This window comes from Citrobacter sp. CK202 (assembly GCF_030333225.1).
Taxonomy (GTDB): Bacteria; Pseudomonadota; Gammaproteobacteria; order Enterobacterales; family Enterobacteriaceae; genus Citrobacter_B; species Citrobacter_B koseri.
Genome location: NZ_JAOWGI010000026.1, coordinates 285,577 through 343,247 on the forward strand (window position 1 = coordinate 285,577; position 57,671 = coordinate 343,247).

Sequence of the window (57,671 nt, forward strand, 5' to 3'; positions counted from 1 at the left end):
ACTGCACCACCAGTTCAGCGTTCTGTTGCACCATGCGATCAAGGTGGTTCACGGAGTGATTTATTTCCTGAATGCCTTTCATCTGCTCACTGGTGGCGATGCTGATTTCATGCATGATGCCGGAGACATGGCCGATGCTGGACAGGATCTCCTGCATACTTTCTCCGGCCAGATGAACATAACGTGAACCTGTCGCGACGCTGGTGGTTGTGGAGTCGATCAACGATTTAATCTCTTTTGCCGCCTGCGCGCTGCGGCTGGCAAGGTTGCGCACTTCACCCGCGACAACGGCAAACCCGCGGCCTTGCTCTCCCGCCCGGGCGGCTTCGACCGAAGCATTCAGCGCCAGAATATTGGTCTGGAACGCAATGCCGTCGATCACGCTGGTGATATCGCCGATTTTCGCCGATGCCCCTTCAATGGATTGCATTGTCGTGATTGCCTGCGAGACCACGTCGCCGCCGCGCGTGGCGGCCTGTGAGGCTTTTTGCGCCTGATCGTTGGCTTCGGCGGCAGATTCCGTGGACTGGGCGACCGATGCGGTGATTTGCTCAACGGCGCTGGCGGTTTCACGCAGGCTGGAGGCGGCCTGCTCGGTACGGCCTGAAAGGTCGCGGTTACCGGCGGCAATCTCCTGCGCGGCCATTTTCACCGAGGCGCTGGCATCGCGTAGCTGTACCATCACTACGGACAGCTTATCGCTAAAACCGTTAAACGCCCTGGCGATTTGCGCGACTTCGTCCGTGCCGCTGTCCGGCAAACGCTGAGACAAATCGTTCGTCCCGTTGGCAATGGCATGCATCGCGTCGCGGATCGTGGACAGACGCTTCATCAGGCGAGCCACCAGAAGGTGCATCACTGCGCCGCCCGCGAGAACCAACAGCAACAGGGACAGGGTGGACGCCTTCAGCAGCGCCAGCATGCCGGAGGTTGCCTCTTTTTCGTCTAACGCCACGACCAGCCACCAGTGGGTTCCTTGCACTGGCGTCGCCAGCAGCGTTTTACTACTCTCGCCGATCAGCGCCTGAACAGGGTGTCCGCTTTTTACCTGATTGAAATCCACGCCGCTGACGACCTGCGCGAAAGGTTTCATCGTCAGCGCCGGATCGTTGGCGGCGATGAGCGTTCCGTTTTGGTCGAGCAACATACCGCTGCTGGCGGGCGTCGGTCGAATACCGTGTACATTCGCCACGACGGCATCCATCGCGACATCACCGGCGACCACCGCTTTCAGTTCGCCATTCTCTTTCACCGGAACGGCGAACGTTACCACCAGCTTGCCGGTTCCGGCATCAACATAGGGGGCCGTAACGACGGCGGCGTCAGCGCTGACAACCTGTTGATACCAGGGACGTGATGTCGGATCGAAATCTGGCGGTATGCCTGCCGGGTCGGAGAATTTTGCTGTTTTGCTGGCATACCCGACATAGATATTCGTAAAGCCGCCGCCCAGCGCCATTTGACGAAATACCGGCACCGGATCGTCGGTTAGCGCCGCCTGCTGCAACGAGGAAATCATATTCATTTTGCTGCTAACCCAGTCGGTAATCGCCAGACTGTGGCTGGCGCTGGTGCTGGTGAGCGTATCCTGCTGCGCTTGTCGGTTATCGAGACGCGTTACCTGAAGGTTAATCAGCGTGTTAAGGAGGAGGGCGACAACCAGACATCCCGTTGTCGCCGCAATAATACGGGCGCGAATTGAGCTGAACATAGTATTTCCTTCAGTGTGGTATTGGAAATCCTATCGGTTACCGGGCGACGAATCTTGAGGCTGCAACCGCGTCCATAAGAAAATAGTATCAGCAGGGCTAAACGCGCGTTAAGCGCTAATGAAGGTGCGCGGAAACCAGGGGCAATTCCCGCGCCAGGGATCAGAAGGTCAGAACTTTATCCGCCGCCAGCGTCCACTGGGCCAGTTCGACCAGCGTACCGACTTCCACGCCGTCAATGAGCGGCAATGTGGTGATTCCCCGCCCGTCGGTACAGGTTTTACACAGTTTCACCGGGACGTCCTGCGCGGTCAGGATCTCCAGCATTTGCTGGATATTGTAACCTTCCGCAGGCTTCTGTCCGCGTAATCCTGCGGTGACGGCATCCGACATTAAAAATAAACGCAGGTCGAGGTCGCCGGCCTGTTCACGTAGCGCAATGGCCAGACGCAGGCTGTTAAATAACGCTTCGCTACCGTATGCCGCACCGTTTGCGACGATCACTATCTTTTGCATTTTGACTCCTGTTGTCAGGGGGGCATGGATATTGCTTGTAGTTACGGGTAGACCTGTTACCCGGGAGAGCAACGATGATGACGAATATGGAAAGCCGCCCCGGCGCCACCCAATGGTTTCATTATGCGCGCCAGCTTGAGAATACGCAGCTTCGCCAACTGGCGCAGTCAGGGAAGCTGGTGTCCCGGATTAGCCATCTGGTGCATATGCTACAGTGCGAACGCGGCGCATCCAACATCTGGTTGTGTTCCGCAGGGCAACTTTATGGGCCGGAGATACGCGCCAGCCGCGCGCTGGTGGACGAAGAACACGCCCGGTTGCAGTCCCTGTTGCAGGAGATGAGGCCGATGGCGAACAGCGCGCTCTGTCATCGCATCGCCGGGGCTGTCTGGTGTCTGGAGCAGTTGCCGCAGTTGCGCGAAGCGGTCAGTGGACGGCATAGCGATGCGCCACAGGCGATGGATCAGTACAGCCGAACGCTGCGCCACCTGTTAAGCATTGTGCCGCAGCTTAACGACAACATCGACCATCCCCACATCGCCGGAGGGATGGTCGCGCTGTATAGCTTTATGCAGGGTAAGGAGCTGGTGGGGCAAGAGCGGGCGCTGGGGGCGATAGGGTTTACGCAAGGGGCGTTCAGCCACGAGATGCGACAGGAGCTGGTGGATCGCATTGACGGACAGCAGCTCTGCTTTGACACCTTTATATCGCTGGCGTCTCCGACGGTGGTTCACGCATTTCGCCAGCAGTGCGAAGCGGAAGCCGCTATCGAACAGTGGCGCCGTCTGGCCTGTACGCGCCAGCCTGCGCCCGATAAGGGCGAAAGCGCTTTACGCTGGTTCACGCTCCAGACGCAACGGCTGGAGCAACTGCGCAGCATCGAGGAGATGCTGATCGCCGAGTTAATGTCTGCGGTGGAGCGTCGTCTGGCGCAGGATGAGACAACGTTGCCGCTCGCCAGCTGGCTGGATGATGCCACCGACGATACGTTCTCATTGCGCCGGGATAAGCAGTTGCTGCTGGTTGTGCGGCAACAGGCGCGGGAGCTGGAGCAGCTCAGCGGGCAACTGGCGTCGCTACAGGATGCGCTGGAGGAGCGAAAGGTTATTGATAAGGCCAAATATGTGCTGATGCATCACCAGAATCTGTCTGAAGAGCAGGCCTGGCAGTCGCTGCGCAAAATGGCGATGGATAAGAACCAGCGGATGGTGGACATCGCGCGTGCGCTGCTCACGGTGAAATCGCTCTGGCAGGTGACAACCAAAGGGTAGCTGCACAACGGCTGGGCATCGTGTGCCAGATTCGGGTGCAAGCGCGTTCGCGTACCGCCTGAAAAGCGGCGGAATAGGGGCATGTTGATGTTGGCATCTGAATTGCAGGACTGAAATGGTAAAAGAGTTCTGAAAACAGTTTAGCGGCAAACCAACGACGGTTTGCGCGCGTTTGGGATAAAGGCGTCCTGCAATGCTTCGGCATTGCCGGGCGCTTTTTTTTGCAATGGGGAGCATGTATGGGTGACAGGTCTGTTTCATTGACGCGACGTCGATTATTGCAGGCAGGGGCCGCGATGGGCGGGGTGCTGCTGGTGCCCGGTTTGATGCAGTCCGTGTGGGCGGCAGGGTCGGACAAACCCGAACTTGAAATTGTCAGAGTCGGCTTTATTCCGCTCACCGACTGCGCGCCGCTGATCATCGCCGCGTTGAAAGGGTTTGATAAGAAATACGGCATTACCCTCGTGCCGACCAAAGAGGCCAGTTGGGCGGCGGTGCGCGACAAACTCGTTTCCGGCGAACTGGACGCGGCGCATGTGCTGTATGGCCTGCTCTATGGTCTTGAGCTTGGTATCGCCAGTAAGCCGCAGCCGATGGCGAACCTGATGACGCTAAATCAGAACGGGCAGGCAATCACGCTGTCGACGGCGCTCCAGGAGAAAGGTATTACCGACGCTGGCGGATTGAAAAACATGATCGCCGGACAAGCGCCCGGCACTTACACCTTTGCGCATACCTTTCCGACCGGAACGCATGCGATGTGGCTCTATTACTGGCTGGCCAGCGCGGGGATTAACCCGTTCTCTGATGTCCGAATGGTCGTCGTGCCGCCGCCGCAAATGGTGATGAACATGCGTATTGGCAACATGGTGGGTTTTTGCGTCGGTGAACCGTGGAATGCCCGTGCGATTAATGATCGCATTGGTTTTACCGCCACGACCTCGCAGGCCATCTGGCCCGATCACCCGGAAAAAATCCTGGGAACGCGCCGTGACTGGGTCGAACAACATCCAAACACCGCCAGAGCGCTGGTCAGCGCGGTACTGGAGGCGGCGCGCTGGATCGACGCCTCAGTGGAAAACCGACGCGAAACCGCACAAATACTGGCTCGTCGCGCCTGGCTCAACACTAAAGAGCAGTACCTGACCGGACGTATGTTGGGCGAGTACGACAACGGCGCAGGGCATCGCTGGCAGGACGCGCACGCCATTCGTTTTTATCACGATGCGGAAGTGAGTTTTCCGTGGCATTCCGACGGGATGTGGTTCCTGACGCAGTTTCGTCGCTGGGGGCTGCTCAAGGACGCGCCGGATTATAACGCCATCGCCGCCCGGATTAACCGCACGGACATCTGGCGGGACGCCGCCGCAGCGGTAGGCGGCATCACGCCGCCTTCTCAGCTGTTACGCACCAGCACCCTCATGGATGGTTCCGTATGGACCGGGCGGGACCCCGAACGTTACGCCAACAGCTTCACTCTCCATCATCAAGGGGCCTGACATGAAAACAGTACAAAACGCGCAAAGACGCATTCCTGAACCCGCCGCCGGTGAAGTGATTACGCTGCCGCCCGTTACGGTGCGCAGGCGTAATCCGCCGCTGTCGCATCTGATGCGAACGCTGGCGCAGCGAACCGTTCCCGCATTGCTGGGGCTGGCGCTGCTGGTGGTGGGCTGGCAACTGGCGGCCATTAACAGCAAAGGCTTCCCGACGCCGCTCAGCACCCTTGATTCCGCGCTGACGCTGTTTGCCGACCCGTTTTATAACGGTGGGCCTAATGATATGGGGATTGGCTGGAATGTGCTGGCGTCGCTACAGCGTGTGGCGATTGGTTTTGGGCTGGCGGCGCTGGTGGGGATTCCGCTTGGCTTCCTGATCGGCCGGTTCACCTTTTTCTCACGCATGTTTACCCCGCTGATCGCGCTGCTGCGACCGGTCAGCCCGCTGGCCTGGTTGCCAATTGGCTTGCTGCTGTTTCAGAAAGCGGAACCGGCATCAAGCTGGACTATTTTTATCTGCTCTATCTGGCCGATGGTGATCAACACCGCCGAAGGCGTGCGACGCATCCCACAGGATTACCTTAACGTTGCCCGTGTCCTGCAACTCCCGGAATGGACGGTGATGCGCCGTATTCTCTTTCCGGCGGTTCTGCCTGCGGTGCTGACCGGCGTACGCCTGTCTATCGGCATCGCCTGGCTGGTGATTGTGGCGGCGGAAATGCTCACCGGCGGCCTCGGCATTGGCTTTTGGATCTGGAACGAGTGGAACAACCTCAATGTGGAAAACATTCTCATCGCTATCGTCATCATCGGCGTGGTTGGCCTGTTGCTGGAGCAGGGCTTAATGCTGGTGGCGCGTCGTTTTAGCTGGCAGGAAAAATAAGGGGAACACCATGAAACCGTTAATTCAGGTACAGGCTGTCAGTCAGCGTTTTTCTACCGCCAGCGGCGAATTTCTGGCGTTGCAAAACGTCTCTTTCGACATTCATGAAGGTGAAACCGTCAGCCTTATTGGGCATTCCGGCTGCGGGAAATCGACGCTGTTGAATCTGATTGCCGGAATTACGCTCCCTACCGACGGGGGGCTTATTTGCGACAACCGGGAAATCGCCGGGCCGGGGCCGGAAAGGGCGGTGGTCTTCCAGAATCACTCGCTGCTGCCGTGGCTGACCTGCTTCGATAACGTTGCGCTGGCGGTTGATCGGGTCTTTCGCCGCACGATGGGGAAAACAGAGCGTCGGGAATGGATTGAACACAATCTTGAACGGGTGCAAATGGGGCACGCCATGCACAAGCATCCGGGAGAAGTGTCCGGGGGGATGAAGCAGCGCGTCGGCATCGCCAGGGCGCTGGCGATGAAACCCAAAGTGCTGCTGATGGATGAACCGTTTGGCGCGCTGGACGCCCTGACGCGCGCGCACTTGCAGGACACGGTGATGCAAATCCAGCAGTCGCTCAATACCACCATTGTGCTGATTACCCACGATGTGGATGAAGCGGTGCTGCTCTCCGATCGCGTGCTGATGATGACCAACGGCCCGGCGGCGACGGTAGGCGACATTTTGCCCGTCACGCTTCCTCGCCCGCGTAATCGCGTGCAGTTGGCTGACGACAGCCGATACCACCAGTTGCGCCAGCAGATTCTTCACTTCCTCTACGAAAAGCAGCCGAAGGCGGCGTAGGGAGGCGGTATGACGCAGCGACTGGTCATTATCGGAAACGGGATGGCCGCCACCCGTCTGGTGGAGGCGCTGCTTGCGCGGGCGCCGCAGGCCTTCACGATAACCGTGGTGGGGGAAGAACCGCAGCATGCGTATAACCGCATTCAGCTTTCGCCCGTACTGGGCGGCGAAAAGCGCTTTGCGCAGACGCTGCTGCATCCGCCTGAGTGGTATCAGCGCCACGGCGTCACGGTGCTGACGGGGGAAGCCGTCATCGCCGTTGACGCGATAGCGCGTACCGCCACCACCACCGGTCGAACGCTGGCGTGGGATGCGCTGGTGTTTGCCACCGGCTCGATTCCGTTTATTCCGCCGATCCCCGGCGCTGATTTATCCCATGTGCATGCTTTTCGCACGATTAACGATGTGGACAGCATCCTGCATGGCTGCGGGCCGGTTGCCGTGCTGGGCGGCGGTGTGCTTGGGGTCGAAGCGGCCGCCGCGCTGCGACTAAAAGGTGACAATGTCACGTTAATTCATCGCGGCAATCGGTTTATGGAGCAACAGTTGGATGAGCAGGCCGGGGAACTGCTGGCGGAACACCTTAACGCACGCGGAATTGACTGCGTGCTGTCGTCCGGTATCGACAGGATTACGCCTGATGACGTCACGTTGACGAACGGTTGCGTGCTGTCTGCAACGCGCGTGGTGATTGCCACTGGCGTAAAACCCAATACGGCGCTGGCGCAGGCAAGCGGGGTGCCCTGTCAGCGTGGAATTGTGGTGGACGGGCAACTGCGCACGGCGGTGGCGGGGATCAGCGCGATAGGCGAGTGCTGTGAAATCGACGGTCAGACCTGGGGGCTGGTCGCGCCCTGTCTGGCGCATGCGGAGGTGCTGGCGGCTCGCCTGGCGGGAACCCCCGGCGCTGATTTTCACTGGCAGGACAGCGGTACGCGTCTGAAGGTGACGGGCATCGATCTGTTCAGCGCCGGGGAGGTAAACGCCACGGCAGGTGATGACCTGCTGCGCACATTTGACCCGCTGAGCGGCCATTACCGTCGTCTGCTGATCCGCAATGGACGGTTACAGGGGGTGCTGCTGATGGGCGATTGCCGCAGCGCCGCGCCGTTGACTGATTCGCTGGCGCAGGCTGCGTCGGTGAATCCTGACTGGTTATTCGACAGATTTGATACGCAGCCTGCGGCTGCAGGACAGGTGACTATGACAAAACCCACGTTGGCTGTTGTTGGACACGGTATGGTTGGCCACCATTTTCTTGAGCAATGCGTTAGCCGCAATCTGCATCTTGACTATCAGATTGTGGTCTTTGGCGAAGAGCGTTATGCCGCCTATGACCGCGTTCATCTGTCGGAGTATTTCGCCGGGCGCAGCGCAGAATCGCTCTCGCTGGTGGAAGGCGATTTTTTTGCCCGCCACGGTATTGAGCTGCGGTTGTCGCAATGCGTCACGGCGATCGATCGGGATGCCCGCGTTATTCGCACCGCCAGCGGACATGAAACGCACTGGGATAAACTGGTGCTGGCAACCGGATCATATCCCTTTGTTCCGCCAGTGAAAGGCGGTGATTCGGCGGCGTGTTTCGTCTATCGCACGCTGGACGATCTGGATGCGATTGCCGCGAAGGCAAAACACTCTCGCCGTGGGGTGGTGATTGGCGGCGGGCTGTTGGGGCTGGAGGCGGCGAACGCCTTGCGGCAATTAGGGCTGGAGACGCATGTTGTCGAGTTCGCGCCATCGTTAATGGCGGTTCAGCTTGATAACGCTGGCGCGGCGATGCTGCGCGAAAAAATCGAGGCGCTGGGCGTGAGCGTGCATACCTCGAAATCCACTGCGGAAATTGACTCCACCCCGCAAGGGTTACAGTTGGTGTTTACGGATGGTGAGCGTCTGGAGACGGATATGGTGGTGTTTTCTGCCGGTATTCGCCCGCAGGATGCGCTGGCGCGCGGCGCCGGACTTCGTATCGGAGAACGCGGCGGGGTGTGTATTGATAACCACTGTCTGACCTCTGACGCGGATGTTTTTGCCATCGGTGAATGTGCGCTCTGGGACGGCAGGGTGTTCGGGCTGGTTGCGCCGGGCTACCAGATGGCGCGCGTGGTGGCAGCGCAGTTGGCCGGTGAAGATGCGGCGTTCAGCGGGGCGGATATGAGCACCAAACTCAAATTGCTGGGAGTGGATGTGGCCTCGTTCGGCGATGCGCAGGGGCGCACGCCAGGCGCGCAAAGCTATCAGTGGACGCATGGCCCGGAGCAAATCTACAAAAAAATTGTGGTCAGCGCGGACGGCAAGACGCTGCTGGGCGGCGTGCTGGTGGGTGATGCGGCGGATTACGCCACGTTATTGCAAATGATGCTTAACGGTATGGCGCTGCCTGGGCAGCCGGAATCGCTGATTTTACCTGCACTGGCGGGCAGCGTGCCGAAAGCGTTGGGCGTTGCGGCATTACCGGACAGCGCGCAAATATGCTCTTGTCATAACGTCAGCAAGGCGGACATTTGCCAGGCGGTCAGCGCGGGCGCAACGGAGATGGGCGCAATCAAGCAGTGCACCAAAGCGGCAACCGGCTGCGGTGGGTGCAGCGCGCTGGTGAAACAGGTGATGGAGTTCCAGCTGGCGGCACAGGGCGTGGAGGTTAAAAAGGATATCTGCGAACACTTTGCGTATTCGCGACAGGAGATTTACCACCTAGTGCGGGTGAACCGCATCCACACCTTTGAGCAGTTGATTAGCCGCTATGGTCGCGGGCATGGTTGTGAGATTTGCAAACCGCTGGTGGGCTCGGTGCTGGCCTCCTGCTGGAATGAGTATCTGCTAAAACCTGCGCATCTGCCGTTGCAGGACACCAACGATCGTTATTTTGCCAATATCCAGAAAGACGGTTCGTATTCCGTCGTACCGCGCATGGCGGCAGGCGAGGTGACGCCGGATGGGCTGATCGCCATTGGCGAAATCGCCAAACGTTATCAGCTCTACAGCAAAATTACCGGCGGGCAGCGTATCGACTTGTTTGGCGCGCGCCTCGAACAACTGCCGGATATCTGGCGCGATCTGGTTACCGCCGGTTTTGAAACCGGGCACGCCTACGGGAAGTCGTTGCGCACGGTGAAATCCTGCGTCGGGTCAACCTGGTGTCGCTATGGCGTTCAGGATTCAACCGGTCTGGCCGTCACGCTGGAGAACCGCTACAAGGGACTGCGCGCCCCGCACAAAATCAAAATGGCGGTCTCCGGCTGTACCCGCGAGTGTGCCGAAGCGCAGGGGAAAGACGTTGGCGTGATCGCCACCGATAAGGGCTGGAACCTGTATGTCTGCGGAAACGGCGGTATGAAGCCGCGTCATGCGGATCTGTTCGCCAGCGATCTGGATGACGCCACGCTGATTAAATTCGTGGATCGCTTCCTGATGTTCTATATCCGTACCGCCGATCGCCTGCAACGCACCAGCACCTGGATGGATAATCTTGAAGGGGGCATCGACTATCTGCGCGAGGTGGTTATACACGACAGCCTGGGTATCGGCGACGAGCTTGAACAGGAGATGGCACGGATTGTGGAAACATACCAGTGTGAATGGCAAACCACGCTGAATGATCATCAGCGTCTGGCGCTGTTCCGCTCCAGCGTGAACGGTGACGAACCGGATGAAGCCGTAGCGCGCCAGATGCTACGTGGACAGCCGCAGCTGGCGAAACCGGCGGCGCCAGCGAGAACCATCCTGCCGACAAAACCCTGGCAGGAGGTTTGTCAGCTGGAGGAGATCCCCGAGCAGGCGGGCATTGGCGCCCGTTTAGGCAACCTGCAAATTGCGCTGTTTCGCTTTGGTCAGACGATTTACGCCCTTGATAACCATGAACCCGGCAGCGACGCAAACGTGCTTTCCCGGGGAATTCTGGGGGATGCCGGCGGTGAGCCCGTTGTCATTTCACCGCTCTACAAACAGCGTATTCGCCTGCGCGATGGTCGGCAGTATGACAGCGGTGAGCCCGTTGTGCGCGCCTGGCCGGTGAAAGTCGAAGCGGGCAAGGTATGGGTCGGGAATCAGGCGCTACTGCTGCGTGCGGAGGCGTCATGAATGAAACCCGGACAACGTGCCCTTACTGCGGCGTCGGCTGTGGGGTGATCGCCCGCGTCAGCGAACAGGGCGTCACGGTTCAGGGCGATCCCGATCACCCGGCCAATTTTGGGCGACTGTGTGTGAAAGGCGCCGCGCTGGGGGAAACCACCGGACTGACCGGACGGTTATTACACCCGCAGGTTAACGGTGAAACGGTAAGCTGGCAGCAGGCGCTGAACACGGCGGGCGAGCGCCTGCGCAGCATCATCGCGCAATATGGCCCAACGTCGGTGGCTTTCTACGCCTCGGGACAACTGCTGACGGAAGACTACTATGCGGCGAATAAACTGATGAAGGGATTCATCGGTGCGGCCAATATCGATACCAATTCACGCCTGTGCATGTCGTCAGCCGTTACGGGCTACAAACGCGCGTTTGGCGCGGATGTGGTGCCATGCAGCTACGAAGATATAGAGCGCAGCGATCTGGTGATTCTGGTCGGCTCGAACGCGGCGTGGACGCATCCGGTGCTCTATCAGCGCCTGGTGCAGGCGCGAAAAGAGAACCCGTCCATGAAAGTGGTGGTGATTGATCCCCGGCGCACCGCCACCTGTGATATTGCGGATATGCACCTGGCTCTGACGCCCGGCAGCGATGGCGGGCTGTTTGTCGGGCTGCTGCACGCCATCGCGACAAGCGGCGAATATGACGTCGATTTTGATGATGCGCAGGCGGCGTTTGCCCGCGCCAGCCGCTGGCCTGTTGAGCGAGTCGCGCAATTTTGTGGTCTGGAACCCGCGGAAATCCGCCGGTTTTATGATGGTTTTCTGACCGCGCCGCGCGCAATCACCCTTTACACGATGGGGATTAACCAGTCCGCCAGCGGCAGCGATAAATGCAATGCGATCATTAACGTACACCTTGCCAGCGGTAAATACGGGCGGGAAGGCTGTGGACCCTTTTCGCTGACCGGACAGCCAAATGCGATGGGAGGGCGTGAAGTCGGCGGGCTGGCGACACAGCTGGCGGCGCACATGAATTTTGAGCCGCAGGATCTGTCGCGGGTTGCCCGTTTCTGGGGCACGGAGCGGCTGGCGCAGACGCCGGGGTTGATGGCGGTGGATCTGTTCGACGCTATCGCGCGCGGCGAGGTGAAGGCGGTGTGGATCATGGGCACGAATCCGGCGGTATCGCTGCCGGACACTCATGCCGTCTGTCAGGCGCTGTCTGCCTGCCCGTTGGTCATTGTCTCGGAGGTGGTGGCCGATACCGATACCAGTCGACTGGCGCATATCCGGTTTCCGGCGCTGGCCTGGGGGGAGAAAAACGGCACCGTGACCAACTCTGAACGGCGCATCTCGCGTCAGCGCGCATTTTTAACCGCCCCCGGCGAGGCCAGAGCAGACTGGTGGATTGTCGCGCAGATGGCGAAACAACTCGGCTTTGGCGAGGCATTCGCCTGGCAGGATGCGTGGGATGTCTTTCGGGAACACGCTGCGCTGTCGGGGTTTGAAAATGACGGCGACCGCGCGTTTGATATTGGCGCGCTGGCGGATCTGAGCCGCGCGGCGTGGGATGAAATGGCGCCTGTCCGCTGGCCGGTCAGCCGTCACCACGGAGCGCTGGACCTGGCTCGCGGCTGGCATCGCAATAAGCGTCTGCGGCTGGTGCCCGTTGAACCGGAGGGCATGAGAACGCGCTGTGACGCACTCTATCCACTTATTTTAAACAGCGGCCGCCTGCGCGATCAGTGGCACACCATGACCCGAACCGGAACGGTGGTTCGGCTTATGCAGCACATTAGCGAACCAATTGTTGAGGTTTCACCGTCCGATGCCGCCCGTTTCCACCTGGTGGATGGCGCATTTGGCCGTATCAGCTCTTCGCGCGGGGTAATGGTCGCCAGAGTGGTGATTCAGGCCGGCTTGCGGGAAGGGACGGCGTTTACGCCGATGCACTGGAATAATCGCTTTGCCCGGCAGGGAAGGGTGAATGCGCTGGTCGCGCCCGTCTGCGATCCTCAATCAGGGCAGCCGGAGAGTAAACAAACGGCGGTACGCATCACGCCGTGGCAGCCGTGCTGGCAGGGGGAGCTGTTCATCCGCGAAGAGATAACCTTTCCTCCTTTTGTTCACTGGTGGCGTAAAGCGGCGGAAGGCGTGGCGCGTTTCACCCTCGCAAGCGATCGTGACGATCGCGACTGGTTGCTGGCGATGTGCCGCGAACAGCGCTGGCAATTGCAGACCGCGCAGACGCCGCAGGGGCTGAATATTCTGGCCTGGCAGGCGGGACAATTAATGCTGGGGTTCTGGTCAGATGCGATAAAACCCGAAACAGACGATGCGGCGGTGATTGCCGCGTTCCGCCATCCGCCGGAAAACGCCCCTGAACGGCATGGCCTGTTGAGCGGCAAACCAGGCGGCGGGATGCCCGACCAGGGACGCATTATCTGTAGCTGCTTTAGCGTGGGGGAGTGTGCTATTCAGCAGGCTATCGCACAAGGGTGCGACTCCGTTCAGGCGCTGGGCAAAACATTACGCTGCGGCACCAACTGCGGCTCATGCGTACCGGAGCTGAAAGCGCTGCTGGCGCAAACGGCATCCGCCGGAAGCCTGGGATTCTCCTGAAAATGCGATAAAGGGCTGCAAAACGCGGATGGAAACGTTATGGTTTTAGTTAAGTGTGAGATTTCATTCGTTTAATGTAAAAGCAGCTGACAATTTGAGCCGTATTGTTTATCGCCCTCTTTCCCTTTGCATACTCTTGCTGCTGGCAGGCGGTACTGCCAGCGCGCAATCCTCGTTTATTCAACAGGCGGAAAATCCCTTCGATAACAACCAGGATGGTTTACCTGATTTGGGCATGACGCCTGAGTCACACGAAGGTGAAAAACAGTTTGCTGAGATGGTGAAAGCCTTTGGCGAAGCGAGCATGACCGACAATGGGCTGGATACCGGCGAGCAGGCGCGTCAGTTTGCGTTTGGCCAGGTGCGGGACGCCGTGAGTGAACAGGTGAATCATCAACTGGAGTCCTGGCTTTCGCCCTGGGGGAATGCGAGTGTCGATCTCAGGATTGATAACGAAGGGAGCTTTACCGGCAGTCGTGGGGGCTGGTTTATTCCCTGGCAGGACAACACGCGGTATCTGACCTGGAGTCAACTCGGGCTGACTCAGCAGGACGATGGCCTGGTCAGTAATGTCGGCATCGGCCAACGCTGGGCGCGTGACGGCTGGCTGTTAGGGTACAACACTTTTTATGACAACCTGCTGGATGAAAATCTGCAACGGGCGGGATTTGGCGCGGAAGCGTGGGGCGAATACCTGCGATTATCCGCCAATTACTACCAGCCTTTCGCTTCCTGGCATGAACAGACCACCGCCTTAGAGCAGCGTATGGCGCGCGGCTACGATGTTACCGCGCAGATGCGTATGCCGTTTTATCAACACCTCAACACCAGCGTCAGCGTGGAACAGTATTTCGGCGAACGGGTGGATCTGTTTGACTCAGGCACGGGATACCATAATCCGGTAGCGGTAAAACTGGGGCTTAATTACACGCCGGTGCCGTTGGTGACGGTGACGGCGCAACATAAACAGGGCGAGAGCGGGGTGAGCCAGAATAATCTGGGGTTGAACCTGAATTACCGTTTTGGCGTGCCGCTGAACAAACAGCTGTCGGCCAGCGAGGTGGCGGAGAGTCAGTCGTTGCGCGGCAGTCGCTATGACAACCCGCAGCGCAATAATCTCCCGACGATGGAGTACCGTCAGCGTAAAACGCTCACTGTTTTTCTGGCGACGCCGCCGTGGGATCTCCAGCCTGGCGAGACGGTGCCGCTGAAGGTGCAGATTCGCAGTCGGCATGGCGTTCGTCATGTGACGTGGCAGGGCGATACGCAGGCGCTGAGTCTGACGGCAGGAGCGAAGGCGGACAGCGCAGAGGGCTGGACCATTATCATGCCGGCCTGGGACAGCAGCGAAGGGGCGACAAATCGCTGGCGGCTGTCGGTCGTTGTTGAAGATGAGCAGGGCCAGCGTGTCTCCTCCAATGAGATCACGCTATCACTGACTGAACCGTTTATGGCGATGCCCGATAACGATCCGCGCTGGAAGCTGCTCCCGGAGGAGTAATCAGAAGATGCGTTCCTGATGCACCCATACCGCCGCTTCGACGCGTGACTTCAGTTTCATCTTCTTCAGCATATGTTTCACATGCACTTTGACCGTACTCTCGGTGATATCCAGGCGGCGGGCGATCATTTTATTCGGCAGTCCCTGGGCGATCAGCTTCAGGATATCGCGTTCGCGCGGCGTCAGTTGGGTCACGTCGCGGTCAGAGGTCGCGCGGTTTGCCCGCAGACTGGCGGCCAGAACCGGCGTTAACGCTTCGCTCAGCACCATTTCGCCAGCGGCCGCTTGCTGTAAGGCTTTCAGCAGATCTTCCGGCTCCATATCTTTTAACAGATAGCCGTCTGCGCCGCGCTTCAGCGCCGTCACCACGTCTTCTTCATGATTGGACACGCTGAATACCACGATACGGCCTGACAGTGATTTCTCACGCAGCTTATCCAGGGTTTCCAGACCGTTCATGCCCGGCATGTTCAGATCCAGCAGGATCAGATCGGGATCAAGAGACTCTGCCAGCTCAATACCCTGCTCGCCATTACTGGCTTCGCCGATCACGCTAATATCGGGCGCCATGCTGACAAGCTGTTTAACACCGGTCCGTAACATCGGATGATCGTCGATCAGCAGGATGGTAGCCGGTTCCTGATTACTCATGGGTATCTCCTTGGACTTCTGTGAAGTTTGTTTCGGGAATAAAGGTGACAGCAACTTCCGTACCGCCCGTCTCACGACGGCGTACACGACAATCGCCACGCAGGCTCTGCGCGCGGTCACGCATAATAATCATGCCATAATGGTTACTGCGCTCGGCGTTTTCTGGTACGCCGCAGCCGTTGTCTTTTACTGTCAGTTTGACCTGATTGCCATTTTGCACCACGGCGACGGCCACCTCATCGGCATGGGAATGCTTGAGGGCGTTACTTAACGCTTCGCGGGCAATTTGCAACAGGTGGATAGCCTGATGCGACGGCACCCGTCGCGGCGGGAGCTGATAATCCAGCTTCACCGTAAAACCAAATCGGGCGCTATATTCCTGACAGCTCGCCTCCAGCGCAGGCCGCAGGCCGGGTTCGGTCAACTGTAACCGGAAGGTGGTCAACAGTTCACGTAGCTGTACCCAGGAGGTATTCAGTTCGTTGCGGATCTGGCTGAGCAACTCGCGGCTGCTTTCCGGCAACGTCGCGCCCTGCATTTGCAGACAGCTGACCTGCATCTTCATGCAGGAGAGCGATTGTGCAATAGAATCATGAAGTTCGCGGGCAATGGTGGCACGCTCTTCCATCACAATCAACTGTTGCTGGCGTTCCTGATTTCTGTCCAGCGCCAGCGTAGCGGTCAATTGCTCGACCAGCGTATCAATCATCTGCTGCTGATCGTGACTCAGATGGCGCCCGTGCGGCAGCGTCGCCAGCAGAATGCCGTATTGCGTATGGGCATCGGTAAGTCGCCATTTCAGCGTGCTGCCGCCGTTGATCGCGGGCAGCGCGCCGCGCGGGCAGAGGTGGCACCCTTTGTCATCACAACTGCTGTCGGACTGGCAGGTGAACTCCTGATGATTATCTTCATCTTCCAGGTCATAAACCCGCAGTTCAATATCGTGCAGCAGCGTCAGGTTTTGCAGGCCGTTCAGCACCGGGGAGAGGCGCTCGCACAGTGGCACCTGGGAATGCAGGCGGCGGTTGGCCTGCCACAGGAATGAGAGGATCTGGTTTTTATGCTCCAGCCCGGCCGTCTTTTCCTGCACGCGTTGTTCCAGCACGGCGTAACTTTCGGCCAGTTCTTCTGACATGTTGTTGAGCGCTGAGCCTAACATCGCCATCTCATTGCGCCCGCTGATATGCGCCCGCTGGGTGAAGTCGCGCTGGCTGACGGCTCGCGCCATCGAAAGCAGTTGTTTCCACGGTTGCAGCAGGCGCGCCCGTAGCCAGATGATCGTAAAGACGAACAGCAACGCCATAAAGATGGCCATTAACCGATGCACCATCACCACGCGCTCAATGCGCAGCTCGGTCGTGTGATCAAAGGCGGTGACTAACCGATCCAGACCGGAGACAAAACGCATAACATCGCCGGCAACGGCGTTTCTGTCCTGCGCGCGTTGCAGCCCTGGCGCCAGTTCCGTATGCCAGTAGTCCTGTAGTGCGCGAAGCTGCTCTTGTTGCCCGTCGCGTTCCGCAGCGCGGGTCAGTTCAGGGCTGAACGCCGTCTGTTTCATCTCATCCAGCAGTTTTTGGTCGTGGGCGCTCAGCGGCACTGCTGCCAGCAGGCGATAGCTCTGCATACGCAGCGAACCGGCCTTGTTGATCGCATGAGCGCTGCCTTGTACGCCCTGAACCAGCCAGCCAGAGATAGCCATGCCCGCCACACCGATAGCGGTGGACAGGAGAACAATAAGCGCCAGTTGGTTGACCAGCGTGAGTGGAGAGAGACAACGTTTAAACATGTAGACTTCTTCCTTCAGGCTTCCTGCTCAGGAAACCTTAATGAATGACGATTCTGCCGGGATGCTCACCGAGGGGCGTTTCGACAGTGACGTTATTCTCAGTCATACCCTGGAGTATACCCATACCTATAACGAGTTACCTCTTAATTGCTGGTGGTGGGAGGGGATCGCGAAGCCGGGGGGTAGGGTTATACAGCACCGTGAAAAACCACATCTTTTTTGTCGACAAAGCCTACTCACTAAGGGGCATGATAATTTTTAGCCGCGAATAATGACGGCTTTTCCTTTGATTTATATCAACTTACCCCCGGCTGTAAACCCTAATGTGGCAGACATCGAATCGAGTAACAGAGGTGTCTATGAGTCACTCATCTGCCCCCGAAAGGGCATCTGGAGCTGTAATCACAGAATGGCGGCCGGAAGATCCCGCTTTCTGGGAACAGCGTGGTCATCGTGTTGCCAGCCGCAACCTGTGGATTTCCGTCCCCTGTTTGCTGCTGGCGTTTTGTGTATGGATGTTATTCAGCGCCGTCGCGGTGAATTTACCGAAGGTCGGTTTTAACTTCACCACCGATCAGCTGTTCATGCTGACCGCCTTGCCGTCTGTTTCTGGCGCATTACTGCGTGTGCCGTACTCCTTTATGGTTCCTCTGTTTGGCGGCCGCCGCTGGACGGCGTTCAGCACCGGGATTCTGGTCATTCCTTGCGTATGGTTAGGTTTTGCCGTGCAGGACACCTCCACGCCGTTTAGCACCTTTATTCTGATTTCTCTGCTGTGCGGTTTTGCCGGCGCGAACTTTGCCTCCAGCATGGCTAACATCAGCTTCTTCTTTCCAAAACAGAAACAGGGCGGTGCGCTGGGTCTGAACGGCGGTTTAGGCAACATGGGCGTGAGCGTTATGCAGCTGGTCGCGCCGCTGGTGGTCTCGTTGTCTGTCTTTGCCGTATTTGGCAGTCACGGTGTGGAACAGCCGGACGGTTCGCAGCTGTATCTGGCGAACGCCGCCTGGATTTGGGTGCCGTTCCTGGCCATTTTCACCCTGGCCGCCTGGTTCGGTATGAATGAGCTGGCGACCTCGAAGGCTTCGCTGAAAGATCAGTTGCCGGTACTTAAACGTGGGCACCTGTGGATGATGAGCCTGCTGTATCTGGCGACGTTCGGTTCATTCATCGGCTTCTCCGCCGGGTTTGCGATGCTGTCTAAAACGCAGTTCCCGGAAGTACAGATCCTGCATTATGCCTTCTTCGGCCCGTTAATCGGCGCGCTGGCCCGTTCTGCGGGCGGGGCAATTTCCGACCGTCTGGGCGGAACGCGGGTGACGCTGGTTAATTTTGTGCTGATGGCGATTTTCAGCGCTTTACTGTTCCTGACCTTGCCTTCTAACGGCCAGGGCGGCAGCTTTATCGCCTTCTTCGTTGTCTTCCTGGCGCTGTTCCTGACTGCCGGGTTGGGCAGTGGGTCTACTTTCCAGATGATCTCCGTTATTTTCCGCAAGCTGACGATGGACAGGGTTAAAGCGGAAGGGGGCTCTGAAGAGAAAGCGCTGCGTGAAGCTGCGACCGATACCGCAGCCGCATTGGGCTTTATCTCTGCGATTGGCGCAATCGGCGGTTTCTTTATTCCGAAAGCATTCGGGACATCTCTGGCATTAACCGGCTCACCGGTCGATGCGATGAAAGTGTTCCTGATTTTCTATATCGCCTGCGTAGTCATCACCTGGGCGGTATACGGACGTCATTCTAAAAAATAAAAAAGTAATTGTTTGATTATCCATTGCGCGGCGTTAGACCGCGCTTTTTTTTGCCTGTTTTTAGTTACAACATACTTATTTATAAATAAATAGCGCCGGTTTGTCAGAACAGCGTTCATTTATGCCTTGCAGGGGGCATACCCCTTAATACCCACTTATAAAGAATTTAACATTTACATAATGGATGAATTTGAAAATATTTATATTAATCAGTATGTTGAATGAATAAGAATCATCCTCCTTAAGGGGTATGTCAAAAAACACCCCCGATTTTCATCCCCGTCTGCCTTGATCGTTATCAATTCTGACGCCCTTTCAGAGCGTTACCTTCACAGCCAATCCAGCAATGTCGATTTATCAGAGAGCCGTCAGGCTCCAAACAGGAGAAACCCGATGAGTAAATTCCTGGACCGGTTTCGCTACTTCAAACAGAAGGGCGAAACCTTTGCCGATGGGCACGGCCAGCTTCTCGAAACAAACCGGGACTGGGAGGATGGATACCGCCAACGTTGGCAGCATGACAAAGTCGTGCGTTCAACCCACGGGGTAAACTGTACCGGCTCTTGCAGCTGGAAAATTTATGTGAAAAACGGTCTGGTCACCTGGGAAACCCAGCAGACAGACTACCCGCGCACCCGCCCGGATATGCCGAACCATGAACCTCGCGGCTGCCCGCGCGGCGCGAGCTACTCCTGGTATCTCTACAGCGCAAACCGCCTGAAATATCCGCTGATGCGTAAGCGCCTGATGAAAATGTGGCGTGATGCGAAAAAACTGCACAGCGATCCGGTAGAAGCCTGGGCTTCCATCATCGAAGACGCCGATAAAGCAAAAAGCTTCAAACAAGCGCGTGGTCGTGGTGGCTTCGTTCGTTCTTCCTGGCAGGAAGTGAACGAACTGATTGCGGCATCCAACGTTTATACCATCAAAAATTACGGTCCCGATCGCGTGGCGGGCTTCTCGCCGATTCCGGCAATGTCGATGGTCTCTTACGCATCCGGTGCTCGTTACCTGTCTCTGATCGGCGGGACTTGCCTGAGCTTCTACGACTGGTATTGCGACCTGCCGCCTGCGTCTCCGCAGACCTGGGGCGAGCAGACGGACGTACCGGAATCCGCTGACTGGTACAACTCCAGCTACATCATCGCCTGGGGCTCTAACGTTCCGCAGACCCGTACCCCGGATGCCCACTTCTTTACTGAAGTGCGTTACAAAGGCACCAAAACGGTTGCCGTTACGCCTGACTACGCTGAAATCGCCAAGCTGTGCGACCTGTGGCTGGCACCGAAGCAGGGGACTGACGCCGCGATGGCGCTGGCGATGGGCCACGTCATGCTGCGTGAATTCCACCTTGATAACCCGAGCCAGTATTTCACCGATTACGTCCGTCGCTATACCGACATGCCGATGCTGGTGATGCTTGAAGAACGCGATGGTTACTATGCCGCTGGCCGTATGCTGCGCGCCGCCGATCTTATTGACGCGCTGGGTCAGGAAAACAACCCGGAATGGAAAACCGTTGCCATCAACACCCGCGGCGATATGGTTGCGCCGAACGGTTCTATTGGCTTCCGCTGGGGCGAGAAAGGCAAATGGAACCTCGAACAGCGTGACGGTACGTCAGGCGAGGAAACCGAACTGCAACTCAGCCTGCTGGGTAGCCAGGACGATATCGCAGAAGTGGGCTTCCCGTACTTTGGCGGTGAAGGCACTGAACACTTCAACAAAGTCGAGTTGCAAAACGTTCTGTTGCACAAGCTGCCGGTGAAACGCCTGCAACTGGCGGACGGAACCACCGCGCTGGTGACTACCGTTTACGATCTGACGATGGCGAACTATGGCCTGGAACGCGGTCTGAACGACGAAAACTGCGCAACCAGCTACGACGACATTAAAGCCTATACTCCGGCGTGGGCAGAGCAGATAACCGGCGTACCGCGTGCGCAAATCACCCGTATCGCCCGTGAATTTGCGGATAACGCCGATAAGACGCATGGTCGTTCAATGATCATCGTTGGCGCCGGTCTGAACCACTGGTATCACCTCGATATGAACTATCGTGGGCTTATCAACATGCTGGTGTTCTGCGGCTGTATCGGTCAGAGCGGCGGCGGCTGGGCGCACTATGTCGGCCAGGAAAAACTGCGTCCGCAGACTGGCTGGCAGCCGCTGGCGTTTGCTCTTGACTGGCAGCGTCCGGCGCGTCACATGAACAGCACCTCCTATTTCTATAACCACTCCAGCCAGTGGCGCTACGAGACGGTTACCGCGCAGGAACTGCTGTCGCCGATGGCGGATAAATCCCGCTACAGCGGTCATCTGATCGACTTCAACGTGCGTGCTGAACGCATGGGCTGGCTGCCGTCTGCGCCGCAGTTGGGCACCAACCCGCTGTACATCGCGCGTGAGGCGGAAAAAGCCGGGATGACGGCGGTGGATTACACCGTGAAATCGCTGAAAGAAGGCTCGATTCGTTTTGCGGCGGAACAGCCGGAAAACGGGAAAAACCACCCGCGTAACCTGTTTATCTGGCGCTCGAACCTGCTGGGTTCATCCGGTAAAGGGCATGAGTACATGCTGAAGTACCTGCTGGGTACGGAAAACGGTATTCAGGGCAAAGATCTGGGTATGCAGGGCGGCGTGAAGCCGGAAGAAGTGGAATGGCAGGATAACGGTCTTGACGGCAAGCTGGACCTGGTGGTGACGCTGGACTTCCGTCTGTCGAGCACCTGCCTGTACTCCGACATCGTGCTGCCGACCGCGACCTGGTATGAAAAAGACGACATGAATACCTCGGATATGCATCCGTTTATTCACCCGTTGTCTGCCGCCGTTGACCCGGCCTGGGAATCGAAAAGCGACTGGGAAATCTATAAAGGCATCGCGAAGAAATTCTCTGAAGTCTGCGTGGGACACCTTGGCAAAGAAACCGATGTGGTGACGCTGCCTATTCAGCACGACTCCGCTGCCGAACTGGCGCAGCCGCTGGACGTGAAAGACTGGAAAAAAGGCGAATGCGACCTGATCCCAGGTAAAACCGCGCCGCACATCATTCCGGTGGAACGCGACTACCCGGCGACGTATGAGCGCTTTACCTCTATCGGCCCGCTGATGGAGAAAATCGGCAACGGTGGCAAAGGCATCGCCTGGAACACTCAGAGCGAAATGGATTTGCTGCGTAAGCTCAATTACACCAAAGCTGAAGGCCCGGCAAAAGGCCAGCCGATGCTGAATACCGCGATTGATGCCGCCGAGATGATCCTCACGCTGGCGCCGGAAACTAACGGCCACGTAGCGGTGAAAGCCTGGGCAGCGCTGAGTGAGTTCACCGGTCGTGACCATACGCATCTGGCGACCAATAAAGAAGAAGAGAAAATCCGCTTCCGCGATATTCAGGCGCAGCCGCGCAAAATTATCTCCAGCCCGACCTGGTCTGGCCTGGAAGATGAACACGTCTCTTACAATGCCGGTTATACCAACGTTCACGAGCTGATTCCGTGGCGTACGCTGTCTGGCCGCCAGTCCCTGTATCAGGATCATCAGTGGATGCGTGACTTTGGCGAAAGCCTGCTGGTTTACCGTCCGCCAATCGACACGCGTTCAGTGAAAGCGGTGATGGGTGAGAAATCTAACGGCAACCCGGAAAAAGCACTCAACTTCCTGACGCCGCACCAGAAGTGGGGTATCCACTCTACCTACAGCGACAACCTGCTGATGCTGACGCTGTCGCGCGGTGGGCCGATTGTCTGGATGAGCGAAACCGATGCCAAAGATCTGGGTATTGAAGATAACGACTGGATCGAGGTCTTTAACAGCAACGGTGCGCTGACGGCACGCGCGGTGGTAAGCCAGCGTGTTCCGGCCGGGATGACCATGATGTACCACGCGCAGGAACGTATCGTTAACCTGCCGGGTTCAGAAATTACCCAGCAGCGCGGCGGTATTCACAACTCGGTAACCCGTATCACGCCGAAGCCGACCCACATGATCGGCGGCTATGCGCAGCTGGCCTACGGCTTTAACTACTACGGTACGGTCGGTTCAAACCGCGATGAGTTTGTTGTGGTGCGTAAGATGAAGAACATTAACTGGTTGGATGGCGAAGGCAATGACCAGGTACAGGAGAGCGTAAAATGAAAATTCGTTCACAAGTCGGCATGGTGCTGAATCTCGATAAATGCATCGGCTGCCACACCTGTTCAGTGACCTGTAAAAACGTCTGGACCAGCCGTGAAGGTATGGAATACGCCTGGTTCAATAACGTGGAAAGTAAGCCAGGCGTCGGTTTCCCGAACGACTGGGAAAATCAGGAAAAATGGAAAGGCGGCTGGGTCCGTAAAATTAACGGCAAACTGCAACCTCGCATGGGCAACCGCGCGATGCTGCTGGGTAAAATCTTCGCTAACCCGCATCTGCCGGGCATTGATGATTACTACGAGCCGTTTGATTACGACTACCAGAACCTGCATACCGCACCGGAAAGCAAGCATCAGCCGATTGCGCGCCCGCGCTCGCTGATCACCGGTCAGCGGATGAACAAAATCACCAGCGGTCCGAACTGGGAAGAAATTCTGGGCGGCGAATTTGAAAAACGCGCCAAAGACCAGAACTTCGAAAACATGCAGAAGGCGATGTACGGCCAGTTCGAAAACACCTTCATGATGTATCTGCCGCGTCTGTGCGAGCACTGCCTTAACCCGGCGTGCGTGGCGACCTGCCCGAGCGGCGCCATCTACAAGCGTGAAGAGGACGGCATCGTCCTGATTGATCAGGACAAATGCCGCGGCTGGCGTATGTGCATCACCGGTTGCCCGTACAAGAAGATCTACTTCAACTGGAAGAGCGGGAAGTCCGAGAAGTGTATTTTCTGCTATCCGCGTATTGAAGCGGGTCAACCGACCGTATGTTCCGAAACCTGCGTGGGTCGTATCCGTTACCTTGGCGTGCTGCTGTATGACGCCGATGCGATTGAAAGCGCAGCCAGCACGGAGAACGAGAAAGATCTGTATCAGCACCAACTGGATGTGTTCCTCGATCCGAACGATCCGGCGGTCATTGAACAAGCGCTGAAAGACGGCGTTCCGCAGAGCGTTATCGATGCGGCGCAGCAGTCCCCGGTTTACAAAATGGCGATGGACTGGAAGCTGGCGCTGCCGCTGCACCCGGAATACCGTACGCTGCCGATGGTCTGGTACGTGCCGCCGCTGTCACCGATTCAGTCTGCGGCGGACGCCGGCGAACTGGGCAGCAACGGCATCCTGCCGGACGTGGAAAGCCTGCGTATCCCGGTTCAGTACCTGGCGAACCTGCTGACCGCAGGCGATACCCAGCCGGTACTGCTGGCGCTGAAACGTATGCTGGCGATGCGTCACTACAAACGTGCGGAAACCGTTGACGGTAAACTGGATACCCGCGCGCTGGAAGAGGTGGGTCTGAGCGAAGCGCAGGCGCAGGAAATGTACCGTTACCTGGCAATTGCGAACTATGAAGACCGTTTCGTTATTCCGAGCAGCCATCGTGAGCTGGCGCGTGAGGCGTTCCCGGAGAAAAGCGGTTGCGGCTTTACGTTCGGCGATGGTTGCCACGGTTCAGATACCAAATTCAACCTGTTCAACAGCCGCCGCATTGATGCCATCGATGTGAGCAGCAAAACGGAGCCGCACCAATGATTGAACTCGTCATTGTTTCGCGTCTGCTCGAGTACCCGGATGCTGCCTTATGGCAGCATCAACAGGAACTTTTCGATGCACTCGCGTCATCCGAAAACCTGGATAAAGAAGATGCTCAGAGTCTGGCGGTTTTCCTGCGCGATCTCACTGCGCAGGAGATGCTGGATGTACAGGCAAGCTACAGCGAACTGTTTGATCGCGGTCGCGCCACGTCGCTGTTGCTGTTTGAGCATGTTCATGGCGAATCCCGCGATCGCGGCCAGGCAATGGTCGATTTGATGGCACAGTACGAGCAGCACGGCCTGCAACTCGACAGTCGTGAGTTGCCTGACCATTTGCCGCTGTATCTGGAGTATCTGGCACAGTTGCCGAAAAACGACGCGCTTGGCGGCTTGCAGGACATCGCGCCGATTCTGGCGTTGCTGGGCGCACGTCTGCAACAGCGGGAAAGTCGCTATGCGGTGCTGTTCGATCTGCTGCTGAAGCTGGCTAATACCGTTATCGACAGCGACAAAGTGGCAGAGAAAATTGCGGATGAAGTCCGTGACGATACCCCGCAAGCACTGGATGCCGTCTGGGAAGAAGAACAGGTGAAATTCTTTGCTGAGCAGGGTTGCGGCGAGTCGGAGATTTCCGCTCACCAGCGTCGTTTTGCCGGGGCTGTCGCTCCGCAATATTTGAATATCACCACCGGAGGACAGCAATAATGCACTTCCTGAATATGTTCTTCTTTGATATCTATCCGTACATTGCCGGGTCAGTGTTCCTGATTGGCAGCTGGCTGCGCTATGACTACGGTCAGTACACCTGGCGTGCGGCTTCCAGCCAGATGCTGGATCGCAAAGGGATGAACCTGGCTTCGAACCTGTTCCACTTCGGTATTCTGGGGATCTTCGCGGGTCACTTCCTGGGGATGCTGACGCCGCACTGGATGTACGAAGCGTTCCTGCCGATTGAAGTGAAGCAGAAAATGGCGATGATTGCCGGCGGCGCCTGTGGCGTGATGACGCTGGTTGGTGGCGTACTGCTGCTCAAACGCCGTCTGTTCAGCCCACGCGTGCGTGCAACGACCACGGGAGCGGATATTTTGATCCTTTCTCTGCTGGTGATTCAGTGCGCGCTGGGACTGCTGACTATTCCGTTCTCTGCGCAACATATGGACGGTAGCGAAATGATGAAACTGGTGGGGTGGGCGCAATCTGTGGTGACGTTCCACGGCGGCGCGTCTGAGCATTTAGAGGGCGTAGCGTTCATTTTCCGCCTGCACCTGGTGCTGGGGATGACGTTGTTCCTGCTGTTCCCGTTCTCGCGCCTGGTTCACATCTGGAGCGCGCCGGTCGAGTACCTGACGCGTAAATACCAGGTCGTGCGCGCCCGTCGCTGATACGGCTTTGTGTGCGGCTAAACCCTGCTTCGGCAGGGTTTTTTTATGCCTGTCTGCCGGATGGCGGCTGCGCCTTATCCGGCCTACGATCGGACATCATCATGTGGTTATGTGATCATGTAGGCCCGGTAAACGGAGTGCCACCGGGCAAAACATGGAGCACAGGAATTTAATTTGGCTGGGGTGCAACAGATAAGTAATGGTGGTGGGGGAAGGATGACTCGGCGCGTAGCTAAACCCTGCTTCGGCAGGTTTTTTTATGCCTGTCTGCCGGATGGCGGCTGCGCCTTATCCGGCCTACGATCGGACATAACATGTGGTTATGTGATCATGTAGGCCCGGTAAACGGAGTGCCACCGGGCAAAATATGGAGCACAGGAATTTAATTTGGCTGGGGTGCAACAGATAAGTAATGGTGGTGGGGGAAGGATGACTCGGCGCGTTGCTAAACCCTGCTTCGGCAGGTTTTTTTATGCCTGTTTGCCGGATGGCGGCTGCGCCTTATCCGGCCTACGATCGGACATAACATGTGGTTATGTGATCATGTAGGCCCGGTAAACGGAGTGCCACCGGGCAAAATATGGAGTACAGGAATTTAATTTGGCTGGGGTGCAACAGATAAATAATGGTGGTGGGGGAAGGATTCGAACCTTCGAAGTCGATGACGGCAGATTTACAGTCTGCTCCCTTTGGCCACTCGGGAACCCCACCAGGGGTAATTCAAATTGTAGAGGTCTTGCGAAGAGATGGTGGTGGGGGAAGGATTCGAACCTTCGAAGTCGATGACGGCAGATTTACAGTCTGCTCCCTTTGGCCGCTCGGGAACCCCACCACGGGGTAATGCTTTGTACTGGCCTGCTTCCTGTTGGGAAGCGGGGCGCATCATATCAAATGACACGCCGCTGTAAAGCATTCCTTTGCTTAAAATGAACTGTTTGCGTACTTTTCATCCGTAACGGAGTAAAGCTAATCAATTCATATCGTTGACGATTACAGAATGATGGTGCGATTCCCGTAAACAAACACACGCTGGGCCAGCACCTTATACAATGCGCGGCTTAACACATTCTTTTCAACATCACGCCCTGCACGCATCATATCCTCAGCCGTATAGGTGTGATCGACATGGATTACGTCCTGCATAATGATCGGGCCTTCGTCCAGATTATCGTTCACGTAGTGCGCGGTAGCGCCGATAATTTTCACGCCACGCTCATAAGCCTGATGGTAAGGACGTGCGCCAATAAAAGCCGGCAGGAACGAATGGTGAATATTGATAATCTTATTCGGGAAGCGGGAAACGAATTCCGGCGTCAGGACGCGCATATACTTAGCCAGCACGACATAATCAGGCTGGTGCGCATCAATGGCGTCCGCCATCTGTTTATCGTGCTCGTCGCGCGTTAACCCTTCGTGGCTGACCAGCTCGAAAGGAATATCGAAACGTTCAACCAGAGGTCGCAGGGTTTCGTGGTTGCCGATTACGGCGGAAATCTCAACGTCGAGCCCGCCATAGTTGGCTTTCATTAACAGATCGCCCAGACAATGCGCTTCTTTGGTGACCAGAATGACGATGCGGCGACGCCCGGCAGGATTCAACTCGCGCACCGAACCTTCCGGTAATGCGCTGTCGAGATCGGCAAGCAGCGTGACATCATTAAAAATGCCTTCCAGCTCTGTGCGCATAAAGAAGCGCCCGGTCCGGTGGTCAACAAATTCGTTGTTTTGCACGATATTGAGTTCGTGCTTGTAGCAGATATTTGTAATACGCGCGATGAGGCCCTTCTGATCGGGGCAGATAGTGCGCAGAACTTTTCGTTGTAGTGAATGCATTACCGGGTAAATCCTGTTTAATGTGTTTGCTGTATCAGCACTGTCAGGCGTTTTAGCCGCAGCACTTTTTAAATTTTTTGCCGGACCCGCAGGGGCAGGGATCGTTTCGACCAAACTGGGGGCGCGTACCGTCAATATAGTACCACTGACCGTTTTCTTTTAAGAAACGCGAACGTTCAATAATCGCGCCGGGTGTTCCCTGTTCGATAAAACGGGCCACAAAACTGACATACCCTGTGTTTTCCGCGTCTGACCCGCTCTCTTCAAAAATGGTCAACCCAAGCCACTCAGTATGGGCGAACCCCGCGACAATATCGTCCCGAAAGGCGGTTGCACCACATGCGGGATGCCAGGTTCTAATCAGGTAATTTGCGTCTTTCATCACAAAAGCGCAGTAGCGAGAACGCATGAGATGTGACGGATCGGGTGCAACTCGCTCACCGGACACAATAGGGCCGCAACATAGGCTATACTCGACAGCGCTACCGCAGGGACAAAGCTGAGACACAATCATCTCCCTGGATAAAAAAAACGGCGTACAAACGCCAGGGTAGCGCTATGTTAACCGAGTGGTGACGATGTTGCTACGTCTGGAAGCCAGGGGAAGTTTTTACGTACGATGAGAAAAATTAAAATAGGGCTGGCGCTAGGTTCCGGCGCCGCAAGAGGATGGTCGCATATTGGTGTCATCAAAGCCCTGAAACACATGGGCATTGATATCGATATCGTGGCGGAATGTTCAATTGGTTCGCTGGTTGGCGCCGCATACGCCTGCAATAAACTGCCCGCGCTTGAACAGTGGGTGTGTTCGTTCAGTTACTGGGATGTCCTGCGCCTGATGGATCTCTCCTGGCGCAGAGGAGGGTTGCTGCGCGGCGAGCGCGTCTTCAATCAGTACCGGAACGTTATGCCGGTACTGGATTTTGAACAATGCACCCGACGTTTTGGTACGGTGGCGACCAACCTGAGTACGGGGCGAGAATTGTGGTTTACCGAAGGCGACCTGCACCTTGCGGTTCGCGCGTCTTGCAGTATGCCTGGCCTGATGTCTCCGGTGGCGCATAACGGCTACTGGCTGGTGGATGGCGCCGTCGTTAACCCTGTTCCCGTTTCTCTGACGCGTGCGATGGGCGCCGATATTGTTATTGCGGTCGATCTTCAGCACGATGCGCACCTTATGCAGCAAGATCTTCTGTCTTTGAATGTCAGCAATGATAACGACGAGAGTGATGATTCGCTCTCCTGGCATGCGCGTTTGAAAGAGCGCCTCAGCAGCATGACTTCACGCTGTGCGGTCACCGCGCCAACGGCGATGGAGATTATGACAACGTCCATTCAGGTGCTGGAAAACCGCCTTAAACGCAACCGAATGGCAGGCGACCCGCCGGATATTCTGATTCAACCGTTCTGTCCGCAAATATCCACGTTGGACTTCCACCGCGCCAGTGCCGCTATTGCTGCGGGACAACTGGCGGTAGAGAAAAAGATGGACGAACTTTTGCCTTTGGTGCGTACCGACGTTTAACGCACCTTTTATACACACTTAAGCAAATTCTGACAGGCGCGAGCGGCAATAGCATGCCACTATTTACTAAAGCCAGTCAGGGGAGAAAACATGACGCAGCCATTGGTCGGAAAACAGATTCTTATTGTGGAGGACGAGCCTGTATTTCGCTCGCTTCTGGATTCGTGGTTTTCCTCTTTGGGAGCGACAACGGCACTGGCGGGCGATGGTCTTGACGCCCTGGAGTTACTGGGAAGTTTTACGCCTGATCTGATGATCTGCGATCTTGCGATGCCAAGGATGAACGGTCTCAAACTGGTAGAGCATTTACGTAATCGGGGCGATCAGACCCCCATTCTGGTTATCTCGGCGACAGAAAATATGGCAGATATCGCCAAAGCGCTGCGACTGGGCGTTGAGGACGTCCTGCTAAAGCCAGTGAAAGATCTCAATCGTCTGCGGGAAACCGTCTTCGCCTGCCTCTATCCCAATATGTTTAACTCTCGGGTTGAAGAAGAAGAACGCCTGTTTCGGGACTGGGATGCGATGGTTGATAACCCGGTGGCGGCAGCAAAGCTGTTACAGGAGTTGCAACCTCCGGTTCAGCAGGTTATCTCGCATTGCCGAATCAATTACCGCCAACTTGTTGCGGCAGACAAACCCGGTCTGGTGCTGGATATTGCGCCGCTGTCTGATAACGATCTCGCTTTTTATTGCCTCGACGTAACGCGGGCAGGGGATAATGGCGTACTGGCCGCGTTATTACTGCGGGCGCTATTTAATGGCTTATTGCAAGAACAGCTCGCTCATCAGAATCAGCGTCTGCCGGAACTGGGGGCGTTATTGAAACAGGTCAATCATCTGCTTCGGCAGGCGAATTTGCCGGGGCAGTTTCCGCTATTAGTGGGTTATTACCACAGCGGTCTTAAAAATTTGATACTGGTTTCAGCAGGCCTGAATGCGACGTTAAATACCGGTTCTCACCAGGTACAGATCAGTAATGGCGTTCCGCTGGGCACATTGGGCAATACCTACCTGAACCAATTAAGCCAACGCTGCGAGTCATGGCAGTGCCAAATTTGGGGCGCGGGCGGGCGTTTGCGTCTTATGTTGTCTGCGGAATGAGCAAATGAAAAGGCAAAGTGAAATTGATTTACCCGCCTTTCTCTGTGGGTGCTACTATCAGCGCCAGATTATACGTATTTGTCTTAATTATACTAACACGCGTCCTTTTCGGAACTGAGGCTTGTACCAGTACTGATATACTCGGATGCGATACAGATTGATGAACACGTTCAATACATGAACAGTCCAGGAGATTTTTAAATGGCTGCCCTAAATTCGAAAGTCAAAAAAGCCGTTATCCCGGTCGCGGGATTAGGAACCAGGATGTTACCGGCGACGAAAGCGATCCCGAAAGAGATGCTGCCGCTGGTTGATAAGCCATTAATTCAGTATGTCGTGAATGAATGTATTGCTGCGGGCATCACTGAAATTGTGCTGGTGACGCACTCTTCCAAAAACTCGATCGAAAACCATTTCGATACCAGCTTCGAACTGGAAGCTATGCTGGAAAAACGTGTTAAGCGTCAGCTGCTGGAAGAGGTGCAATCTATTTGCCCTCCGCACGTAACGATTATGCAGGTGCGTCAGGGGCTGGCGAAAGGCCTGGGTCATGCCGTATTGTGCGCGCATCCTGTTGTTGGTAATGAGCCCGTCGCGGTGATTCTACCGGACGTTATTCTGGATGAATACGAATCCGATCTGTCTCAGGATAACCTTGCTGAAATGATTCGTCGTTTTGACGAAACCGGCTGTAGCCAGATTATGGTTGAGCCTGTTGAAGATGTTACCGCGTACGGCGTTGTTGATTGTAAAGGCGCGGCGCTGGCACCGGGCGAAAGCGTGCCGATGGTTGGCGTTGTAGAGAAGCCGAAAGCGGATGTCGCGCCGTCTAATCTCGCGGTAGTTGGCCGTTATGTCCTGAGCGCGGACATCTGGCCTCTGCTGGCGAAAACCCCTCCGGGAGCGGGCGACGAAATTCAGCTGACCGACGCGATTGATATGCTGATCGAAAAAGAAACGGTCGAAGCCTACCATATGAAGGGCAAAAGCCACGACTGCGGTAATAAATTAGGTTACATGCAGGCGTTCGTTGAATATGGCATCCGTCATAATTCTCTGGGCGCTGAATTTAAAGCATGGCTTGAAGACGAGCTGGGTATTAAGAAGTAAGCGGTATAATCTGAAAGGCGCGGCGCTGTTTAACAGCGCCGTTTTTTTTGCCCTGAACAGACGAGGTATGAGGGAAGGGCAAAAAAAATCCCGCCACTGGCGGGATTTTAAGCAAACATATTCCGAATTATCCCTTGATCAGGAAATCGTCCAGTTGTTTACCTTGTTCTTCCATCGCTTTTTTGATCACTGCCGGTGTACGACCCTGGCCAGTCCAGGTTTTCGTTTCACCGTTTTCATCAACGTAGCTATATTTAGCCGGACGAGCAGCGCGTTTAGCTTTAGTGCCAGATTTAACGGCAGCCATGCTATTCAGCAGTTCGTTCGGATCAATACCGTCGGCAATCAGCATTTCACGATATTGTTGCAGTTTACGGGTACGCTCTTCAACTTCAGCTGCGGCGGCGCTTTCTTCTTCGCGACGCTCGTTAACAACAACTTCTAATTTTTCCAGCATTTCTTCAAGCGTTTCCAGGGTACATTCTCTTGCCTGTGCACGAAGAGTACGGATGTTGTTCAGAATTTTAAGTGCTTCGCTCATTGTAGTAATCTCAAACTTATATTGGGGGTGGTTTGTTGAGCTAATAATAGAGCGATAAATTCAGATGTGCAATAGCCTGGAATGTAAGGAATTCAAAATTGCTCTTTATTAAGTACAGATATTAATTATCCCATCTTAAATTTTTCTTGAAGAACCGCACAAAAAAGAGCTTATTGGCAACGAGGTTACTCCTGGCATAACGTTAAAATTCCAGGATTTTAGTCACATTTTATCAGGGTGGAATAGGCTGTCATTGCAGTAATTTCAACCTTTTGTATTAGTTTCCCTTACGGGAAAGTCCTAATACGTTGCCACATTTATGAGGAAGCGTAACAATAAGTATGAGCGCCCGGTTATGCGATGAGATGATAAGCAGCATTGATGAATATCTTAGGCACAATTTGTGAAGGAATGTGTATAACCGAACGATGTTTGCTCAATTCTTTATACCGGAGGCGTGACGAGGCGCCCCCGACATGCCGGTAAATTATGATACAATCCCGCCCAATCTTTATTTCAGCCAGGTGAGGGCCTGCTGCCAATGGCACAGCTATATTTCTACTATTCGGCAATGAATGCGGGTAAGTCGACTGCATTGCTGCAATCTTCATACAATTATCAGGAACGCGGGATGCGTACCGTTGTATATACAGCGGAAATTGATGACCGCTTCGGCGCCGGTAAAGTCAGTTCGCGTATCGGTCTCTCCTCGCCAGCAAAATTGTTTAACCAAAATTCATCGTTGTTTGAAGAGATTCGCACCGAGAATGCGCAACAGACAATACATTGCGTTCTGGTTGATGAGTGTCAGTTTTTGACTCGCCAGCAGGTGTACGAATTATCTGAGGTTGTTGACCAACTGGATATTCCGGTGTTGTGTTACGGACTGCGTACTGATTTTCGTGGCGAGTTATTTGGCGGCAGCCAATACTTACTCGCGTGGTCAGATAAACTCGTCGAATTAAAGACAATCTGTTTCTGTGGCCGTAAGGCAAGCATGGTATTGCGTCTTGATCAGGCTGGCAGACCTTATAATGAAGGGGAGCAGGTTGTGATTGGTGGGAACGAGCGTTATGTCTCCGTATGCCGCAAGCATTACAAAGAAGCCCTTGCGTCAGGCTCCCTGACGTCGATTCAGGAGAAACACCGCCACGCGTGATTGCACGCGTTCTGTAGGCCGGATAAGGCACTTGTGCCGCCATCAGGCAAAAAAAAGCCCCCGAAGACGGGGGCTTTTTCAGAATGTCGCCTGGGCTAACGAATTAAGCAGATTTCTTCGCTTTCTTGTCAGCTTTCGGTGCGGCAGCTTCTTTCTTCGCAGCAACTTCACCTTCAGTGAATTCACGGCCGTAGTAGGTATCCAGCAGAATCTGTTTCAGCTCGGAGATCAGCGGGTAACGCGGGTTAGCGCCGGTGCACTGGTCATCGAATGCATCTTCAGACAGCTTGTCTACATGAGCCAGGAAGTCAGCTTCCTGCACGCCAGCTTCACGGATAGACTTAGGAATACCCAGCTCCGCTTTCACGCTTTCCAGCCATGCCAGCAGTTTCTCGATCTTAGCGGCAGTACGGTCGCCCGGTGCACTCAGACCCAGATGGTCGGCGATTTCTGCATAGCGACGGCGAGCCTGCGGACGGTCATACTGGCTGAACGCAGTCTGCTTGGTCGGGTTGTCGTTCGCGTTGTAACGGATAACGTTACAAATCAGCAGGGCGTTTGCCAGACCGTGCGGAATGTGGAACTGAGAACCCAGTTTATGCGCCATAGAGTGGCACACACCCAGGAAGGCGTTCGCAAACGCGATACCGGCGATAGTCGCTGCACTGTGAACGCGTTCACGCGCTACCGGGTTTTTAGACCCTTCGTGGTAGGACGCTGGCAGGTTTTCTTTCAGCAGTTTCAGCGCCTGCAAAGCCTGACCGTCAGAGAACTCAGATGCCAGTACGGAAACGTAGGCTTCCAGTGCGTGAGTGACCGCATCCAGACCACCGAAAGCACACAGAGACTTCGGCATGTCCATAACCAGGTTCGCATCGACAATCGCCATATCCGGCGTCAGCGCATAGTCTGCCAGCGGATATTTCTGACCGGTCGCATCGTCGGTAACAACAGCAAACGGCGTTACTTCAGAACCGGTACCGGAAGTGGTAGTGATTGCGACCATTTTCGCTTTCACGCCCATTTTCGGGAACTTGTAGATACGTTTACGGATGTCCATAAAGCGCAGCGCCAGTTCTTCGAAGTGGGTTTCAGGATGTTCGTACATGACCCACATGATTTTCGCCGCATCCATCGGGGAGCCGCCGCCCAGCGCGATGATCACGTCTGGTTTGAAGGAGTTCGCCAGCTCTGCGCCTTTACGAACGATAGTCAGCGTCGGGTCAGCTTCAACTTCAAAGAAGACTTCAGTTTCAACGCCAGCCGCTTTCAGCACGGAGGTGATCTGGTCAGCATAGCCATTGTTGAACAGGAAACGGTCGGTCACGATGAGCGCACGTTTGTGGCCATCAGTAATCACTTCATCCAGCGCGATTGGCAGAGAGCCACGGCGGAAGTAGATAGATTTCGGAAGTTTGTGCCACAACATGTTTTCAGCTCGCTTAGCAACGGTTTTCTTGTTGATCAGGTGTTTCGGACCAACGTTTTCAGAGATGGAGTTACCACCCCAGGAACCACAACCCAGAGTCAGGGAAGGTGCGAGTTTGAAGTTATACAGGTCGCCGATACCACCCTGAGAAGCCGGGGTGTTAATCAGGATACGCGCGGTTTTCATCATCTGACCGAAGTAAGCAACGCGTTCTGGCTGGTTGTCCTGGTCGGTGTACAGGCAGGAGGTATGACCGATACCGCCCATTGCAACCAGTTTTTCTGCTTTATCAACAGCGTCTTCGAAGTCTTTAGCGCGATACATTGCCAGCGTCGGAGACAGTTTTTCGTGAGCGAACGGCTCGCTATCATCAACAGCCGTTACTTCGCCGATCAGAATCTTAGTGGTTTCTGGTACGGTGAAGCCTGCCAGTTCAGCAATTTTATATGCCGGTTGACCAACGATAGCCGCGTTCAGCGCGCCATTTTTCAGGATAACGTCCTGAACGGCTTTCAGCTCTTTGCCTTGCAGCAGGTAGCCGCCGTGGCTGGCGAAACGTTCGCGAACTGCGTCATAAACGGAGTCAACAACAACAACGGACTGTTCAGATGCACAGATTACGCCGTTATCGAAAGTTTTGGACATCAGTACGGAAGCCACCGCACGTTTGATATCTGCTGTTTCGTCGATAACAACCGGCGTGTTACCTGCACCAACGCCAATAGCCGGTTTACCAGAACTGTATGCAGCTTTAACCATGCCCGGACCGCCTGTCGCCAGGATCAGGTTGATATCAGGGTGGTGCATCAGCGCGTTAGACAGTTCAACGGAAGGTTGATCGATCCAGCCAATCAGGTCTTTCGGCGCGCCCGCAGCGATAGCCGCCTGCAAAACGATGTCAGCCGCTTTGTTCGTTGCATCTTTGGCACGCGGATGCGGAGAGAAGATGATTGCGTTACGCGTCTTCAGGCTAATCAGAGACTTAAAGATCGCAGTAGACGTCGGGTTAGTGGTCGGTACGATACCGCAGATGATACCAATCGGTTCAGCAATGGTGATAGTCCCGAAGGTGTCGTCTTCAGACAGCACACCACAGGTTTTTTCATCTTTATAGGCGTTATAGATGTATTCGGAGGCGAAGTGGTTTTTAATCACTTTATCTTCGATGATACCCATGCCGGATTCGGCAACGGCCATCTTAGCGAGGGGAATTCGAGCATCTGCGGCAGCCAGAGCGGCGGCGCGGAAGATTTTGTCAACCTGTTCTTGAGTGAAACTGGCATATTCACGCTGGGCTTTTTTCACACGCTCTACGAGTGCGTTAAGTTCAGCGACATTAGTAACAGCCATAATGCTCTCCTGATAATGTTAAACTTTTTTAGTAAATCATCTGCTCGATACGAGAGTATAGACAGATTGACGAAAGTTTGTATAACAGTCTGAAAATCAAACGGTTACTTAACGTCCATTTCGCTCTGATTTACTAAAAGAGCTTAAGCGATAGCGTTATCTAACTCTAACGCGTTACCTCCAGGTGGCGTAAGCAAGGTTACTCACTTCTGAGTAGTAATTGCGTGATCCAGATCAAATTTAAGCAAAGCTGACACCTTTCAGCAGCCCATTTGAGCCATTTCCGCCAAGTGTTAATAAATAGTGGTGATGAATAGAGGTGAAGTTAGCATAATCTACACATATTTATAACACCGAGAAATAGTCGTAATTTCAAGCAGTCAGGAGGTGAAATATGCTGACAAAAGGCGTATCTTCAGCGCGTTTTTCACCATTTTTATCGACATCATTTATCCGGCTAACGTTTCGGAGCTAACCGTGACCCAAACGCTTTTTGATTTTCCTATTTATTCCAAGTTTTTCATAGGGTTATTTGCGCTGGTAAACCCGGTGGGGATTATCCCCGTCTTTATTAGTATGACCAGCTACCAGACGGCAGCGGCGCGCAACAAAACAAATCTCACGGCAAACCTGTCGGTAGCCATCATTTTGTGGATTTCGCTCTTTCTCGGAGATGGCATTTTGCAACTCTTCGGCATTTCGATCGATTCGTTCAGAATTGCTGGTGGGATTCTGGTGGTGACGATCGCGATGTCGATGATCAGCGGGAAGCTGGGTGAAGATAAGCAAAACAAACAGGAAAAATCAGAGACCGCCATTCGCGAAAGTATTGGCGTGGTTCCGCTGGCCTTACCATTAATGGCAGGGCCGGGGGCCATTAGTTCGACGATTGTGTGGGGAACGCGTTACCACACCATTATGCATTTAATCGGCTTCTCTGTGGCCATCGCTCTGTTTGCGTTCTGTTGTTGGGGGGTGTTCCGCATGGCGCCCTGGCTGGTGCGGTTATTGGGGCAAACGGGCATCAACGTCATTACGCGTATTATGGGCTTGTTGCTGATGGCATTGGGCATTGAATTCATTGTTACGGGGATTAAAGCGATTTTCCCCGGTTTACTGAATTAACGATCCTGACCGATAAAACGGAGCCGCTTCAGGCTCCGTTTCTTTTTCATTATCAGTAAATCTTCTCACTAAAGTTGAAATTCAGCGTTGAAATAATAAAAGATGCTGATAATGTTTATGCTTCTTTGTTATTGATTCTATTATAAATTATTCTAATAACACTCACGCCTGCCGTTATGTCGCCTGTTATTTTCTTAACATCATACTCTGGGGCTTGATGAAGGATTATCGAAATGTTATTAGTTATTTCAACGCTCTCTCAGATGAATGTGCTAAATAATAACCAATTGTTAAATTTATGTGCATTTTGGCCTGGCAACAGCAACAGAACGAGGTCAGATTGCGGGTGAGTAGTTAACATATTGACTGGACAAATAATTTTTCCTAAACGTCTCTTTTGGAGATGTCTTTCTGGTCAAAAATTTTTCCGTAAAAGAGAATTAGTTAACAAATCTGTAAAATGTATTGGCGGTTAAGAAACGCATTTGGTACTTTCCGGCCAGATATTTTGCAGAAGATTTTGCGGTGATGAGAATTATTTTCAATAAGCTTCTTGCACCAGACAGAATAAATGTCCGTCTCTGACAGGGGAGGCGGATACGGAATCGACGTAAGGCGATCGTACGAATCGTCAGAATAAATAAAGTCGGTGATAGCAAAGCAGTAAATGACCTGGCAGCAGCAAAATCTCCAGTGCTGTACAGGACCCTAACGGGATTAAACAGGCTGGTTAAGAAAACCAGTAATTATAATGAGTGGAGTACAAACACAATGTCCAACATCACAAAAAAAAGTTTGCTGGCGGCGGGGATTTTAACTGCGCTAATCGGCGGGAATGTCGCAATGGCCGCAGATGTCCCGGCGGGTGTTCAGCTGTCTGACAAGCAGACGCTGGTTCGCAATAATGGTTCTGAAGTTCAGTCTCTCGACCCACATAAAATTGAGGGTGTCCCGGAGTCAAACGTCAGTCGCGACCTGTTTGAAGGTTTACTGATCAGCGATGTTGAAGGCCACCCGTCACCGGGCGTCGCTGAAAAGTGGGAAAATAAAGATTTTAAAGTCTGGACATTCCATCTGCGTAAAAACGCAAAATGGTCAGACGGCACGCCTGTTACCGCGCACGATTTTGTATATAGCTGGCAGCGCCTGGCGAATCCGAACACCGCATCACCGTATGCCAGCTATTTGCAATACGGGCACATCGCGAATATCGATGACATTATTGCGGGCAAAAAACCGGCGACCGATCTCGGCGTAAAAGCCATCGACGATAATACGTTCGAAGTGACGCTGAGCGAACCGGTGCCTTATTTCTACAAACTGTTGGTTCACCCGTCCGTTTCTCCGGTTCCTAAAGCGGCTGTGGAAAAATTTGGCGAGAAATGGACCCAACCTGCGAATATCGTGACCAACGGCGCGTATAAACTCAAAAACTGGGTCGTCAACGAGCGGATTGTTCTGGAACGTAATACCCAGTACTGGGATAACGATAAAACGGTTATCAACCAGGTGACTTATCTGCCAATCTCTTCTGAAGTAACTGATGTGAACCGCTACCGCAGCGGTGAAATCGACATGACCTATAACAACATGCCGATTGAGTTATTCCAGAAGCTGAAAAAAGAGATCCCAAATGAAGTGCGCGTTGACCCGTATCTGTGCACTTACTATTACGAAATTAATAACCAGAAAGCGCCGTTTAACGACGTGCGCGTTCGCACCGCGCTGAAACTGGCGATGGATCGCGACATTATCGTTAATAAAGTGAAGAACCAGGGCGATTTGCCAGCCTACAGCTACACCCCGCCGTATACCGATGGCGCGAAACTGGTTGAGCCTGAGTGGTTCACATGGTCACAGGAAAAACGTAACGAAGAAGCGAAAAAACTGCTGGCGGAAGCCGGTTATACCGCCGATAAGCCGTTAACGTTTGACCTGCTGTACAACACCTCCGATCTGCATAAAAAACTGGCGATCGCGGTCGCATCAATCTGGAAGAAAAACCTGGGCGCCAACGTGAAGCTGGAAAACCAGGAGTGGAAAACCTTCCTTGATACCCGTCATCAGGGGACGTTTGATGTCGCGCGTGCGGGCTGGTGCGCAGACTACAATGAACCGACGTCCTTCCTGAACACCATGCTGTCCGACAGCTCAAACAACACCGCTCACTATAAGAGCCCGGAGTTTGACAAGCTGATTGCCGACACGCTGAAAGTGACCGACGAAGCGCAACGCACCGAGTTGTATGCCAAAGCGGAACAGCAGCTTGATAAAGATTCTGCGATTGTGCCGCTCTATTACTATGTGAACGCGCGTCTGGTGAAACCGTGGGTAGGCGGCTATACCGGTAAAGACCCGATGGATAATATCTACGTTAAGAACTTGTATATTATCAAGCATTAATGGCAAAGCGTGGGGCAAACGTGTTTTGCCCCACAGTGTCTTATTTTCATCGCACTATAAACATCTCTCTTTCAGTGCGTCTGAATGACGAGATGTAAAGGCACACGCCAGAAGGTACGGGCAATGTTAAAATTTATTTTACGTCGCTGTCTGGAAGCGATTCCGACGCTTTTTATACTTATTACGATTTCGTTCTTTATGATGCGTCTCGCACCGGGAAGCCCTTTCACCGGAGAGCGCGCATTACCGCCGGAAGTGCTGGCGAATATCGAAGCGAAATACCATCTTAATGATCCCATCATGACGCAGTACTTCAGCTATCTGAAACAACTGGCGCATGGCGATTTTGGGCCTTCGTTTAAATATAAGGACTATACGGTCAACGATCTGGTGGCATCGAGTTTCCCGGTTTCGGCGAAGTTGGGCGCAGCCGCCTTTTTCCTTGCCGTGATTATTGGCGTGAGCGCAGGCGTGATTGCGGCGCTGAAACAAAATACGCGCTGGGATTATACGGTGATGGGGGTGGCAATGACCGGGGTCGTGATTCCCAGTTTCGTGGTCGCCCCCTTATTAGTCATGATATTTGCCATCACCTTAAAATGGCTGCCCGGCGGCGGCTGGAATGGCGGGGCGCTGAAATTTATGATTTTGCCGATGGTCGCGCTGTCGCTCGCCTATATCGCCAGTATCGCCCGTATTACCCGTGGCTCCATGATTGAAGTGTTGCACTCCAACTTTATCCGTACCGCGCGCGCAAAAGGTTTGCCGATGCGCCGGATTATCTTCCGTCATGCCTTAAAACCGGCGTTGTTACCCGTACTGTCTTATATGGGCCCGGCCTTTGTCGGTATCATTACGGGTTCAATGGTTATCGAGACGATTTATGGTTTGCCGGGTATCGGGCAACTTTTCGTGAACGGGGCGCTGAACCGCGACTATTCGCTGGTGCTGAGTCTGACCATTCTCGTCGGTACGCTCACCATTCTGTTTAATGCGATTGTCGATGTGCTGTACGCCGTTATCGACCCGAAAATTCGTTACTGATACTGGAGCTCGCTATGATGTTAAGTAAGAAAAACAGCGAGACGCTGGAGAATTTCAGTGAGAAGCTGGAGGTTGAAGGGCGCAGCCTGTGGCAGGATGCTCGCCGTCGTTTTATGCATAACCGCGCGGCGGTGGCCAGCCTTATCGTTCTGGTCATTATCGCGCTGTTTGTCACACTGGCGCCGATGCTGTCACAGTTCACCTATTTCGATACCGACTGGGGCATGATGTCCAGCGCGCCGGATATGGAGTCGGGCCACTATTTTGGTACGGACTCCTCCGGTCGCGATCTGCTGGTTCGTGTGGCGATAGGCGGGCGAATCTCGCTGATGGTCGGCATTGCTGCCGCGCTGGTGGCGGTGGTTGTCGGTACTCTGTACGGGTCGCTGTCCGGCTATCTTGGCGGCAAAATTGACTCCGTAATGATGCGTCTGCTGGAAATCCTCAACTCCTTTCCGTTTATGTTCTTCGTCATTTTGCTGGTGACCTTCTTCGGCCAAAACATCCTGCTGATTTTTGTGGCGATCGGGATGGTCTCCTGGCTGGATATGGCGCGTATCGTTCGCGGGCAGACGTTAAGCCTGAAGCGCAAAGAGTTTATCGAAGCGGCGCAGGTTGGCGGCGTCTCAACGGTCAGCATTGTTGTGCGTCATATTGTGCCGAACGTGCTGGGCGTGGTGGTGGTTTATGCATCGCTGCTGGTACCGAGCATGATCCTGTTTGAATCCTTCCTCAGCTTTCTGGGTTTAGGGACGCAGGAGCCGCTGAGCAGTTGGGGCGCATTGTTGAGCGATGGTGCGAACTCTATGGAGGTCTCTCCCTGGTTGCTGCTGTTCCCGGCGTGTTTTCTCGTTGTGACCTTATTCTGTTTTAACTTTATCGGCGATGGCCTGCGTGACGCCCTCGACCCGAAAGATCGTTAAGGAGTGCAGCCATGAGCGTAATTGAAACCTCAACCGCACCACTCGCGCAACAACGGGCTAACGCACTGCTGGACGTGAAAGATCTTCGCGTGACGTTTAGTACACCCGACGGCGATGTGACGGCCGTAAACGACCTGAACTTTACGCTGCGTGCCGGGGAGACCTTAGGCATTGTTGGCGAGTCAGGTTCAGGCAAATCGCAAACGGCGTTTGCGTTGATGGGGCTGCTGGCGGCGAATGGCCGCATTGGTGGTTCTGCGACGTTTAACGGCCGCGAAATTCTCAACCTGCCGGAGCGTGAACTCAACAGGCTGCGCGCTGAACAAATCTCAATGATTTTTCAGGACCCAATGACCTCTCTTAACCCGTATATGCGGGTTGGCGAGCAGTTAATGGAAGTGCTGATGCTGCATAAAGGTATGAGCAAGGCCGAAGCGTTTGAAGAGTCTGTCAGAATGCTGGACGCGGTGAAAATGCCGGAAGCGCGGAAACGGATGAAGATGTATCCGCATGAGTTTTCCGGCGGGATGCGCCAGCGTGTGATGATTGCGATGGCGCTGCTGTGTCGGCCGAAATTACTGATTGCGGATGAACCGACAACCGCGCTGGACGTGACCGTTCAGGCGCAGATCATGACGCTGCTTAATGAACTGAAACGCGAATTTAACACGGCGATTATCATGATTACGCACGACCTTGGGGTCGTGGCCGGTATTTGCGATAAGGTGCTGGTGATGTACGCCGGTCGTACGATGGAATACGGCAAGGCGCGCGACGTCTTTTACCAGCCTGTTCATCCGTATTCCATCGGTTTGCTCAATGCGGTTCCGCGTCTGGATGCCGAAGGGGAAACGATGCTGACCATTCCGGGCAACCCGCCGAACTTGCTGCGCTTGCCTAAAGGGTGTCCATTCCAGCCGCGTTGTCCGTATGCGATGGAGATTTGCAGTTCAACTCCACCCTTGGAGGAGTTCAGTCCGGGGCGTTTGCGCGCCTGCTTTAAACCGGTGGAGGAGCTGGTATGAATGCTGTGACCCAGGAGAGAAAAGTGCTCCTCGAAATTGCCGATCTCAAAGTGCATTTCGATATCAAAGATGGCAAACAGTGGTTCTGGCAGCCGGCGAAAACCCTGAAAGCGGTCGATGGCGTTACGCTGCGATTGTATGAAGGTGAAACGCTGGGGGTGGTTGGGGAATCCGGCTGCGGTAAATCGACCTTTGCGCGGGCGATTATTGGTCTGGTGAAAGCGACTGATGGCCGCGTGGCGTGGTTAGGGAAAGATCTGCTGGGGATGAAACCTGATGAATGGCGGGACGTACGCAGCGATATTCAGATGATTTTCCAGGACCCGCTGGCGTCATTGAACCCACGCATGACCATTGGAGAAATCATCGCTGAACCATTACGCACCTATCATCCCAAATTGCCGCGCCAGGAAGTGCGCGATCGGGTGAAAGCGATGATGATGAAGGTGGGGCTGCTGCCGAATCTGATTAACCGTTACCCGCATGAGTTTTCTGGCGGCCAGTGCCAGCGTATTGGTATCGCGCGTGCTCTGATCCTGGAGCCGAAGCTGATTATTTGCGATGAGCCGGTTTCGGCGCTGGACGTGTCGATTCAGGCGCAGGTGGTGAATCTGCTGCAACAGCTACAGCGTGAAATGGGGTTATCGCTGATCTTCATCGCTCACGATCTGGCGGTGGTGAAGCATATTTCCGATCGTGTGCTGGTGATGTACCTGGGTCATGCGGTGGAATTGGGAACCTACGATGAGGTGTATCACAATCCGCTGCACCCTTATACCAAAGCGCTGATGTCCGCCGTGCCGATTCCCGACCCCGATCTGGAAAAGAACAAGACGATTCAGTTGCTGGAAGGGGAATTACCGTCACCCATCAATCCGCCGTCGGGGTGTGTTTTCCGCACGCGTTGCCCGATTGCCGGGCCGGAGTGTGCGAAAACCCGACCGGTGCTGGAGGGCAGTTTCAGGCATGCGGTTTCCTGCCTGAAGGTGGACCCGCTATAAATTTAAGGGCTGACATGATGTCAGCCCTTTTTTTGGCACTGGCCCGATCGCTCGACGTCTTTCTTATTCACGCCAAAGGATATGGCAAAGTTTGTGATCTTTTTCGCGGCATAACAGCACGCGGGCAAAAATATCGTTAATTTCGCCGTCTTCGCTATCCGCCAGGCCAATCACGACTTCGGCAAAAAAGTCAGGGTTGAGGTCAAAATCAACGTGTTCCTGCCAGTCTTCTGACGGATCGAATAACTCCGCGCCGCCGCGCTCTTCGAACTGTAAATTGAACAGAATAATATCTGCCGGATCGAGATTATCTGCCGCCAGTTCGAGAAAAATATCATAAGCCTGCTCAAGCGTTTCATCTTCAGTCAGGCGATTGTTCAGATCCATTTCCATAATGACTACCCGTTTACCGTCTCTTGGGCACGTTTTACAGCAACGGACTGAAGAAGTAAAACAGTCGCTCAGTAATCCGCTGCCATAATGGCCGTTTTACCCACAGGCGGGCATCAAGCAGGCGAGAACGCGAAATATAATCATCCTGAACCGCAGCCAGATCGCCGCCGAATCCGGCGTCGTCAATCACCAGCGTGATTTCAAAATTTAACCACAGGCTGCGCATATCCAGGTTCACGGTGCCAACCAGACTCAGCTCGCCATCCACTAGCACGCTCTTGGTGTGCAACAATCCACCTTCAAACTGATAGATTTTGACTCCGGCGGCCAGCAGTTCAGTGAAAAAGGCGCGGCTGGCCCAGCCGACCAGCATGGAGTCATTTTTACGCGGCAGGATGATGCTGACATCCACGCCGCGCTGCGCCGCCGTGCAGATCGCGTGCAGTAAATCGTCGCTGGGGACGAAATAGGGCGTTGTCATGATCAGATATTCACGAGCGGAATAGGCTGCCGTCAACAGCGCCTGGTGAATCAGATCTTCCGGGAAGCCTGGCCCTGAGGCGATAGTATGAATGGTGTGTCCGCTGGCCTGCTCAAACGGCATGATATTGACGTCTGGAGGCGGCGGCAGGATGCGTTTACCCGTTTCAATTTCCCAGTCGCAGGAGTAGACAATCCCCATCGCGGTCGCTACCGGGCCTTCCATTCTTGCCATCAGATCAACCCATTGTCCCACGCCGGCGTCCTGTTTGAAGAAACGCGGATCGACCATATTCATGCTGCCGGTATAGGCGATGTAGTTATCAATCATCACCATCTTGCGGTGCTGGCGCAAATCCATACGGCGCAGAAAGACACGCATCAGATTGACTTTCAGCGCCTCAACCACTTCAATTCCGGCGTTACGCATCATGGCCGCCCACGGGCTGCGGAAAAAGGCCACGCTCCCGGCGGAGTCCAGCATCAGACGGCAATGAATGCCGCGTCGCGCCGCCGCCATCAGCGACTCTGCAACCTGATCCGCCATGCCGCCGGGCTGCCAGATGTAGAACACCATCTCAATGTTATGGCGCGCCAGTTGAATGTCGCGGATGAGCGCCTGCATCACATCGTCAGAGTCGGTCAGCAGTTGCAGCTGATTGCCTTTTACGCCAGCGATTCCCTGGCGTCGCTCGCACAGCTTAAACAGCGACGAAGCGACGCTGCTGTTCTCTTCGGCGAAAATGTGTTTACAGGCTTTGAGGTCGTTCAACCACTTCGCGGTGGACGGCCACATCGCTCTGGCGCGTTCGGCGCGGCGTTTCCCTAAATGCAGCTCGCCGAATGATAAATAAGCAATAATCCCTACCAGCGGCAGAATATAGATGATTAAGAGCCAGGCCATCGCGGAGGGAACGGCGCGTCGTTTCATTAAAATACGTAACGTCACACCGGCAATAAGTATCCAGTACCCCAGAATGACCAGCCAACTCACCACTGTGTAGAAGGTTGTCATAAATTTAAAAATCCTTTTGAAAGCGTATTGTTAAGAGTTTACGCATCAGGCTTCATCTGGCAAATAAAAACACCGGAAAAGCGCTGGTCTGCTCCTGACGAGAGGGTATAATGCCTGCTCTGGCACTGTAAGAGTAGTTAACATGAAGCGTAGTAGAACGGAAGTGGGACGCTGGCGCATGCAACGTCAGGCTAGCCGCCGTAAAGCGCGTTGGCTTGAAGGACAATCGCGTCGTAATATGCGTATCCACTCAATCAGAAAATGCATTCTCAATCATCAACGTAACACGTTATTGTTTGCGATTCACAGCATCTGATACAACCAGGGCACCGTATTCGGTGCCCATGAATGCAAACCCCGCCTGATTTAAAAGACTTGTTTATACGGTTTTACAGAAACTTGCGCATACACGCCCGCAGCCACATACGGGTCTGCGTCTGCCCAGGACTGCGCTTCTTCCAGCGATTCGAATTGTGCAATCACGGTTGAGCCGGTAAACCCGGCGGCACCGGGATCGTTGCTGTCGACGGCTGGCATAGGGCCTGCGGTCAACAGTCGGCCCTCATCATGGAGCAGTTGCAGGCGCGCCAGATGGGCAGGGCGGACGGAAAGACGTTTTTCAAGAGAATCGGCGATATCCTGAGCGTAAATGACATACAGCACGGGTAGAGCTCCTTAATCGGTAAAAGTCGTTAATTACGTTATTGGAAAGGTCTTTCAACTGCAACGCAAAGATAACGACTTTGTTAAGACCGTGCATAACACAGGGACTTTTTGCGGTAATATTGCGTTTTAAATGTGGCTTACCGTGATGTCTTATTGAATATGATTGCTATTTGCATTTAAAATCGAGACCTGGTTTTTTAACTGAAACGATTATGACTTCAATGACCCTTGATTTACCTCGTCGCTTTCCCTGGCCGACGTTACTTTCCGTTGGCATTCATGGTGCTGTAGTGGCGGGTCTGCTGTATACCTCGGTACATCAGGTTATTGAACTGCCTGCGCCCGCGCAGCCGATCTCAATCACAATGGTCGCGCCTGCCGATCTTGAGCCACCACAGGCGGTTCAGCCGCCGCCGGAACCCGTCGTCGAACCTGAGCCGGAACCTGTTCCTGAGCCGCCAAAAGAGGCGCCGGTGGTGATTGAGAAGCCGAAACCTAAGCCGAAGCCAAAACCTAAACCGGTGAAAAAGGTTCAGGAGCAGCCTAAACGTGATGTTAAGCCTGCTGAACCGCGCCCGGCCGCACCGTTTGAAAATACGGCGCCGTCACGTCCGACAACGAATACCGCAGCGGCAACCAGCAAACCGGCCGTCAGTGTTCCTGCGGGGCCTCGCGCGTTGAGCCGCAACCAGCCGCAGTATCCGGCACGAGCGCAAGCGTTGCGTATTGAAGGCCGCGTGAAAGTGAAATTCGACGTCACCTCGGACGGGCGAGTGGAGAATGTTCAGGTGCTTTCCGCTCAGCCAGCGAACATGTTTGAGCGTGAAGTGAAAAACGCGATGCGCAGATGGCGCTATGAAGCAGGGAAACCGGGGTCGGGCTTAGTGGTTAATATCATCTTCCGTCTGAACGGCACCACGCAGATCGAGTAATCGCGATCTCCTTAAATCGTAGAGCGGATAAGGCGGCGTACCGCCTTATCCGGTAATTCATGCCTGAACCGGCAGCGGGCGAGGTTTACCGTCACTGTCTACCGCCACATAGATGAACAGCGCCTCGGTTGCTTTATAACGCTGACCGATTGGCTCTGACGCCACCTTTTTCACCCACACTTCAATATTAATGCTGACAGACGTTGTGCCGCGTTTAACGCAGCGGGCATAACAGCATACGACGTCGCCTACGGCGACAGGGCGCAGAAAACTCATTCCCTCAACGCGCACGGTCACTACGCGACCATGAGCAATTTCTTTAGCCTGAATCGCGCCGCCAATATCCATTTGTGACATGAGCCAGCCGCCAAAAATATCGCCGTTAGCATTGGTATCGGCGGGCATGGCCAGCGTGCGTAAAACCAGTTCGCCCTGAGGAGCGTTATTTGTTGTTGTCATTGTAGAACCGACTGTGAAGAAAGATTTCAGGCGCGAATGCTACTATGATTTGCGCAGGGAGAACAGAGGGGAAACGCGCGCCAGGCTGGCGTGAAGGGGATGCCAGACCAGACGGTCTGGCAAACAGAACTCAGGATTTATCTTCCTGCGGCAGATGGCGGTAAATGTAGACTCCGCTCAGAAGGGTAAAAATCAGCGTCAGCGCGGTTAAACCGAACACTTTGAAGTTGACCCAGATGTTTTGCGGCAGCCAAAACGCGATGTAGATATTGGCGAGCCCGCAGAGGATGAAAAATACGGCCCATGCCAGGTTCAGCTTAGACCAGACCGGCTGCGGCAACGTCAGTTCTTTCCCTAACATGCGTTGAATCAGCGGCTTTTTCATGACCCACTGGCTTATCAGCAGCGCACCGGCAAACAGGCCGTAAATCACCGTCACCTTCCACTTAATAAACTCATCGTTGTGGAAGAAAATGGTCAGGCCGCCGAACACGGCAACCAGAACGAAAGTGATCAACGCCATCTTTTCGACCTTGCGATAGCGAACCCAACTGTAGATCAACACAATGGCTGTCGCGACAATCAGGGCGGAGGTCGCCGCATAGATGTCGTACAGCTTATAAAAAGCAAAAAAGACAACCAGCGGTAAAAAATCAAGAAACTGCTTCATTCTTCGATTCCGTAATCAAAAGTTTTGGGCAAACTGGCCCTTAACACGTTCAGGGTTATTGGCGAATCAACATATACAGGCGGAACAAATAGATGAGCAATATGGCGGAAATCAAATTGCTCAGCGTATTCGCCAACACTGCGCCAACATTCGGCGTCAGCGCTGCAAAGCTGGGGGCAAACAGCAGCAAGAGCGTTTTCGCCAGTAACCAGCCGATCACCGCCGGAGCGACCAGTCGCATATTAGACCACGCCAGACGCATACTGTTGCGCATGGCGGCAAATACGCCCATCTTGTCCTGAACCAGCATCACCGGCGCAAGCGCCAGCAGAATCGCCATCAAAATCCCCGGTACGACAATCAGCATAATACCGATTTGCACTAACAGGGTAGTCAGAAAAATCAGGACAAACAATTTAGGTAAAACCGGCGCGCTGGCACCGATAGCACGTAATGCGCTGACCCGATGACCGGCGGAAATCAGCTGGATCATCAGCAAAACGCCCCCTGCCAGGATCGCATTGCCAATGAGTCCTGAAAATGTTGATGCCGCTGAAGCCCGTAATAATATTTGCTGCTGTTCCGGCGTCATGTTCTGCACCAGATCGAACAGGCCGACGCTACCGGTCAGATGATCCCCTTCACTGAGTTGCGCGATTTGGGCATCGCTGGGGGAAAAGGCATGACCTAAAACCACCGTAATAAATGCGCACAGCAACGAAACCAGCAAGATGGTTACAAATTGATTACGGAAAAAGTTCCCCGTGTCACGGTAAACGGACTTCGCCGTGATAGACATGCACTCTCCTTGAGTTTTGCAGGTGTTAATTTGCGGGCAATTGTACCCTGGATAACTCTACAGTGGCAGCATCACGGGGTGTATGGAAAAGCATATCTTTGTAAAGCGCGGGTAATTTTTGCTGCGAAAGCGCCAGCCGTCCTCTCTTTTACAATCCATCCGCCTGGTTGAAAAAGGCCATTTATCACTAAAATTCGGAAAATTTGATTCAAACGGCTTTAACCAGGATTTTAGATGCAAGTTCTAAATTAATCTGGATCAATAAAGGTTAAATTACAGGGCCTAATGTGATCTGTATTGGATCACTTATTACTCCATTGTAGGTATATTCGTGACGCATTTATAACCATAACGATGGAGCGGATATGAAAAAGTTAACAGTGGCAGCCCTGGCAGTAAGTACTCTTCTCTCTGGTAGTGCGCTTGCGCATGAGAGTGGTGAGTTTTTTATCCGTGCGGGCTCGGCGACCGTGAGACCGACGGAAGGGGCAGGCGGAACGCTGGGGAGTCTGAACGGTTTTGATGTCAGTAACAATACGCAACTCGGTTTGACTTTTACTTATATGGCAACCGACAACATTGGTATTGAACTGCTGGCGGCGACGCCGTTCCGCCATAAAATTGGGACAGGGGATACCGGTGATATCGCTACCGTGCGTCACCTGCCGCCGACATTAATGGCGCAGTGGTACTTTGGCGACGCCAGTAGCAAACTGCGTCCTTATATTGGCGCGGGTGTAAACTACACCACCTTCTTTGACGAAGGTTTTAACAACAATGGTAAAGAGAGAGGGTTGTCCGATCTGAGTCTGAAGGATTCCTGGGGAATGGCCGGGCAGGTGGGTATGGATTACCTGATTAACCGGGACTGGTTAATTAACATGTCGGTCTGGTATATGGATATCGATACTACCGCAAGCTATAAACTCGGTGGTGCCCAGCAGCATGACAGCGTCCGCCTCGACCCGTGGGTATTTATGTTCTCTGCCGGTTATCGTTTCTGAGTCTATGTGACCCATCTAAAAAGCGGGCTGTCATACAGCCCGCTTTTTATATTCTGCTGATTTCAACATCATACCTCTCCCTGAGATGCTATCTTTGAAACAAGCCTGTTTTGAGAGCATTGACGATGATAGTAACTCAAACCCTTCTGCAACAAAAAATCGCGACCCTGGAATCGATAGTCAGAGATGAAGAGGCTGAGTTCACTTTACAGGCGCTGCGTATGCTGCTGGATGCAATGCATAAGATTGATGCGCTGGAAGAGAATATTACTACGCCCGTCCGTTTACCTTATTGCAGTTCGAGTCCGGTTTGTGAGATTGAAGCCGGGTACGCCGCTGGCGTCAGTGACTGCCGTGAGGCTATTCGCAGGGCGGGACACCCGATTGAAGGAGATGATTAATCACTGAAAACTGTACTGTATCAGCAAAATCTACTAACGTATTCGGCCCCGCGATTCAGGCTTAAGGTGCCTCAGTGAAGATTGTTCAGGACAGCCTAAGAAATAGCCAGGCGTTGTTGATGTCAGCGCTTATCACTTTACTTTTTACTTCACTGTATCTCTTTATTATTTATGAACAACGACAGGCCGTTGTGAATGAAGGGATGAGTCGTCTGCAAACGCGGATGATGGATATTTTCAACGATAACGAACTCATCGCCGATGCGACAGGGGTTCGCTATCACCAGATCAAAAATGCCGGGCAGTGCGGCAACCTCTCAAGGTTTTCCCCCAGGGATGCGGATTCATGGGGAATCAATGCCGACCGGGCGCGGATCCATTCCGCAACGGGCACTATTGTTTCCCGTCAGCCCGATATTAACGCTTTATGTATGTTTGCGGCGGCGGAGTTTATTCGGGATCGGATGAACACCCTTAATCCGGGGGATTATGCCGCGCATCGCTACATTATCGCCAAAGATGCCAGCTATTTTTATTGGTTCACGCCAGCAGATGCAAAACCCTTCTATTTTAGCGACTCTAAAATGGCGGGCGATATCACTGACTTTTTCTTACCGCCCGTGGGCTTTTATACGCGTCTGCTGCAAAAGAATGTCAAATCCAAGTCGCTCAGTTCAACGGACTTTTATACGGACAAAATCACGAATGAAAAAGCGTACAGCGTAGTCAGTTATATTTACGATCTTTCTGGAAAAGAGATCTCCGATCATATCGTTGCGTATCTGGTGTATGACCATTCTAAACCTGAGCTACAGGAGGCGCTGACGGAGGCCTTTGAACATCATATTCCACCCGGCCTTAATGTGGCCCTGGTGCATACGCCCACGCAGGAAAATCTCTGCCTGAGCGGTGATTGCCAGCCTGTCGCCGGGGAGTCCATCCGCGCAATGTCTGCAAAATATGCGTTCCATTCCTCGCTCTCTCTGCATCGGTTCGTCAGATACGACACGCAGGCCGGGATTGCGATTCTGCTGGCGCCATTCTTCTTTATCCTGATCTTCCTCGGCTTAAAATACTGGCTGAACGCGAGCGACCTGAAGGTGTATATCGACTCGCTGACGGGCTGCTTTAACCGCAAGATCCTTGATATTGTGAAGCGCAGGGATTTAACGCGCAGCTGCGTGGTGCTGCTGGATTGTAATAAGTTTAAAGCCATCAACGACACCTGGGGGCATGTGGCGGGAGACCGGGCGTTGCAAATCATCGCCAACAGAATGCTCTCTAACACCCGCACCAGTCATGACCTGGTGATTCGTACCGGCGGCGATGAGTTCGTTATTTTGCTTTACCGTGCGCAGATTGGTGACGCGATAGCCATCGCGGAGCGGATAACCGGCCAGATAAATGATTATGCATTTATGGTTGATGGTCATGTTGTACCGCTGTCGGTGTCATGGGGCGTCGCAGAAGTAACCCGCGATCTGGATACGGCTATTCAGGATGCGGATAACGAAATGTACAAAATGAAGCAGATGAGGGAATGACGGGATTGGCCCGATAAGCATGGCATTATCGGGCCTGTTGCCTGCGCAATATTATGCGCGGGTCGCGGCTTTCATTGCCGTGACAAACGCTTTCAGCTCGGTCAGCATCTGCCCGGGGTTTGCGACGTTTTTCTCAATGAGCTTAACGATTGCTGACCCGGAAATCGCCCCGGCGGCGCCGGCTTCAATGGCACCTGTAACCTGTTCCGGGGAAGAGATGCCAAAGCCCTGCAACGGGGGCGCGGCGTTATACTCTTTCAGTTTTTCCACCAGATGATGCAGCGGTAATGCGGCGCGGTTTTCTGCGCCCGTCACGCCTGCCCGCGAAAGCAGATAGGTATAACCGCGGCCATAAGAGGCTATCTGGCGCAACAGATCGTCATCGGCATTGGGCGGGCAGATGAAAATCGGCGCCACGTTGTGGAGTAATGCCGCCTGACGGAAGGGCGCAGACTCCTCAACAGGCACATCCGCCACCAGTACGGAATCCACGCCGACTTTCTCGCACTGCGCGTAGAATTCGTCGATCCCTTTGCTGAACACCAGGTTGGCGTACATCAGCAGACCAATCGGAATCGTCGGGTGTTTCTGACGAATCAGCGCCAGCATCTCAAAGCATTGCGTAGGCGTTACGCCTGCGGCAAACGCGCGCAGCGTGGCTTCCTGGATGGTCGGCCCGTCTGCCAGCGGATCGGAGAACGGAATGCCGAGTTCAAGGGCGTCGGCGCCGGCTTCAATCAGCGTATCAATAATGTTCAGTGACTGTTCAACGGAAGGATCGCCCAGGGTCACGAAGGGGACAAATGCGCCTTCCTTGCGATCCTTCAGCTGTGCAAACAGGTTTTCATAGCGTTCCATCAGATTTCCCCTCGCGCTTTCAGAATATCGTGTACGGTGAAAATGTCTTTGTCGCCGCGACCGGAAAGGTTAACGACCAGCAATTGTTCTTTTTCTGGATTTTCACGCATCATTTTCAGGGCGTGAGCCAGGGCGTGGGACGACTCCAGCGCCGGAATAATCCCTTCATGCAGACAGAGCGTTTTAAAGGCTTCCAGCGCTTCGTCATCGGTGATCGACACATAATCGGCGCGACCAATGCTGTTCAGATACGCGTGCTGCGGCCCAACGGACGGGAAATCCAGCCCGGCGGAAATGGAGTAGGACTCTTCAATTTGCCCTTCCTCGGTTTGCATCATCGGCGCTTTCATGCCGAAATAGATGCCTACGCGGCCATGCTTCAGCGGTGCGCCGTGCTCGCCTGTTTCAATCCCGTGGCCGCCAGGTTCGACGCCAATCAAACCCACGCTGGTTTCGTTGATGAAGTCCGCAAACATGCCGATTGCGTTGGAGCCGCCGCCCACGCAGGCAATCACGGCATCCGGCAGACGACCTTCTTTTTCGAGGATTTGCGCTTTCGTCTCTTCCCCGATCATGCGCTGAAATTCACGGACGATGGTCGGGAACGGGTGCGGGCCTGCCGCAGTTCCGAGCATATAGTGCGCGGATTCATAGCTGCCGGACCAGTCGCGAAGCGCTTCGTTGCAGGCGTCTTTCAGGGTGGCGGAGCCGCTGTGTACAGGGATCACTTCCGCGCCCATCAGTCGCATACGAAAGACGTTTGGCGACTGACGCTCGACGTCTTTTGCGCCCATATAGATACGGCATTTCAGACCGAGCAGGGCGCTGGCGAGCGCGGAAGCCACGCCATGCTGACCTGCGCCCGTTTCGGCGATAATCTCTGTTTTACCCATGCGTTTCGCCAGCAGCGCCTGACCCAGTACCTGGTTTGTTTTGTGCGCGCCGCCGTGCAGTAAATCTTCACGCTTCAGATACAGCGTGGTTTTGGTGCCGGCGGTGATATTCTGGCATTTGGTCAGCGCGGTTGGACGGCCTGCATAGTTCTTCAGCAGATCGGCAAACTGGGCCTGAAACTGTGGATCTTTCTGCGCGCTGACGAACGCTTCTTCCAGCTGGCGCAGGGCAGGCATCAGAATCTGCGGGACATACATGCCGCCAAATTCACCAAAGTAGGGATTGAGTAATGTTGTCATGTTTTCTTCCTTAATATGCGCGCAGTGTCTGAAAGACCGAGGCCAGAAGGTGTGCATCTTTGATGCCCGGCTGTGACTCTACACCAGAATTAAAATCGAGACCGGCACAGCCGGTTTTTGCCGCTTCCACGCAGTTGTCTGCGCCTAATCCGCCCGCCAGCAATACGTTGTCCAGCGTTTCACCGTTCAATAACGACCAGTCAAAACGTTGGCCGCTGCCGCCCTGACCGTTATCGAGAACGTACTTATCAACGTGCTGGTAATCACGAGCTGGCAGTGCGTCGCCCACGCTAAGCGCTTTCCAGATTTGTACCTGTTCCGGTAATGCGGCGCGCAGAGCATCGACATAAGCCTGGTCTTCACTGCCATGCAGTTGCACGGCCTTGAGCGACAAGGTGGTCGCTTTTTCACATACCTCGGTGATAGCGGTATTGCGGAATACGCCGACATATTGCAGGGGGGCTGCGGCTATCACCTCGCGCGCCTGGTCGAGATTTACGACGCGAGGCGACGAGGGAACAAAAATCAGCCCGCCATAAATGGCGCCTGCTTCGTAAGCGGCTTTTGCATCCTGCCCGCGCGTCAGGCCGCAGACTTTGTTCTCGCCAAGCAACACGCGACGCACGGCGGCGTGCAGATCGGCATGGGACATCAATGCAGAACCGATCAGGAAACCGTTAGCGAAGTGGCTTAGCTCGCGCACCTGTGCATAGGTATTAATCCCGGACTCGCTGATCACGGTCACGCCGTGCCCCAGTTTTGGCGCAAGCTGACGGGTACGGTTAAGGTCAATCGACAGATCGCGCAGGTCGCGGTTATTAATGCCGACGACTTTCGCACCCAGTGCGATGGCGCGCTCCAGTTCTTCTTCGTTACTGACTTCCGTCAGCACGCCCATTTTCAGACTGTGGGCGACGGCGGAAAGCTGGCGATATTGCTCGTCATCCAGTACGGAGAGCATCAGCAGACAGGCATCGGCCTGGTAGTAACGCGCCAGATAGATTTGGTAAGGATCGATGATGAAGTCCTTACACAGAACTGGCTGCGGCGCGATACGGCTGACAACAGTGAGAAAGTCAAAACTCCCCTGGAAATATTTCTCATCGGTCAGAACGGAAATCGCCGACGCGTAATGTTTATAAACACCGGCAATCTGCGCGGGGTCGAAGTCATCACGAATCACCCCTTTGGAGGGGGACGCTTTTTTACACTCCAGAATAAATGCGGTACGCGTGCCTTGCAGCGCATCATAGAAATGGCGGGCACTTGGCTGAACCTCATTTTGGAAACTGGCTAACGGTTGTTGTTGCTTACGGGCTTCTACCCAGATCGCCTTATCCGCGACGATTTTCGCTAAAACGGTTTGCATTATTTACCCTCTTGCCGCCAGTGCGGTAACCCGGTCATAAGCTGCGCCACTGCGCAGTACATCAATCACAGTTTGCGCATTGGCCTTTAAATCTTCCTTACCATGCAGGCGCATTAACATGGCGACATTCGCAGCGACAGCGGCCTCGTGAGCGGCTTCACCTTTACCTTGTAACAAGCGGGTGAGAATGTCACGGTTTTCTTCCGGCGTGCCGCCTGCCAGCTGTTCCTGGTGATACGGGGTGAGGCCGAAGTCTTCCGCCGTGAGCTGGTAGCTCTTGATTTCGCCGTCGTGCAGTTCAGCCACAATGGTTGGCGCATGCAGCGACACTTCATCCATACCGCCGCTGTGAACCACCGCCGCACGCTGATAACCCAGTACCCGCAGGGTTTCGGCAATGGGCAGTACCAGCTCCGGGCTGTAGACGCCAATCAGCGCCAGCGGCGGGTGAGCCGGGTTGATCAGCGGCCCCAGCACATTGAACAAGGTGCGGGTTTTAAGCTGCTGGCGAACCGGCATCGCATGACGGAAACCTGTATGGTATTTCGGTGCGAACAGGAAGCAGACGCCCAGGTCGTCCAGCGCCTGACGCGATTTATCGGCGTTCATATCCAGATTGATACCGAATGCCGCCAGCAGATCGGACGAACCGGATTTACTGGAAACGCTGCGGTTGCCATGTTTGGCCACCTTCAGTCCGCAGGCCGCCGCCACAAAGGCGCTGGCGGTGGAAATATTGATGCTGTTGCTGCCGTCACCGCCGGTGCCGACAATATCGGCAAACAGATAGTCCGGGCGCGGGAACGGCGCGGCATTTTCCAGCAGCGCGGTAGCGGCGCCAGCGATTTCATTCGGATGTTCGCCACGCACTTTCATACTGACCAGCGCCGCCGCCAGTTGTTCTGGCTTCAGTTCGCCACGGACCACGGCAGAGAAAAGCTGGTGGCTTTCCTGCTGGGTCATGGTTTGCGCCTGGTACAATTTTTCCAGAATCGGTTGCAGCGTATTGGTCGGCTCCAGTTTTTGTTGCGCCCAGGCCAGCGTTTGTTCCAGCAACAGCGCACCTTGCGTAGTAAGAATGGACTCCGGGTGGAACTGAAAACCACAGACGCGATCCGTGTCGTGACGTACCGCCATCACCATGCCGTTAAAATGGGCGTTAATCGTCAGCCCCGCAGGCACGTTGCTGCCCACCAGAGAGTGATAACGAGCAACCGGCAGCGGGTTCACCAGACCGGCAAACATCGCCTGTCCGTCATGTTCAATGCTCGACGCTTTGCCGTGGAGAATCTCGCCCGCCTGACCGACGTAGCCACCGTAGGCTTCAACAATCGCCTGGTGTCCGAGGCAGATGCCGATAATGGGCAGCTTGCCGCGCAGACGGGTCAACAACTCCGGCATACAACCGGCTTCGCTGGGGACGCCTGGCCCTGGAGAAAGCATCAGCACCGGGTTTTTCATCGTCGCAAGACGGTCGATTAAGGTCTGCGCCGGGATATGGTTACGGTAAATCACCACATTGTGGCCGTTGGCCCGTAGCTGATCTGCCAGGTTGTAAGTAAAAGAGTCGATGTTATCGAGCAGCAGAATGTCAGCCATTAGAAAATCTCCTGTGCATGGTGCGCGGTGGCAATAGCACGCAGAACCGCGCGCGCTTTATTACGGGTTTCGTCGGCTTCAGACTGCGGAACAGAATCCAGCACGATTCCGGCACCGGCCTGCACGGTGGCGATGCCGTCTTCTACCAGAGCAGAGCGAATCACAATGCAGGTATCAAGATCGCCATGCGCGGTGAAGTAGCCCACCGCACCGCCATAACTGCCGCGACGACGCCCTTCGGCACCGGCGATAAGCTGCATGGCGCGAACTTTTGGCGCGCCGCTCAGCGTGCCCATATTCATACAGGCGCGATAAGCATGCAGCACATCCAGATCGCTGCGTAATTCACCCACCACGCGGGACACCAGGTGCATAACGAACGAATAACGATCGACTTTCGTCAGGTCGGCAACGTAGCGGCTGCCGGGAGTACAAATGCGCGCCAGATCATTACGCGCCAGATCGACCAGCATCAGGTGTTCAGACAGCTCTTTATGGTCGGTGCGCATCTCCAGCTCAATGCGGCTGTCGAGATCGCGATCCAGCGAGCCATCGGCACGGCGACCGCGCGGGCGCGTGCCGGCGATGGGGTAAATCTCAATCTGGCGA

General features: G+C 54.5%; 46 protein-coding genes, 2 tRNA genes and 1 pseudogene (2 of these 49 only partly in view). 27 read left to right on the forward strand and 22 right to left on the reverse strand.

Going from position 1 to position 57,671, the window contains the following annotated elements:
- Positions 1–1,711 carry the 5' portion of a methyl-accepting chemotaxis protein gene (locus tag OGX84_RS14200; RefSeq protein ID WP_047463434.1) on the reverse strand. Its footprint begins 74 nt before the window's first position, so the window shows 1,711 of its 1,785 coding nt (coding positions 1–1,711); it begins with the start codon at positions 1,709–1,711; its stop codon lies beyond the left edge, outside the window.
- Positions 1,712–1,871: 160 nt separating this feature from the next.
- Positions 1,872–2,225, reverse strand: coding sequence for a DsrE/DsrF/TusD sulfur relay family protein (locus OGX84_RS14205; protein WP_012132171.1), 354 nt, complete (start codon positions 2,223–2,225; stop codon positions 1,872–1,874).
- A gap of 74 nt (positions 2,226–2,299) precedes the next feature.
- Between OGX84_RS14205 and nasR the strand changes: the two genes are divergently transcribed.
- From nasR to OGX84_RS14240, 7 genes are all read left to right on the forward strand, one after another.
- Positions 2,300–3,496, forward strand: coding sequence for a nitrate regulatory protein NasR (nasR, locus tag OGX84_RS14210; RefSeq protein WP_012132172.1), 1,197 nt, complete (start codon positions 2,300–2,302; stop codon positions 3,494–3,496).
- Positions 3,497–3,735: 239 nt separating this feature from the next.
- Positions 3,736–4,995, forward strand: coding sequence for a CmpA/NrtA family ABC transporter substrate-binding protein (locus OGX84_RS14215; protein ID WP_047463436.1), 1,260 nt, complete (start codon positions 3,736–3,738; stop codon positions 4,993–4,995).
- A gap of 1 nt (position 4,996) precedes the next feature.
- Positions 4,997–5,878, forward strand: coding sequence for a nitrate ABC transporter permease (gene ntrB / locus OGX84_RS14220; RefSeq protein WP_012132174.1), 882 nt, complete (start codon positions 4,997–4,999; stop codon positions 5,876–5,878).
- Between the two features lie 10 nt (positions 5,879–5,888).
- A complete protein-coding gene (locus OGX84_RS14225) occupies positions 5,889–6,677 on the forward strand; it encodes an ABC transporter ATP-binding protein (protein WP_012132175.1) in 789 nt (262 codons plus the stop codon).
- Between the two features lie 9 nt (positions 6,678–6,686).
- Entirely contained in the window at positions 6,687–10,754 is a 4,068-nt protein-coding gene (gene nirB, locus OGX84_RS14230; RefSeq protein WP_112002039.1) for a nitrite reductase large subunit NirB, read from the forward strand.
- Positions 10,751–13,363, forward strand: a complete 2,613-nt coding sequence (locus OGX84_RS14235) for a nitrate reductase (RefSeq protein ID WP_112002040.1) — start codon at positions 10,751–10,753, stop codon at positions 13,361–13,363. The genes nirB and OGX84_RS14235 overlap by 4 nt, the downstream gene beginning before the upstream one ends.
- 94 nt (positions 13,364–13,457) lie before the next feature.
- The gene (locus OGX84_RS14240; protein ID WP_024130295.1) at positions 13,458–14,864 is read left to right on the forward strand and encodes a YchO/YchP family invasin; all 1,407 of its coding nucleotides are present in this window, start codon (positions 13,458–13,460) and stop codon (positions 14,862–14,864) included.
- Here the strand turns inward: OGX84_RS14240 and narL are convergent, their stop codons facing one another.
- Both narL and narX read right to left on the reverse strand, forming a co-directional pair.
- Positions 14,865–15,515 carry a two-component system response regulator NarL gene (gene narL, locus OGX84_RS14245; protein WP_012132179.1) on the reverse strand — a complete coding sequence of 217 codons (651 nt, stop codon included), beginning with the start codon at positions 15,513–15,515 and terminating at the stop codon, positions 14,865–14,867. It lies immediately after the preceding gene.
- Entirely contained in the window at positions 15,508–17,304 is a 1,797-nt protein-coding gene (gene narX / locus OGX84_RS14250) for a nitrate/nitrite two-component system sensor histidine kinase NarX (RefSeq protein WP_112002041.1), read from the reverse strand. The genes narL and narX overlap by 8 nt, the downstream gene beginning before the upstream one ends.
- Before the next feature lie 359 nt (positions 17,305–17,663).
- Between narX and OGX84_RS14255 the strand changes: the two genes are divergently transcribed.
- From OGX84_RS14255 to narI, 5 genes are all read left to right on the forward strand, one after another.
- Positions 17,664–19,055: a NarK family nitrate/nitrite MFS transporter gene (locus OGX84_RS14255; RefSeq protein ID WP_024130296.1), complete on the forward strand. Its 1,392-nt coding sequence runs from the start codon at positions 17,664–17,666 to the stop codon at positions 19,053–19,055.
- A 393-nt stretch (positions 19,056–19,448) separates the two neighbouring features.
- Positions 19,449–23,192: a nitrate reductase subunit alpha gene (locus OGX84_RS14260; protein WP_012132184.1), complete on the forward strand. Its 3,744-nt coding sequence runs from the start codon at positions 19,449–19,451 to the stop codon at positions 23,190–23,192.
- Positions 23,189–24,724 (forward strand): nitrate reductase subunit beta, encoded by a 1,536-nt coding sequence (gene narH, locus OGX84_RS14265; protein WP_112002042.1) that lies wholly within the window; start codon positions 23,189–23,191, stop codon positions 24,722–24,724. The genes OGX84_RS14260 and narH overlap by 4 nt, the downstream gene beginning before the upstream one ends.
- The gene (narJ, locus tag OGX84_RS14270; protein WP_012132186.1) at positions 24,721–25,431 is read left to right on the forward strand and encodes a nitrate reductase molybdenum cofactor assembly chaperone; all 711 of its coding nucleotides are present in this window, start codon (positions 24,721–24,723) and stop codon (positions 25,429–25,431) included. The genes narH and narJ overlap by 4 nt, the downstream gene beginning before the upstream one ends.
- The gene (narI, locus tag OGX84_RS14275; protein WP_012132187.1) at positions 25,431–26,108 is read left to right on the forward strand and encodes a respiratory nitrate reductase subunit gamma; all 678 of its coding nucleotides are present in this window, start codon (positions 25,431–25,433) and stop codon (positions 26,106–26,108) included. The genes narJ and narI overlap by 1 nt, the downstream gene beginning before the upstream one ends.
- Before the next feature lie 626 nt (positions 26,109–26,734).
- Here narI and OGX84_RS14280 read toward each other — a convergent pair.
- The 4 genes from OGX84_RS14280 to OGX84_RS14295 all read right to left on the reverse strand — a co-directional run bounded on the left by OGX84_RS14280 (position 26,735) and on the right by OGX84_RS14295 (position 28,449).
- Positions 26,735–26,819: transfer RNA gene (locus tag OGX84_RS14280), tRNA-Tyr, on the reverse strand.
- Positions 26,820–26,855: 36 nt separating this feature from the next.
- Positions 26,856–26,940: transfer RNA gene (locus OGX84_RS14285), tRNA-Tyr, on the reverse strand.
- Between the two features lie 158 nt (positions 26,941–27,098).
- Positions 27,099–27,941 (reverse strand): formyltetrahydrofolate deformylase, encoded by an 843-nt coding sequence (gene purU, locus OGX84_RS14290; protein ID WP_104868603.1) that lies wholly within the window; start codon positions 27,939–27,941, stop codon positions 27,099–27,101.
- Positions 27,942–27,993: 52 nt separating this feature from the next.
- Complete coding sequence (locus tag OGX84_RS14295) at positions 27,994–28,449, reverse strand: YchJ family protein (RefSeq protein WP_115182331.1); 456 nt, start codon at positions 28,447–28,449, stop codon at positions 27,994–27,996.
- A 111-nt stretch (positions 28,450–28,560) separates the two neighbouring features.
- Here OGX84_RS14295 and rssA point away from each other — a divergent pair, with 111 nt between their 5' ends.
- The 3 genes from rssA (at position 28,561) to galU (ending at position 31,680) form a co-directional block, all read left to right on the forward strand.
- Positions 28,561–29,466, forward strand: coding sequence for a patatin-like phospholipase RssA (rssA, locus tag OGX84_RS14300; protein ID WP_286458104.1), 906 nt, complete (start codon positions 28,561–28,563; stop codon positions 29,464–29,466).
- 90 nt (positions 29,467–29,556) lie between these two features.
- Entirely contained in the window at positions 29,557–30,570 is a 1,014-nt protein-coding gene (gene rssB / locus OGX84_RS14305) for a two-component system response regulator RssB (RefSeq protein ID WP_012132193.1), read from the forward strand.
- A 201-nt stretch (positions 30,571–30,771) separates the two neighbouring features.
- Positions 30,772–31,680: a UTP--glucose-1-phosphate uridylyltransferase GalU gene (gene galU, locus OGX84_RS14310; protein WP_012132194.1), complete on the forward strand. Its 909-nt coding sequence runs from the start codon at positions 30,772–30,774 to the stop codon at positions 31,678–31,680.
- 127 nt (positions 31,681–31,807) lie between these two features.
- Here the strand turns inward: galU and hns are convergent, their stop codons facing one another.
- On the reverse strand, positions 31,808–32,221 hold the full coding sequence (hns, locus tag OGX84_RS14315; RefSeq protein ID WP_012132196.1) for a histone-like nucleoid-structuring protein H-NS: 414 nt from the start codon (positions 32,219–32,221) through the stop codon (positions 31,808–31,810).
- Between the two features lie 541 nt (positions 32,222–32,762).
- Here hns and tdk point away from each other — a divergent pair.
- Positions 32,763–33,380 carry a thymidine kinase gene (gene tdk, locus OGX84_RS14320; protein WP_112002043.1) on the forward strand — a complete coding sequence of 206 codons (618 nt, stop codon included), beginning with the start codon at positions 32,763–32,765 and terminating at the stop codon, positions 33,378–33,380.
- A gap of 103 nt (positions 33,381–33,483) precedes the next feature.
- Here the strand turns inward: tdk and adhE are convergent, their stop codons facing one another.
- Positions 33,484–36,159 (reverse strand): bifunctional acetaldehyde-CoA/alcohol dehydrogenase, encoded by a 2,676-nt coding sequence (gene adhE / locus OGX84_RS14325; RefSeq protein ID WP_047463440.1) that lies wholly within the window; start codon positions 36,157–36,159, stop codon positions 33,484–33,486.
- 477 nt (positions 36,160–36,636) lie between these two features.
- Here adhE and OGX84_RS14330 point away from each other — a divergent pair, with 477 nt between their 5' ends.
- The 6 genes from OGX84_RS14330 to oppF all read left to right on the forward strand — a co-directional run bounded on the left by OGX84_RS14330 (position 36,637) and on the right by oppF (position 43,680).
- Positions 36,637–37,284 (forward strand): YchE family NAAT transporter, encoded by a 648-nt coding sequence (locus tag OGX84_RS14330; protein WP_112002110.1) that lies wholly within the window; start codon positions 36,637–36,639, stop codon positions 37,282–37,284.
- Positions 37,285–38,055: 771 nt separating this feature from the next.
- Positions 38,056–39,687, forward strand: coding sequence for an oligopeptide ABC transporter substrate-binding protein OppA (gene oppA, locus OGX84_RS14335; protein WP_012132200.1), 1,632 nt, complete (start codon positions 38,056–38,058; stop codon positions 39,685–39,687).
- A 123-nt stretch (positions 39,688–39,810) separates the two neighbouring features.
- On the forward strand, positions 39,811–40,731 hold the full coding sequence (gene oppB / locus OGX84_RS14340; protein WP_012132201.1) for an oligopeptide ABC transporter permease OppB: 921 nt from the start codon (positions 39,811–39,813) through the stop codon (positions 40,729–40,731).
- Positions 40,732–40,745: 14 nt separating this feature from the next.
- The gene (oppC, locus tag OGX84_RS14345; protein ID WP_049009147.1) at positions 40,746–41,654 is read left to right on the forward strand and encodes an oligopeptide ABC transporter permease OppC; all 909 of its coding nucleotides are present in this window, start codon (positions 40,746–40,748) and stop codon (positions 41,652–41,654) included.
- An 11-nt stretch (positions 41,655–41,665) separates the two neighbouring features.
- The gene (gene oppD, locus OGX84_RS14350) at positions 41,666–42,679 is read left to right on the forward strand and encodes a murein tripeptide/oligopeptide ABC transporter ATP-binding protein OppD (RefSeq protein WP_012132203.1); all 1,014 of its coding nucleotides are present in this window, start codon (positions 41,666–41,668) and stop codon (positions 42,677–42,679) included.
- Positions 42,676–43,680, forward strand: a complete 1,005-nt coding sequence (gene oppF / locus OGX84_RS14355; RefSeq protein ID WP_012132204.1) for a murein tripeptide/oligopeptide ABC transporter ATP-binding protein OppF — start codon at positions 42,676–42,678, stop codon at positions 43,678–43,680. Before oppD ends, oppF begins: the two co-directional genes overlap by 4 nt.
- A gap of 63 nt (positions 43,681–43,743) precedes the next feature.
- Here the strand turns inward: oppF and OGX84_RS14360 are convergent, their stop codons facing one another.
- Entirely contained in the window at positions 43,744–44,073 is a 330-nt protein-coding gene (locus OGX84_RS14360) for an HI1450 family dsDNA-mimic protein (protein ID WP_012132205.1), read from the reverse strand.
- Positions 44,074–44,107: 34 nt separating this feature from the next.
- Positions 44,108–45,568 (reverse strand): cardiolipin synthase, encoded by a 1,461-nt coding sequence (cls, locus tag OGX84_RS14365; RefSeq protein WP_012132206.1) that lies wholly within the window; start codon positions 45,566–45,568, stop codon positions 44,108–44,110.
- Positions 45,569–45,710: 142 nt separating this feature from the next.
- Between cls and OGX84_RS14370 the strand changes: the two genes are divergently transcribed.
- Positions 45,711–45,884: a YciY family protein gene (locus OGX84_RS14370; RefSeq protein WP_012132207.1), complete on the forward strand. Its 174-nt coding sequence runs from the start codon at positions 45,711–45,713 to the stop codon at positions 45,882–45,884.
- A gap of 50 nt (positions 45,885–45,934) precedes the next feature.
- On the opposite strand, the gene OGX84_RS14375 is transcribed toward OGX84_RS14370, so the two are convergent.
- Positions 45,935–46,231 carry a YciI family protein gene (locus OGX84_RS14375; RefSeq protein ID WP_047463520.1) on the reverse strand — a complete coding sequence of 99 codons (297 nt, stop codon included), beginning with the start codon at positions 46,229–46,231 and terminating at the stop codon, positions 45,935–45,937.
- A gap of 224 nt (positions 46,232–46,455) precedes the next feature.
- On the opposite strand from OGX84_RS14375, the gene tonB reads away from it, so the two are divergent.
- Positions 46,456–47,166, forward strand: coding sequence for a TonB system transport protein TonB (gene tonB / locus OGX84_RS14380; RefSeq protein WP_071259038.1), 711 nt, complete (start codon positions 46,456–46,458; stop codon positions 47,164–47,166).
- Between the two features lie 57 nt (positions 47,167–47,223).
- Here tonB and yciA read toward each other — a convergent pair whose 3' ends face one another.
- The 4 genes and pseudogenes from yciA to OGX84_RS14400 all read right to left on the reverse strand — a co-directional run.
- A complete protein-coding gene (yciA, locus tag OGX84_RS14385; RefSeq protein WP_012132210.1) occupies positions 47,224–47,625 on the reverse strand; it encodes an acyl-CoA thioester hydrolase YciA in 402 nt (133 codons plus the stop codon).
- A 130-nt stretch (positions 47,626–47,755) separates the two neighbouring features.
- Positions 47,756–48,295, reverse strand: coding sequence for a septation protein A (locus OGX84_RS14390; RefSeq protein WP_012132211.1), 540 nt, complete (start codon positions 48,293–48,295; stop codon positions 47,756–47,758).
- 55 nt (positions 48,296–48,350) lie between these two features.
- The gene (locus OGX84_RS14395; RefSeq protein WP_012132212.1) at positions 48,351–49,094 is read right to left on the reverse strand and encodes a YciC family protein; all 744 of its coding nucleotides are present in this window, start codon (positions 49,092–49,094) and stop codon (positions 48,351–48,353) included.
- A gap of 25 nt (positions 49,095–49,119) precedes the next feature.
- A pseudogene (locus tag OGX84_RS14400) lies at positions 49,120–49,209 on the reverse strand (YkgJ family cysteine cluster protein); the annotation flags it as partial.
- Positions 49,210–49,459: 250 nt separating this feature from the next.
- Between OGX84_RS14400 and ompW the strand changes: the two are divergent.
- The 3 genes from ompW (at position 49,460) to OGX84_RS14415 (ending at position 52,043) form a co-directional block, all read left to right on the forward strand.
- Positions 49,460–50,098, forward strand: a complete 639-nt coding sequence (gene ompW / locus OGX84_RS14405) for an outer membrane protein OmpW (protein ID WP_112002044.1) — start codon at positions 49,460–49,462, stop codon at positions 50,096–50,098.
- Positions 50,099–50,223: 125 nt separating this feature from the next.
- Positions 50,224–50,499 carry a hypothetical protein gene (locus tag OGX84_RS14410; RefSeq protein ID WP_112002045.1) on the forward strand — a complete coding sequence of 92 codons (276 nt, stop codon included), beginning with the start codon at positions 50,224–50,226 and terminating at the stop codon, positions 50,497–50,499.
- Between the two features lie 74 nt (positions 50,500–50,573).
- Positions 50,574–52,043 (forward strand): GGDEF domain-containing protein, encoded by a 1,470-nt coding sequence (locus OGX84_RS14415; protein WP_112002046.1) that lies wholly within the window; start codon positions 50,574–50,576, stop codon positions 52,041–52,043.
- Positions 52,044–52,094: 51 nt separating this feature from the next.
- On the opposite strand, the gene trpA is transcribed toward OGX84_RS14415, so the two are convergent.
- The 5 genes in view from trpA to OGX84_RS14440 are tightly spaced (at most 10 nt apart) and all read right to left on the reverse strand, a layout consistent with a single transcriptional unit that may run on beyond the window.
- Positions 52,095–52,901: a tryptophan synthase subunit alpha gene (gene trpA, locus OGX84_RS14420; protein WP_047463530.1), complete on the reverse strand. Its 807-nt coding sequence runs from the start codon at positions 52,899–52,901 to the stop codon at positions 52,095–52,097.
- Positions 52,901–54,094: a tryptophan synthase subunit beta gene (trpB, locus tag OGX84_RS14425; RefSeq protein ID WP_012132217.1), complete on the reverse strand. Its 1,194-nt coding sequence runs from the start codon at positions 54,092–54,094 to the stop codon at positions 52,901–52,903. The genes trpA and trpB overlap by 1 nt, the downstream gene beginning before the upstream one ends.
- A gap of 10 nt (positions 54,095–54,104) precedes the next feature.
- A complete protein-coding gene (gene trpCF, locus OGX84_RS14430) occupies positions 54,105–55,463 on the reverse strand; it encodes a bifunctional indole-3-glycerol-phosphate synthase TrpC/phosphoribosylanthranilate isomerase TrpF (RefSeq protein WP_104869128.1) in 1,359 nt (452 codons plus the stop codon).
- A gap of 3 nt (positions 55,464–55,466) precedes the next feature.
- Positions 55,467–57,062, reverse strand: a complete 1,596-nt coding sequence (trpD, locus tag OGX84_RS14435; RefSeq protein WP_012132219.1) for a bifunctional anthranilate synthase glutamate amidotransferase component TrpG/anthranilate phosphoribosyltransferase TrpD — start codon at positions 57,060–57,062, stop codon at positions 55,467–55,469.
- A protein-coding gene (locus OGX84_RS14440; protein WP_058669229.1) for an anthranilate synthase component 1 crosses the window boundary here: on the reverse strand, positions 57,062–57,671 show its final stretch. Its footprint extends 953 nt past the window's final position; only the last 610 of its 1,563 coding nucleotides appear in the window; its start codon lies off the right edge, out of view — the gene reads right to left on this strand; the stop codon is at positions 57,062–57,064. Before OGX84_RS14440 ends, trpD begins: the two co-directional genes overlap by 1 nt.

Coding starts and splice junctions, on each gene's coding strand:
- adhE (WP_047463440.1), bottom strand. CDS start 36,159: ATGGCTGTTACTAATGTCGCTGAACTTAACGCACTCGTAGAGCGTGTG.
- OGX84_RS14360 (WP_012132205.1), bottom strand. CDS start 44,073: ATGGAAATGGATCTGAACAATCGCCTGACTGAAGATGAAACGCTTGAG.
- ntrB (WP_012132174.1), top strand. CDS start 4,997: ATGAAAACAGTACAAAACGCGCAAAGACGCATTCCTGAACCCGCCGCC.
- yciA (WP_012132210.1), bottom strand. CDS start 47,625: ATGACAACAACAAATAACGCTCCTCAGGGCGAACTGGTTTTACGCACG.
- oppC (WP_049009147.1), top strand. CDS start 40,746: ATGATGTTAAGTAAGAAAAACAGCGAGACGCTGGAGAATTTCAGTGAG.
- oppB (WP_012132201.1), top strand. CDS start 39,811: ATGTTAAAATTTATTTTACGTCGCTGTCTGGAAGCGATTCCGACGCTT.
- OGX84_RS14215 (WP_047463436.1), top strand. CDS start 3,736: ATGGGTGACAGGTCTGTTTCATTGACGCGACGTCGATTATTGCAGGCA.
- purU (WP_104868603.1), bottom strand. CDS start 27,941: ATGCATTCACTACAACGAAAAGTTCTGCGCACTATCTGCCCCGATCAG.
- narI (WP_012132187.1), top strand. CDS start 25,431: ATGCACTTCCTGAATATGTTCTTCTTTGATATCTATCCGTACATTGCC.
- OGX84_RS14235 (WP_112002040.1), top strand. CDS start 10,751: ATGAATGAAACCCGGACAACGTGCCCTTACTGCGGCGTCGGCTGTGGG.
- trpCF (WP_104869128.1), bottom strand. CDS start 55,463: ATGCAAACCGTTTTAGCGAAAATCGTCGCGGATAAGGCGATCTGGGTA.
- rssA (WP_286458104.1), top strand. CDS start 28,561: ATGAGAAAAATTAAAATAGGGCTGGCGCTAGGTTCCGGCGCCGCAAGA.
- rssB (WP_012132193.1), top strand. CDS start 29,557: ATGACGCAGCCATTGGTCGGAAAACAGATTCTTATTGTGGAGGACGAG.
- trpA (WP_047463530.1), bottom strand. CDS start 52,901: ATGGAACGCTATGAAAACCTGTTTGCACAGCTGAAGGATCGCAAGGAA.
- OGX84_RS14260 (WP_012132184.1), top strand. CDS start 19,449: ATGAGTAAATTCCTGGACCGGTTTCGCTACTTCAAACAGAAGGGCGAA.
- narL (WP_012132179.1), bottom strand. CDS start 15,515: ATGAGTAATCAGGAACCGGCTACCATCCTGCTGATCGACGATCATCCG.
- OGX84_RS14255 (WP_024130296.1), top strand. CDS start 17,664: ATGAGTCACTCATCTGCCCCCGAAAGGGCATCTGGAGCTGTAATCACA.
- trpB (WP_012132217.1), bottom strand. CDS start 54,094: ATGACAACATTACTCAATCCCTACTTTGGTGAATTTGGCGGCATGTAT.
- narH (WP_112002042.1), top strand. CDS start 23,189: ATGAAAATTCGTTCACAAGTCGGCATGGTGCTGAATCTCGATAAATGC.
- tdk (WP_112002043.1), top strand. CDS start 32,763: ATGGCACAGCTATATTTCTACTATTCGGCAATGAATGCGGGTAAGTCG.
- OGX84_RS14410 (WP_112002045.1), top strand. CDS start 50,224: ATGATAGTAACTCAAACCCTTCTGCAACAAAAAATCGCGACCCTGGAA.
- narJ (WP_012132186.1), top strand. CDS start 24,721: ATGATTGAACTCGTCATTGTTTCGCGTCTGCTCGAGTACCCGGATGCT.
- galU (WP_012132194.1), top strand. CDS start 30,772: ATGGCTGCCCTAAATTCGAAAGTCAAAAAAGCCGTTATCCCGGTCGCG.
- OGX84_RS14225 (WP_012132175.1), top strand. CDS start 5,889: ATGAAACCGTTAATTCAGGTACAGGCTGTCAGTCAGCGTTTTTCTACC.
- cls (WP_012132206.1), bottom strand. CDS start 45,568: ATGACAACCTTCTACACAGTGGTGAGTTGGCTGGTCATTCTGGGGTAC.
- OGX84_RS14390 (WP_012132211.1), bottom strand. CDS start 48,295: ATGAAGCAGTTTCTTGATTTTTTACCGCTGGTTGTCTTTTTTGCTTTT.
- oppA (WP_012132200.1), top strand. CDS start 38,056: ATGTCCAACATCACAAAAAAAAGTTTGCTGGCGGCGGGGATTTTAACT.
- ompW (WP_112002044.1), top strand. CDS start 49,460: ATGAAAAAGTTAACAGTGGCAGCCCTGGCAGTAAGTACTCTTCTCTCT.
- tonB (WP_071259038.1), top strand. CDS start 46,456: ATGACCCTTGATTTACCTCGTCGCTTTCCCTGGCCGACGTTACTTTCC.
- OGX84_RS14395 (WP_012132212.1), bottom strand. CDS start 49,094: ATGTCTATCACGGCGAAGTCCGTTTACCGTGACACGGGGAACTTTTTC.
- nasR (WP_012132172.1), top strand. CDS start 2,300: ATGATGACGAATATGGAAAGCCGCCCCGGCGCCACCCAATGGTTTCAT.
- hns (WP_012132196.1), bottom strand. CDS start 32,221: ATGAGCGAAGCACTTAAAATTCTGAACAACATCCGTACTCTTCGTGCA.
- narX (WP_112002041.1), bottom strand. CDS start 17,304: ATGTTTAAACGTTGTCTCTCTCCACTCACGCTGGTCAACCAACTGGCG.
- OGX84_RS14370 (WP_012132207.1), top strand. CDS start 45,711: ATGAAGCGTAGTAGAACGGAAGTGGGACGCTGGCGCATGCAACGTCAG.
- OGX84_RS14205 (WP_012132171.1), bottom strand. CDS start 2,225: ATGCAAAAGATAGTGATCGTCGCAAACGGTGCGGCATACGGTAGCGAA.
- oppF (WP_012132204.1), top strand. CDS start 42,676: ATGAATGCTGTGACCCAGGAGAGAAAAGTGCTCCTCGAAATTGCCGAT.
- nirB (WP_112002039.1), top strand. CDS start 6,687: ATGACGCAGCGACTGGTCATTATCGGAAACGGGATGGCCGCCACCCGT.
- oppD (WP_012132203.1), top strand. CDS start 41,666: ATGAGCGTAATTGAAACCTCAACCGCACCACTCGCGCAACAACGGGCT.
- trpD (WP_012132219.1), bottom strand. CDS start 57,062: ATGGCTGACATTCTGCTGCTCGATAACATCGACTCTTTTACTTACAAC.